36 protein-coding genes are annotated in these 45,145 nt (G+C 35.3%); 17 read left to right on the forward strand and 19 right to left on the reverse strand.

What is annotated here, in order from left to right:
- On the reverse strand, window positions 1-6,510 hold a 6,510-nt coding region (locus HOG71_17115; protein ID MBT5992569.1), incomplete at its 3' end, for a PKD domain-containing protein.
- A gap of 232 nt (window positions 6,511-6,742) precedes the next feature.
- Between HOG71_17115 and HOG71_17120 the strand changes: the two genes are divergently transcribed.
- The gene (locus HOG71_17120; GenBank protein MBT5992570.1) at window positions 6,743-8,230 is read left to right on the forward strand and encodes an aminotransferase class V-fold PLP-dependent enzyme; all 1,488 of its coding nucleotides are present in this window, start codon (window positions 6,743-6,745) and stop codon (window positions 8,228-8,230) included.
- 132 nt (window positions 8,231-8,362) lie between these two features.
- Here the strand turns inward: HOG71_17120 and sufD are convergent, their stop codons facing one another.
- Genes sufD through sufB form a run of 3 tightly spaced genes read right to left on the reverse strand, consistent with a single transcriptional unit; the run spans window position 8,363 to window position 11,982 of the window.
- Entirely contained in the window at window positions 8,363-9,754 is a 1,392-nt protein-coding gene (gene sufD, locus HOG71_17125; protein ID MBT5992571.1) for a Fe-S cluster assembly protein SufD, read from the reverse strand.
- A 20-nt stretch (window positions 9,755-9,774) separates the two neighbouring features.
- Window positions 9,775-10,512, reverse strand: coding sequence for a Fe-S cluster assembly ATPase SufC (gene sufC / locus HOG71_17130; protein MBT5992572.1), 738 nt, complete (start codon window positions 10,510-10,512; stop codon window positions 9,775-9,777).
- A 27-nt stretch (window positions 10,513-10,539) separates the two neighbouring features.
- Window positions 10,540-11,982, reverse strand: a complete 1,443-nt coding sequence (sufB, locus tag HOG71_17135) for a Fe-S cluster assembly protein SufB (protein MBT5992573.1) — start codon at window positions 11,980-11,982, stop codon at window positions 10,540-10,542.
- Between the two features lie 171 nt (window positions 11,983-12,153).
- Here sufB and HOG71_17140 point away from each other — a divergent pair, with 171 nt between their 5' ends.
- Entirely contained in the window at window positions 12,154-13,062 is a 909-nt protein-coding gene (locus tag HOG71_17140) for a class I SAM-dependent methyltransferase (protein MBT5992574.1), read from the forward strand.
- An 8-nt stretch (window positions 13,063-13,070) separates the two neighbouring features.
- Here the strand turns inward: HOG71_17140 and HOG71_17145 are convergent, their stop codons facing one another.
- Entirely contained in the window at window positions 13,071-16,907 is a 3,837-nt protein-coding gene (locus HOG71_17145; protein ID MBT5992575.1) for a DUF5060 domain-containing protein, read from the reverse strand.
- 127 nt (window positions 16,908-17,034) lie between these two features.
- On the opposite strand from HOG71_17145, the gene HOG71_17150 reads away from it, so the two are divergent.
- The 6 genes from HOG71_17150 to HOG71_17175 all read left to right on the forward strand — a co-directional run bounded on the left by HOG71_17150 (window position 17,035) and on the right by HOG71_17175 (window position 22,614).
- The gene (locus HOG71_17150) at window positions 17,035-17,859 is read left to right on the forward strand and encodes a glutaminyl-peptide cyclotransferase (protein MBT5992576.1); all 825 of its coding nucleotides are present in this window, start codon (window positions 17,035-17,037) and stop codon (window positions 17,857-17,859) included.
- An 8-nt stretch (window positions 17,860-17,867) separates the two neighbouring features.
- Window positions 17,868-18,587: a glycosyltransferase family 2 protein gene (locus tag HOG71_17155; protein ID MBT5992577.1), complete on the forward strand. Its 720-nt coding sequence runs from the start codon at window positions 17,868-17,870 to the stop codon at window positions 18,585-18,587.
- Between the two features lie 209 nt (window positions 18,588-18,796).
- Window positions 18,797-19,552, forward strand: a complete 756-nt coding sequence (truA, locus tag HOG71_17160) for a tRNA pseudouridine(38-40) synthase TruA (GenBank protein ID MBT5992578.1) — start codon at window positions 18,797-18,799, stop codon at window positions 19,550-19,552.
- 118 nt (window positions 19,553-19,670) lie between these two features.
- Window positions 19,671-20,543, forward strand: coding sequence for a succinate--CoA ligase subunit alpha (gene sucD, locus HOG71_17165; GenBank protein MBT5992579.1), 873 nt, complete (start codon window positions 19,671-19,673; stop codon window positions 20,541-20,543).
- A 25-nt stretch (window positions 20,544-20,568) separates the two neighbouring features.
- Complete coding sequence (locus HOG71_17170) at window positions 20,569-21,690, forward strand: GNAT family N-acetyltransferase (GenBank protein ID MBT5992580.1); 1,122 nt, start codon at window positions 20,569-20,571, stop codon at window positions 21,688-21,690.
- A gap of 477 nt (window positions 21,691-22,167) precedes the next feature.
- A complete protein-coding gene (locus tag HOG71_17175; protein ID MBT5992581.1) occupies window positions 22,168-22,614 on the forward strand; it encodes a hypothetical protein in 447 nt (148 codons plus the stop codon).
- A 509-nt stretch (window positions 22,615-23,123) separates the two neighbouring features.
- Here HOG71_17175 and HOG71_17180 read toward each other — a convergent pair.
- From HOG71_17180 to HOG71_17205, 6 genes are all read right to left on the reverse strand, one after another.
- On the reverse strand, window positions 23,124-24,287 hold the full coding sequence (locus HOG71_17180) for an aminotransferase class V-fold PLP-dependent enzyme (GenBank protein ID MBT5992582.1): 1,164 nt from the start codon (window positions 24,285-24,287) through the stop codon (window positions 23,124-23,126).
- The gene (locus HOG71_17185; GenBank protein MBT5992583.1) at window positions 24,284-25,624 is read right to left on the reverse strand and encodes a (Fe-S)-binding protein; all 1,341 of its coding nucleotides are present in this window, start codon (window positions 25,622-25,624) and stop codon (window positions 24,284-24,286) included. Before HOG71_17185 ends, HOG71_17180 begins: the two co-directional genes overlap by 4 nt.
- Complete coding sequence (locus HOG71_17190) at window positions 25,624-26,250, reverse strand: hypothetical protein (protein MBT5992584.1); 627 nt, start codon at window positions 26,248-26,250, stop codon at window positions 25,624-25,626. The genes HOG71_17185 and HOG71_17190 overlap by 1 nt, the downstream gene beginning before the upstream one ends.
- A 23-nt stretch (window positions 26,251-26,273) precedes the next feature.
- Window positions 26,274-26,591: a TusE/DsrC/DsvC family sulfur relay protein gene (locus HOG71_17195; GenBank protein ID MBT5992585.1), complete on the reverse strand. Its 318-nt coding sequence runs from the start codon at window positions 26,589-26,591 to the stop codon at window positions 26,274-26,276.
- Window positions 26,592-26,605: 14 nt separating this feature from the next.
- On the reverse strand, window positions 26,606-26,851 hold the full coding sequence (locus tag HOG71_17200) for a hypothetical protein (protein ID MBT5992586.1): 246 nt from the start codon (window positions 26,849-26,851) through the stop codon (window positions 26,606-26,608).
- A gap of 150 nt (window positions 26,852-27,001) precedes the next feature.
- Window positions 27,002-28,123 (reverse strand): cysteine synthase family protein, encoded by a 1,122-nt coding sequence (locus tag HOG71_17205; GenBank protein MBT5992587.1) that lies wholly within the window; start codon window positions 28,121-28,123, stop codon window positions 27,002-27,004.
- Window positions 28,124-28,350: 227 nt separating this feature from the next.
- Between HOG71_17205 and HOG71_17210 the strand changes: the two genes are divergently transcribed.
- Window positions 28,351-29,085, forward strand: a complete 735-nt coding sequence (locus tag HOG71_17210) for a hypothetical protein (GenBank protein MBT5992588.1) — start codon at window positions 28,351-28,353, stop codon at window positions 29,083-29,085.
- 34 nt (window positions 29,086-29,119) lie between these two features.
- On the opposite strand, the gene gldE is transcribed toward HOG71_17210, so the two are convergent.
- Together gldE and ssb are read right to left on the reverse strand one after the other, a co-directional pair.
- Window positions 29,120-30,364, reverse strand: coding sequence for a gliding motility-associated protein GldE (gene gldE, locus HOG71_17215; protein MBT5992589.1), 1,245 nt, complete (start codon window positions 30,362-30,364; stop codon window positions 29,120-29,122).
- A 124-nt stretch (window positions 30,365-30,488) separates the two neighbouring features.
- Window positions 30,489-30,926 (reverse strand): single-stranded DNA-binding protein, encoded by a 438-nt coding sequence (ssb, locus tag HOG71_17220; protein MBT5992590.1) that lies wholly within the window; start codon window positions 30,924-30,926, stop codon window positions 30,489-30,491.
- 126 nt (window positions 30,927-31,052) lie between these two features.
- Between ssb and lipB the strand changes: the two genes are divergently transcribed.
- The 4 genes from lipB to HOG71_17240 all read left to right on the forward strand — a co-directional run bounded on the left by lipB (window position 31,053) and on the right by HOG71_17240 (window position 33,671).
- Window positions 31,053-31,754, forward strand: a complete 702-nt coding sequence (lipB, locus tag HOG71_17225) for a lipoyl(octanoyl) transferase LipB (protein ID MBT5992591.1) — start codon at window positions 31,053-31,055, stop codon at window positions 31,752-31,754.
- Between the two features lie 115 nt (window positions 31,755-31,869).
- On the forward strand, window positions 31,870-32,448 hold the full coding sequence (locus HOG71_17230) for a LemA family protein (protein MBT5992592.1): 579 nt from the start codon (window positions 31,870-31,872) through the stop codon (window positions 32,446-32,448).
- A gap of 2 nt (window positions 32,449-32,450) precedes the next feature.
- Entirely contained in the window at window positions 32,451-32,900 is a 450-nt protein-coding gene (locus HOG71_17235) for a TPM domain-containing protein (GenBank protein ID MBT5992593.1), read from the forward strand.
- Between the two features lie 6 nt (window positions 32,901-32,906).
- On the forward strand, window positions 32,907-33,671 hold the full coding sequence (locus HOG71_17240; protein ID MBT5992594.1) for a TPM domain-containing protein: 765 nt from the start codon (window positions 32,907-32,909) through the stop codon (window positions 33,669-33,671).
- Window positions 33,672-33,836: 165 nt separating this feature from the next.
- On the opposite strand, the gene HOG71_17245 is transcribed toward HOG71_17240, so the two are convergent.
- The 3 genes from HOG71_17245 to HOG71_17255 all read right to left on the reverse strand — a co-directional run bounded on the left by HOG71_17245 (window position 33,837) and on the right by HOG71_17255 (window position 35,789).
- On the reverse strand, window positions 33,837-34,574 hold the full coding sequence (locus tag HOG71_17245) for an ATP-binding cassette domain-containing protein (GenBank protein MBT5992595.1): 738 nt from the start codon (window positions 34,572-34,574) through the stop codon (window positions 33,837-33,839).
- A 4-nt stretch (window positions 34,575-34,578) separates the two neighbouring features.
- The gene (locus HOG71_17250) at window positions 34,579-35,316 is read right to left on the reverse strand and encodes an ABC transporter permease (GenBank protein ID MBT5992596.1); all 738 of its coding nucleotides are present in this window, start codon (window positions 35,314-35,316) and stop codon (window positions 34,579-34,581) included.
- A gap of 122 nt (window positions 35,317-35,438) precedes the next feature.
- Window positions 35,439-35,789, reverse strand: a complete 351-nt coding sequence (locus HOG71_17255; protein ID MBT5992597.1) for a hypothetical protein — start codon at window positions 35,787-35,789, stop codon at window positions 35,439-35,441.
- Window positions 35,790-36,083: 294 nt separating this feature from the next.
- Between HOG71_17255 and HOG71_17260 the strand changes: the two genes are divergently transcribed.
- The 4 genes from HOG71_17260 to HOG71_17275 all read left to right on the forward strand — a co-directional run bounded on the left by HOG71_17260 (window position 36,084) and on the right by HOG71_17275 (window position 40,014).
- Window positions 36,084-37,280 (forward strand): pyridoxal phosphate-dependent aminotransferase, encoded by a 1,197-nt coding sequence (locus tag HOG71_17260; GenBank protein ID MBT5992598.1) that lies wholly within the window; start codon window positions 36,084-36,086, stop codon window positions 37,278-37,280.
- A gap of 25 nt (window positions 37,281-37,305) precedes the next feature.
- The gene (locus tag HOG71_17265) at window positions 37,306-38,289 is read left to right on the forward strand and encodes a D-glycero-beta-D-manno-heptose-7-phosphate kinase (protein ID MBT5992599.1); all 984 of its coding nucleotides are present in this window, start codon (window positions 37,306-37,308) and stop codon (window positions 38,287-38,289) included.
- A 117-nt stretch (window positions 38,290-38,406) separates the two neighbouring features.
- The gene (locus HOG71_17270) at window positions 38,407-38,970 is read left to right on the forward strand and encodes a hypothetical protein (GenBank protein ID MBT5992600.1); all 564 of its coding nucleotides are present in this window, start codon (window positions 38,407-38,409) and stop codon (window positions 38,968-38,970) included.
- Between the two features lie 75 nt (window positions 38,971-39,045).
- A complete protein-coding gene (locus tag HOG71_17275; GenBank protein MBT5992601.1) occupies window positions 39,046-40,014 on the forward strand; it encodes a lipid A deacylase LpxR family protein in 969 nt (322 codons plus the stop codon).
- Between the two features lie 151 nt (window positions 40,015-40,165).
- On the opposite strand, the gene HOG71_17280 is transcribed toward HOG71_17275, so the two are convergent.
- The 3 genes from HOG71_17280 to HOG71_17290 all read right to left on the reverse strand — a co-directional run bounded on the left by HOG71_17280 (window position 40,166) and on the right by HOG71_17290 (window position 44,771).
- A complete protein-coding gene (locus HOG71_17280) occupies window positions 40,166-41,119 on the reverse strand; it encodes a T9SS type A sorting domain-containing protein (protein ID MBT5992602.1) in 954 nt (317 codons plus the stop codon).
- A 248-nt stretch (window positions 41,120-41,367) separates the two neighbouring features.
- Window positions 41,368-41,805, reverse strand: a complete 438-nt coding sequence (locus HOG71_17285; protein MBT5992603.1) for a hypothetical protein — start codon at window positions 41,803-41,805, stop codon at window positions 41,368-41,370.
- An 11-nt stretch (window positions 41,806-41,816) separates the two neighbouring features.
- Window positions 41,817-44,771 carry a T9SS type A sorting domain-containing protein gene (locus tag HOG71_17290; protein MBT5992604.1) on the reverse strand — a complete coding sequence of 985 codons (2,955 nt, stop codon included), beginning with the start codon at window positions 44,769-44,771 and terminating at the stop codon, window positions 41,817-41,819.
- Between the last annotated feature and the right edge of the window lie 374 nt (window positions 44,772-45,145).

Here is a 45,145-nt window from a genome sequence, read left to right on the forward strand (position 1 = left end):
ATCATCTGTGGAATAGCTATGAGTTGGACTGGCTAAAGAAGAAAAACTTCCATCTCCAAAATCCCAATAATATGTCTGCGAACCTGTGTTTATAGTTGAGTTATTAGTAAATACAAACTGATTCCCATTGAAACATTGTTGGGAGTCGTTGATGCTAAAAGCAGGTAATGGCTTCGGAAATACATAAGTTGTTACTAAAGCAGAATCGCTACAATTGAGGTTGGAGTTTGCCAAAAGCCAGACAGTAAACGTATCATCTGAAGCATAAGTATGTGATGGATTATTGGCTGTTGATGTATTCCCATCGCCAAAGTTCCATGCATAACTGAGTGAACCATAGATAATAGAAGAACTATTGGTGAATATAAATTGATTGCCAAATACACATTGTTGGGAATCGTTGACACTCAAGTTTGAGATTGGATTAGGGAATATATAAACTGACTTATTGTTTGAATCACTACTGCAGCCTACATTGGATGTACTCACCAGTTTTACAGTGAAAGTATCATAGCTTGCATATGAATAGACTGGATTTACTGCTGAGGATGAATTTCCATCACCAAATGTCCAATGATAAGTTTGCGTGCCGCTGTTGATTGATGAGCTGTTTGAGAATACAAATTGGTTCGTATTAAAGCATTGTTGTGAATCATTGATGCCAAAATCAGCTATGGGCTCTGGATATACAATGATTTGCCTTATTGAAGTGTCTGTACACCCAATTGAGGATTGAATAATCAAGTAAACATTAAATGTGTCATCACTACTATAAGCATGTGAAGTGTTTTGTGATATAGAACTGTCCCCATCCCCAAAAAACCATTTGTAGGAGGAAATAGTTCCAATACTTATGCTGGAACTATCTGTAAAAGTATAGGAGTTATTGTTAAGACATTGGGCACTGTCATTAATTACAAAGGCAGCTGTTGGAATAGGCTGAGTATAAACATTTTTAGCAATTGAGTCTCGACATCCTGCATCAGAAATCGCAATTAGTTTTACAGAAAATGTATCAATTGAATTATAAAAATGTACTGGATTTGTCGTTGTAGAGAAATTTCCATCACCAAAATCCCAAACATAATTTAAACTACCGAAACTTAATGACGATAAATTTGTAAAACTATAATTAGCATTTATACATTGCGATGAATCATTGATACTAAAATTTGCAATAGGCATGTGATTTACATACACATTTTTGATGATGGAGTCCTGGCAGCTGTTATCTGATGAAACAATCAGTTTAACTTGGTAGTTTCCAGTGTTTGAATAGCTATGGACAGGACTTGTTTGTGTAGAATTGGATCCATCTCCAAAATCCCAATAATAGGTCATATTGCCAATAGCAACCGATGAATTATTAGTGAAAGAGAATACATTTCCATTAAAGCATTGAGAACTATCATTTACAATAAAATCAGCTACTGGATTGATAAATACGTGGGCGTTCTTGGTATTTGAATCAATACATCCTTGGTTAGTACTAACAACCATTTTAACCTGATAAGTTGCAGTATCTGAATAAACATGTGTTGATGAGCTATCAAGCGATGAGTTTGTGCCATCTCCAAAGTCCCAGAAATAATTCAAATTGCTAGCAGGAAGATTGGCATTGTTCCAAAAAATGAAGTTGTTCGTATTCAAACATTGTGTACTGTCGTTGATCTGAAAATTGACCGTTGGCTGTGGATACACAAGTATATTTAAGGTATCTGTAAAAGGACATGAACCAAAAGTTCGATAAGTTGTAATTGTGAATGTTTTATTAATAGGGCTTGCTGTAGTGTTTTTAAATAGAAATATCGGATTAGCGGAATTGGGATTTATAATATCGGCTGTTGGATTCCATTGGTAAGTATAGCTTGACAAGGAGTCGTAATGAAGAAATAATGAATCGCCCGAACAAATAAATGTATCATTCACATCATAATTAATTTCAACTTTGTCCAGCAGATAAGTTTTCTGATTACAAATACAATTTGAAAACATGCCTGTATCTTGATGAATTACAGCTATTATTGGGCAAACATGAGCTGTGTCTAGAGTGAATATTCCATTAAGACTGATTGTTTGATTATTCCGGATTGAATCCGCATAATACAGACGTCCAAATAAAGAATCACCTGCTGAAATCAAATTATCTCTATCCGAATCATGATAAAAGGAAACCCAGGTAGTATCTCCAGTAGGAATTTTTGCTCCCCCATTTTGAATTGTCAAGGTGAGATTTACTAGCTCTGAGTCTGGGTAAATAATATTAGCGTTTGCCTGAAAAGTGATAATATTTAAATCAGGCTTATAAACTGTTAAGGAATCTGTTCGAATTCCGGTACTTGATCTGAATTCACATGTGTCGTTTGAAGCCAGACATAACAAACTATCCAATACAACCGATTGAAAACTCAATGGATATTTTGAGCATGTAAGTACATCATCCTGATGAATGCTGAACTCAAACTCCATAAGAGCATTGCTTTGCAATCCGGGTGGAATGGTCCAATCTAATTCAGTATATCCACTGATGGTTTGTATGGATGGTTCTTTTAAAGAATCGGCCTTATAAATCTTATTGGTGGATCCGGCATTATAGTTTATGCCTAGTGGTAATTGAAGTAATAAATGATCCACATCGCCTGTACTGTCAGGACCTAAATTAGTGAATTGAACCTTAATTGTCTCTATACCGCTGCATATCCTAACAGTATCAGTTACTACATTTATAGTTGCAATGTAAGGCTCTGAAGCACCATAAATGCGAGTTGGAGTGCTAGTAGCAACGGATGCACTGGCTTGAGAACCGCACGCATTTTTTGCCAATGTTCTGATCGTAAATTTACTTCCAGAAATGTAATTACAGTTGCTAATTAAGCTGAATTTAATAGACAAAGAATTTAGCGAAGTATCTTCAGTTCCTGAGAGTCCATAGTTGTTAATCGTGCTGTCAATACTTTCCATATCCCATTCGTAGATTCCATTTCCTTTGTATACAGGGTCTGAAATTAATCTGAATGACGATGCTGAAGGGTATTTGAATAGAGAACTGGATGGAATAATGTCTAAGCCTTGAAGAATTTGTAATTGAACTTTTGTCTGATAAGCTTTTCCTCGTAGAGAATTAGATACTTCCAGCGAATAATGAATCGTATCACATAAATAGGCCGTATCAGCAGGAGTAAAAACCTGTAATTCGAGATTTGCCAATAAAGGTTCTAAAAACAAAAAGGTAGAATCGCTTGAACACAAAGGTGTATTGTATAGATAATTGGTATCGCATGTCCAGCCTGATGTAAGTTTTAAAGTGTCGTTAATGCAAGTATTGTGGTAAGCAAAAAGCTTGAAAGTTTTGTTTGAGGAGGTGTTAAGCGATCCCAAATTAAAATAGCCATTGGTCTCATAAATTACCGCACTGGTTAGTGTGTTCAGGATATATAAAGGGTAAATATTTCCAGAGGCAGAGTTTACTTTTACCCAGCTATTTTCAGCTGAAGAAGTTGCTGACAAATTACTGATAGAAAATTGCCAATTGGCAGATGTGTCAATCGATTGATGGGTTGAAAGACCTTGTATTTTAAGGTTGGGTGCCGAGCTATTTACGGTGTTATTGCTGAAGTTACTCGTCCAGATGGGAGGCATAAAGCCTGAAGTTGGGACAAATTCATACTGCCAGCTGATTTCTTTTGCTGCTGGAGTTTCAAATCCGCATTTATTGGGTATCAAAGTAAGGTAGATATAACCATGAAACCCATCATCACTTTTGTGAAGTTGACCGCTATTAAAATACTGCTCAATATCAAACATCAAGGTATCTCCATTCTGATAGTCGGGAGTTAAGTCGTAAACATATTGAACGGAAGTTGAGCGAGTTCCTGTCGTTCGATAATAACTTAAATAAGCACTGACTAAACTATAACCAGATGGGATAACTGCAATTGATTTGGATAATTTAGCCCAAGGTCGATATTCAAATGGGAACATATTTCCACCTGCATAATTATTACAGCAAGGGCCAACACTTAGGTAAAATCCTTTTGATGCAGTGAATTGTTCGCAAGCTTTGGGATAATAAACAGATGTTCCATAAATCGTATAATAATAGCCAACAATGTTGAATTGACCAATAAGTAAGTCTAATCCGCAAAAATGCTTTGCGCTATCTTGAGTTGGGTTTTGTACATAACTGAGATAGTAATCTGAATTGACTGTAATAAAGCGAGAATTCCCCCCAATATTACTGATGATTTTATAATCCAATACAAGAAAAATAGAATCACCACTTGCATATTTATATGTGCTTGGAATACTACAACCATTTGAGTTTAAGGATGCAATTCCAAAATCATATTTGAAGGTGCTACCGCTTTTGGTATAGGAAATATTGCTGCATTGATAATAGCTTGATGCGCTGGCATCATAAATTGTAAGTTGAGTGCCTACATTGCTAAGCCTGTTTTCCGAGAATGTGTTGATTGCATAGCCATTCATCCAATTGTTCGTGCCAAAAACATTACCCTCCATGGTAATTCGTAAAGTATCACCATACATGGCTCTTTCAGTAGCAATTTTTGACATATCCAATACGCCACTGCCATCAGGAAACCCATTATTGTCGTTATCTGGTAATCCATAGCTATTTCGAACGATGCTGTATTTTGTTCGATTTAAGGCACTAGTTGTGCATTTAGTATTACAAACAAGTGGTATTTTATTAACCTGAGATCCCAATTTTTGTTCACAACTGCAAACCGTGGTTGGAACATAGCTAACTGATAAGGTAACGTCCTTATATCCTCCTAGATTGGAGCATCCAAAACAGTCACCAACCACATTAAAACGCAATTTCGAATCCGTAAAGCTAAATCCCGATGGTCTGTTTGACGGGCTAAAATACAATACAATATCGTTTCCTGAAATCACTTTTTGATAGGGAAACCATTGCAGATTATCATTATAATTTGTGTATGTAAAACTACTCGTATCAATCACCAGACAATTAGGACTATTTACAGTATATTTAAAGATTTGGCTACTTTGTCCCGGCCATACATAAATATCCAGAATCTCAAAACCAATTTTAGTACTAACTCCTTGTGATATGCTATTCCCAGGCGCTAATGGCTCATTAAATCGAACCCGTTGTAATTGACGTGACATCCCAAGTGATTGAGGTTTGGTAAAAACCTGATTCCAATGACAAGGTGTTTTATACTCGGCACTATAAGACCAGCCAAAACCATTAAGATGACTTCCATCTGCACAACATGAATATACATCCCATTGCAACAGAGCCGTATCTCCTGCTTTAATTTCGGGGATTCTAACCACCACCTTTCCCTTGGGAATAGATGTGTTGAAGCAGGATCGACTGGATGTTCCCGTTGTAGAAATTGGTGTTAATGTGGTGCTATTTCCTTTTAAAAGTAAATTGAAGGAATTTGGGTCTATATGTGTGTAGAAATTATTGTAATAGGCATAATTCTGGTTAATCGTCTGTAAAACTGTCAAATCTATATTGATAGCATTGGCCGATCCTGTATTGATGATTCTAATTTGTTGGGGACTTGCATTACTGGCTCCATAACATCTGTTAATGTAGGGATATGCTGTAAAAACCAAGTTTGGTACGTTGGAGAGATTAATAGAAATAGAGGCAGAATTGGTGTTTGTTTGACAAACTTGATTATTACAACCCCAGGAAACCGCATAACTTTCGTCCAAAGAATCGATTCCTCCTGCAACAACAATTTCTGTTAAAACCAAACTCTCGTTATATTCAAAAATAGAATCATTATCACCAATTCCCAGAAAGTCGGATTTACTGAGTGTAACAGTGGTTGTATTTCCTGTGGTTACAACTGAGCCTTTATTGATATTATAAACGATAACATTATCTTCTGAAGTTATAACAAAGGTGAAACTCTCCAAATATCCAGTCCCGCCATTTGTTATCGTTATTGCCCGACTTAGGGTGTCGAAACATTTATTTAATGTAGCTGATTGATTAGTGATATTGGAGATTGAAATAGATGGTTTTTTGACTGTATAATTAGCGGAACTAGCTGTGAAGTAATTAGACGTGTTGTAATCAACACGATTGGTATTTGTAAGCAATGAGCTGCTAGTTAAATTGCATCCAGCCGATGCATAAAAACGAATTTTTAAACTCGTAGATGGGCTAATATTGGGTAAGCTAAATATTGGTTTATTGAGAGTGTCTATATTATACTGGCTCACATTGGTTCCACTCACACTACCCGTATCGTAGAACATTCCATCAGGCATAATTACCTTTAATTTTACAGAACTGAGGGTAGCAGTAGTTGAGGTGTTATAAACTGTTACGGTGAAAGAATCTGAGTTTCCACATAGATAAAGAAAAGAAGGAACTGTAGATGTAACATTAACCTGAGCAAAAGTTCCAAGATACAAAAAGACAAAAAATATCGAGGAAAGCATTGTTAACACAAGCTTTCTTGCTTTGATATCTCGAGTGTTTTTATTTTTCATATTAAGATGTAAAGATACTTATTTAGGTCAATTTTTGAATTCATTCCATGGTTTATTAATTCTGTTTAACAGCAATCCCATTATTTAGAATGGAAAGCATGATGATTTATATCAATTTTAGCCTTTTCGTAAGCTTAAATATTGATTTATATACTTATAAGATATAGTTAATTTAAAGCTCAATTGAATGCTGTAAATTAGCACTTTTTTAGAAAGATTAAATTTGGAGTGTATGAGTGATAAAGTGGTAAAATCTGAATTTGAGAAGTACTTTAAGAAATACCGAAAAAACATCATTGGCTATGATAAGAAAATAGAAACGCCCTTTGGGATGAAAAAACTTATTTATGCTGACTGGACAGCCAGCGGCCGATTATATGCACCTATTGAAAAAAAAATGTGTGAAGATTTTGGGCCTTATGTTGCCAATACGCATACCGAAACAACGCATACAGGAACGTTAATGACTTTGGCCTACAATAAAGCCAAGGCTATCATCAAGGAGCATGTGCACGCTGGCCCTGATGAAGTTATTCTTACTTCCGGTTCTGGCATGACCCGCATAGTAAGTAAATTTCAACGTATGCTTGGACTTAAAATTCCAGATCAATTCATGAAATATACAAATATTCCTGATGACGAGCGTCCAGTTGTTTTTGTTACCCATATGGAGCATCATTCCAACCATACATCCTGGCAGGAAACGATTGCTGATGTGGAAGTTATTCCTCCTGATGATAAGGGCGATGTGTGTATGAAAAGCTTCAAGGAATTACTTGAAAAATACAAAAGGAGAAATAAGATTTATGCAGCTGTTACGGCTTGTTCAAATGTGACAGGAATTCAGCCTTGTGTTCGTGAAATTGCAAAATTAGTGCACGAATATGGAGGTTATTGTTTTGTCGATTATGCATGTTCTGCCCCCTATGTTGAAATTAAAATGAATACGGATGATCCGAAGGAAAAATTTGATGCAATATATTTTTCACCACATAAATATTTAGGAGGTCCGGGTTCCGCAGGGGTTTTGGTTTTTAATCGTGCGCTATATTCAAGCCGTATTCCTGATACCCCAGGTGGGGGAACTGTTACCTGGACAGATAGTTGGGGCGATCGCTTTTATTTTGATGATATTGAAATGCGTGAAGACGGAGGTACTCCTGCTTTTTTGCAAACTATCCGAACAGCATTAGCTGTGCAATTGAAAGATGAGATGGGGGTAGAAAAAATGATGAAGCGTGAAGAAGAAATTCTGGAAAAAGTATTTGAAGATTTCGATCAAATAAATGGACTTCATATTTTGGCTGCAGAACAAAAAAACCGTTTGGGAGTATTTTCGTTTTATATAGAAGATTTGCATTATAATTTGGGCGTAAAACTTCTAAACGATCGCTATGGAATTCAAACTCGTGGAGGTTGTGCCTGTGCAGGAACATATGGGCACTATCTGTTCGAAATGTCTAAAGAATTATCAGATCAGATTCAATACCGAATATTACATGGTGATTTATCGGCAAAACCAGGCTGGATAAGAATGTCAATACATCCAACAATGACCAATAAAGAAGTAAACTACATTTGTTCAGCTATTCGTGAAGTTGCAGAAAACCACAAAGAATGGAGCAATGACTATGAGCATGATATTTCAACCAATGAATTTTCCTTTATTGGGTATCATCGCAAAGAAGATGAGATGGTTGAAGAGTGGTTCAGGAAGTAAGAATAATAATAAAGTCTGTAGTCCTCAAACTGCAATGCCTGACAACATACTTCAGACAGAGAGTGAAGACAGCAAAGATTGCATTTCAATAAACTAGATTTTCCCAATCAGCTTAATGGAAATGAAAGCGCTTTACTCTCTACAGTTCAACACGCAAGTGGCACAATGTGATAATTCACCACGAAGTCGTTTTGCGACCAGGTAAGTTATTCGATCACGTAATGCCGGGATTTTTATCTTTTCAATAATCTCACCTACAAAGGCATTCATCAAAAGCAAACGTGCTTCTTTTTCACCAATACCTCTTGATCGTAAGTAAAACAATTCATCAACACCAAGGTATCCCACGGTGGCACCATGTGAACATTTAACATCATCAGCATAAATTTCGAGCTGAGGCATGGCATTCATTTTTGCATTATCGGTCAGTAATAAATTATTATTTTTTTGATATGAATTGGTGTTTTGTGCGTCTTTCCTCACCTTAATTTGTCCACGAAACACACCAGTTGCCTCATCATCTAAAATAGCCTTAAATAATTCATTGCTATTTGAATTTGGTTTGCGATGATCAATAAATGTATTGTTATCAACATGTTGTGTGCGATCCGTTAAATGCGTTCCAAAAATATTGGCTTCGGCATATTCACCATCAATTATAATAGTTGTGTTATTTCTAACAAAACCACCATTTAAGGTAATGGTATTAACAGTTACATTCGAGCGGTCTTTTTGTTCAATATGAATAGTTGAAATTAATGCACCCAAATTATTTTGATTTTGCAAACTATAAATTTCGAGGGTGGCACCTTCATCAACAAATATTTCAGTAACCGCATTGGTTAAGCTCTTGTTATTGCTTAAGGTATGATCACATAATACGAGTTTTACATGTGCGTTTTTCTCAACTACTACAAGGTTTCGGGGTTGAATTAACTGCTGAAAAAAACTGTTTTCTTCTTGAGAAACCAAATTCACAATTTGAACTGGTTTTTCCATTTTTGTGTTTTCTGGAAACCAAGCAAAAATTCCATCGGAATTAAACGCAGTATTCAATGCTGTCAGCGCATCTTTTTTGTGATTGGCAATTTTCCCAAAATATTGATCAATGATGTCGTTATACAAATCCTTTGCTTCTGCAAAACTACCGACCACACTTCCATTATCAAGTCGCTGAAACATGGGAAGCGTTTTAGGATACCAACCATTGATAAGGGCTAAGTCAAAGGTGTCAAGCTCACTTACATCACATCTGAAAATTTCTTTAATGGGTGTATTCACATCATCAGGAGGTAAAAACGGATGCATGAGTTTTCCACTATTTTCAAACCATTTTCGAACATCTGTGAACCTCCAGAGTTCGTCTTTTTTAGATGGCAATCCTAATTCATTAAGTGCTTCAATAGCCTCTTGCCTAATGTTTTTAAGGATATCGCTATCATTTTTTGTTAGCAACGCCAAATTTTGCTCCAAATCTGAAGTCAATGTATGTTCGATACTTGTATTTTCTAAAATATCACTCATTTTTCAAAACTTAATAGCAATTACTTGATCCAATCATAACCTTTCTCTTCTAATTCTAATGCCAACTCTTTTCCACCTGATTTAACAATTTGACCATTGTAGAGGATGTGCACAAAATCAGGAACAATATAATCGAGTAAACGCTGGTAGTGCGTTATTACAACGAAAGCATTATGCTCATTTTTGAGTTCATTAACACCATTGGCTACTATTCGTAAAGCATCAATATCCAATCCTGAATCGGTTTCGTCTAAAATAGCCAGAGTGGGTTCAAGCATAGCCATCTGAAAAATCTCATTCTTCTTCTTTTCACCACCTGAGAAACCTTCGTTTACAGAACGATTGGTTAAGGATGATGCAATTTCCACAATCTTCTTTTTTTCATTCATGAGCTTCAAAAAATCTCCTCCTGATAAAGGATCTAGACCTTTATATGCTTTGTGTTCATTGATGGCTGTTCGCATGAAGTTGGTAATGCTTACTCCGGGAATTTCAACAGGATACTGGAAAGCTAAAAAGATACCCTCTTTCGATCGGGTTTCAGGATTCATCTCTAATAAATCTTTACCCTGATAATGAACAGAACCTTCGGTAACTTCAAATAATTCTCTTCCAGCAAGAACGGATGCTAAAGTGCTTTTCCCAGAACCATTTGGGCCCATAATAGCATGCACTTCACCAGGGTTAACTTTAAAATTAAGTCCTTTCAGAATCTCACTTCCATTTATACTTGCATGTAAATTTTTTATCTCTAACATGATATATTGATATTTTGATGATGGTTTTTAACCCACACTATTTTCTAATGTAATTGCTAGTAATTTTTGAGCTTCAACTGCAAACTCCATTGGAAGCTTATTTAAAACCTCCTTGGCATAACCATTAACAATAAGTCCTATGGCATTTTCAGTATCTATTCCTCGCTGATTGCAATAGAATAATTGATCTTCGGCAATTTTTGAAGTTGTTGCCTCATGCTCAACAATTGCTGTTTTATTTTCAACTTCTATGTAAGGAAAAGTATGAGCGCCACATTTGTCACCCATTAATAATGAGTCACATTGTGTAAAATTCCGTGCATTGGTGGCATTTTTCATAACTTTCACCAAACCACGATAACTGTTTTCACTAAAACCAGCTGAAATACCTTTTGAAATGATTTTGCTCTTGGTATTTTTTCCAATATGTATCATTTTTGATCCGGTGTCTGCTTGCTGGTGATTATTGGTTACTGCAACCGAATAAAACTCACCTGAACTGTTTTCACCTAACAATATTACACTTGGATATTTCCAGGTAATGGCAGAACCAGTTTCAACCTGTGTCCATGAAATCTTAGAATTTGCACCACGGCATATACCTCGTTTGGTAACAAAATTGTAAATGCCCCCTTTTCCATTTTTATCGCCCGGATACCAGTTTTGAACGGTTGAGTATTTGACATCAGCATCCTTCATCGCAACAATTTCAACAATGGCTGCATGCAATTGATTTTCATCACGCATAGGTGCTGTGCATCCTTCGAGGTAGCTGACATAACTTCCCTCATCGGCAACAATTAAGGTCCTTTCAAACTGCCCTGTTTCTGCTGCATTAATCCTGAAATAGGTTGACAATTCCATCGGGCATCGCACACCCTTGGGAATGTAAACAAACGAACCATCACTAAATACAGCGGAATTTAAAGCACCATAATAGTTGTCAGTAAAAGGTACTACAGAACCAAGATATTGTTTAACCAATTCAGGATGCTCTTTAATAGCTTCAGAAATCGGACAGAAAATTATTCCCAGCTCTCCAAGTTTTTCTTTAAAGGTTGTGATCACTGAACTGCTATCCATAACGATATCAACAGCAACACCAGCTAAGCGTTTTTGCTCTTCAAGAGGGATACCTAATTTCTTAAAGGTATCCAGCAATTCAGGGTCAACTTCATCAATGCTATTCAGGTTCTTTTTCTTTGAAGTAGCATAATAACTGATGGATTGAAAATCAATAGGAGGATAATGCAAATGCGCCCATTTGGGTTCTTTCATTTCCTGCCATTTCTTAAAAGCCTTGAGTCTGAATTCAAGCATAAATTCAGGTTCCTCATTCTTGGCAGAAATCATTCGAACAACATCTTCATTCAATCCTTTTGGAGCAATTTCTTGTTCCACATCGGTTGTAAAACCATATTTATATTTTTCTTCAGTTACTGAAGTCAATAACTTTTCGCTTTCGTCCATTTTGCAAAATTATTCAGGATAGCCTGAAATATTAATAAAAACGCCTTTTTTGGAGGTTTTTCCTTGCTTCAAAATCCAAGCCAATTTAGACTTATTCTAACTTATTCTGAAATCAGCTGACTAATTTTAAAATCGACAAAAATTTTGGCAGAAAAACTTGATCTTTGGCAGATGAAGTGGATCGCTAAAGCAGTTGTGCAGAAGGCAATTTCTTTTTTACCTTTTAAGCATCATGTCAACTACCTGTTTCAAAAGCATATTACCAAAGGTGTGTTATTAACAGATTCTTATTTTAATGCCAAATTTGAGCATTTTAAATCTCATATAAAGTACTTTCAAAAATATAGCAAGCAATCTTTCCCTGAGACAGTACTTGAGTTAGGAACAGGTTGGTACCCAATTATTCCGCTGTCCTTTTTTCTATTGGGATCAAAAGTAATTTATACGGTGGATATATCCAGCTTGCTCAAACCAGAGCATTTGTTGGCAACCATAAAAATGTTTCTGGCTTATATAGATAAGAATCCCACTAATGAGTTTGATAAAAATAGAATTCAAGTTTTGGAGGATATTGTTAGTAAAGAACAACTTCACAGTCTGGACGAATTACTTTCGTTGTTACACATTACTTATGAGGTAAGAGATGCAAGTGATTTACCGATGAAGGATAATGCAATAGATTTTATTGTCTCAAATAATACTTTTGAGCACATACATGAGCAGGCACTTGTAGGCATATTGTCCGAGTTTAATCGCATAAAGAAGAAGGATGGCTTGATGAGCCATTTTATTGATATGTCGGATCACTTTGCACATTTTGATTCGAAAATCACCATTTTTAACTTCCTGAAGTTCTCGGGTTTTTCATGGAAATTAATCGACAATTCTGTTCAACCACAGAATCGATTAAGAATTGTAGAATTTCGTAAAATGTATGCTGATTTGGAAATAGAAATCATTCTTGAAGAAAACAATGTTGGCCGTGAGTCGGATATTGAAAGTATTACCTTATCCAAAAAATACCAGACAATGGATCAATCAGATGTATTGGTTTCGCATTCCTATCTGATTTCAAAATAAAAGCTAAATTATTCGATAACAATTATTTTTTGCATAGCTGATTTTTTACCCTCAACCCTTAATATGCAAAAATAAGTGCCCGGAATTTTTAAATCTTGTTGGCTTATTTGAGTGAAATTAATTTGGGCATCTAAAACCTCAGTGTAAACCAATGAACCAATGGAATTATATACGGCAATACTGGAATTAACATTCTCAGGTATTTTATAGAATATATTAAACCCATTGTATGTAGGATTTGGATAAACTTCAAATTCAGGCTTAACAGCAGCAGGAAAAGGTCCATCAAATGCACAGTACCGATAACTTCTTGTTTCACTAAGCCAGCCTTTGAACCCTAATTGAAAATTTGTGTCTGTTTTTTCGTTTTCATTAGGAAACCTATTGACAATTGCATTCTTATTTAAATCAAATACCAAAATCGCATTTTTATCTGCTGCTTGTGCGTTTAAAAGTATCATCAAATCATAGGGTTCCTCAGTTAAATAATAAGATTGATTCATAACTTCTCCAAAAAGCATTCTATCATTTCCACTGAGGAAGTTTGAAAAAACTGGCTGATCAATGTTTAACGTTTTTATTTTTTGTCCATCAGTCAAATCCATAATATAAATACTACCGTAATTATCAGGCTCTGCATCGAAATTGACAAGAACTAATTCTTTTTTTTTGAGAGGCCCTATCTCCAATTTTCCATCAATATCGGCAAGAAATATCCGATCGCATTTGCCAAGCCAAGGTTCTAAGTTTGGATTACTGAAGTCATTAGAATTTTTTTTCAGCAATGTAGTTTCAGTATGTATGTCGAATACACATAAAATGTCGGATGCTTTATGGTTTGGATTAAAAAATACAATTTCTTCCCCAGCAACAGCATTTACATTTCCCATTAAAACTGTTGTATTTTGGTTTGAAAAAAACGTGTTGACGTCTAAAACCTGATTTGAAATTGTTTTAACAACAGAAGTATTCTTCTGAGATAAATCAAGAACAGCAATAACAGGATTATTCGAATTTCCATCGGTATTAATTAGGATCAGTTCATTCTTATCATCTCCATCATAATCCGCAATAAAAACAAGATCAGTCTCGTCAAAGAAATGATACATTGAACTTGGTAATTGTTTGAAATAAATCTGGGATTTAACGTGATCATCAATTAGATCGATAGCAATAATTGCAATTTCGTTTGACTTTTTTGATGTATTAATAATAACCAATTCTTCAATAATATTTGCATCAATATCACCCATAAACACTTTTGTGTATTCAAGTGATAGCTTGTTATTTATATTTGGATTTTCAATTGATGAAGTTCTAAATGTTTTTAAAACGGGGCCATTATTGTCATTTGGATTAATAACAATTGCTTGAGCAAATAGAGGTTGTTTTCGATTATCCAGTGATCTATCGACAAGGACAATTTCATCTCCTTGATTAGAAAGCGAAACATTAGCTGTAAAAAACAAATCATGATCATCCAAAAAACGATCGAATTTATTTGCTTTATGATTTATCCAATTATTCGTTTTGCCTGAAACACTAAGGTCATCAATTCGAAACGCACCCGATTGATTATTGCATTTGTTAAAGCATAGAAGTTGCTGGTTGTCGCTATCCAAATAATTAATCAGGCTTACTTTATCTTTTTCTGAACATTCACCATCACCATATCCTAAGTAGTATATTTTAAAAGCTATTTCCTGATCAAATGAAAGGTTTGGGATAAGTATGCACTCATTTTTGTATTTGTTTTTTGAACTTTTTTGTGATTTAATTTTAATAGAATTAATTTTTTCTCCTGAATTGCAATGGTAAAAATGGATATCATAAAGGCCTGCAGATTTAACTGGAATTTCCAGATTTAAACTTTTCACTGCAGATGGCCTAAACAAAGGGTCTAATGTTTTGAGATAGGGTCGATGATATTGATGCAGATTATTCCACCGATATTGGCTATTCAGTATATATCCATATAATTCTGTTTTTCCAATCAAGCTATAGCAAATTACTTGTTTTTCATCAGCATAATAGGGTTCAAATTGCTGATTTAATAAATCGATATCTTTCATAAAGGTTCTTATTCCTTTATAATGATGATACAAGTCTTTGGCATCGATATAACCAGCCCAATCCCATACTGCTGAACACATGAATGAACCTGAAAATGCAGATGACCATAATGCGTGCTGAAGCTGAAAACCATGTGGATCGTAATAGAAATCTCTAAACCACGGGTAAAAGCCAAATTCTTCAGCATAGGTGGGTTTGTTTGTTTTTATGAATTCTTTTGTCAAACTCGAAGATGCTTCTGGAAGGGAATTAGGTTGATAATCGCCTGTAGGATTTTGCAAATGTTCTGGATCTCCCCAATAATAACGATGATAGGTCGAGTAGTCGATTGAATTAAATGCCAATATTTCACCAGCATATCCATTGGTTAAATGCTCAGTATGAAGTGGCAGGTCACAAAAATCAAAAGTAATAAGGTGTTTATTGATATCAATTGATTTCATGTAGGAAGAAATATCCTGAGACCAGCTTTTAATATTTGATCTTACTTCTATTGCGAAATCAGATGTGTCCTTCCATGGGAAGGAACTAAACTCAGTGATATTAGTATTCCCTGAGAAAATTTGTTCGATTTCATTGTATAATTCAAAGGAAAGAATATTGGAAGCGTATCCCCATCTGGCCATGATATATCGTAGCCTTCTTTTAAAATAGTTTCGGGCTTGATTATTAGCTGTAACAGGAGCGAAAAAATCCAATGGGTGATTACATTGCCCATTCACCATGTTGAATTTTCGATTGTAAGGATTCAATCCCCAATATCCACTTAAACTGGTGGGCTGCAATAACACAAGCTCTAAATAAATGATGCTATTAGCATTAGTTGTTGAATCTTTATGCCCGTTATAACAATGCTCAATGATCCAATCCAGTTGCCAGGCATCTTCTAAAAACTGGGTATAATCTCCTAAATATTTTAATTGGTTAAAATCTCTCTGCTCAAGACTAAGTGCCCAATATGAATCAGTATAAACACGGATGAAATTTCCATTTCCTTTATTTCGTAAGTCATCAATGTATTGTTTGTATTCACAAGTTCCTCCAAAATAGGGATGTATGCCATTTTTAAAAGTAGATCCTCCAGAATTGAAGTAAAAAGCCATATTCTGACCTACTCCAAAAAATGGGTATCCATTATCAAACTGTAAATACAACCCATGTTTATTGTTGCCCGGATCAGTTGCCTGATAAAAATTACTAGTTCTGACAAATCCAGGATTTGATGAATTTGTGCATTTAAACCTGAAATCTGATTGAGACAAGGAGTCGGTTCCTAATTTATCTTTACAATAAACAATAAAAGTCCAGTCTCCTATTTCAGTTGGAGCAAACCTGATTTTCCATGAAAAGCCTTTTGATTTTAAAACTTCGGCAACTATGGATCGCTGAATTGATAATTCTGAAATTATTTCAGGATCATTTGAAATTAAAGTACTGATGGTTTGCAATGACTTAGAACCATCCGGCTTAAAGAGTAATGTTTTGTCCAAGCAAGTAGCATCATAGTCTTCGTAATAGAAACCATCAACTCTATATGTTTTGTTTGATGGAGAAATAAAAGTTGCGAAGAGATTGATGTCCTCATAATCAAAAGGATTTGTAAACTGGGCTGATAAGTCAATGCTTAATTCAATTTTTTCGTAAAGACCCACCAATTTATTCCCCAGACTATCAGTTTCTAAATTTATATGACAGTCATTAATAGATGGATTCTGGCAGAAAATCGATGAAGTTATCAGGTAAAAAAAGCAAAAGAGTACTATAGTTCTCATCTAAAAATTATTCTTTACCAAATATACATTAAACCTAAAACGTATACAATTCTGGTCTATCCATTTGTTTATGAAATGTATTCATAATTCTTATCTTCGTGGCTCATTGTAATATCTTTCAACACCTATGATTAAAAGATTATTTCTCATTTTTATACTTGTTAACCTGCTTATAAATCTGGTTTTATTTTCTTGTAAAAGAGATAAGCAATCAGAGGAAAAAGAGAAAACCCAGACACCTAGCACTACGCCCAAATTTCAACAATTAAAACTTAAATTAATTCGCGAAATACCTCATGCGGGAGATAAAAGATATACTCAGGGATTTGAGTTTTATAACGGCATATTATACGAAAGTACCGGCTTGGATAATCAATCATCTTTGAAGAAAATTGATCCAGCCACTGGTGAGCTATTGTTATCAAAGGATTTAAATAACTTTTTTGCAGAAGGAATTACCATTTATAATGGCTACATCACTTTAATTTCATACAGAGCGGGAAAAGCCTTTAGCTATCATCCTGAAGATTTATCTGAAAAAGGAATCGCTTTTGATTACGATACTGAAGGATGGGGATTAGCAAATAATGGTTCACAATACATCATGAGTGATGGTAGCGATAAAATATATTTTAGAAATCCATTTAGCTTTAAAGTTGAACGGACAATTAATGTAAAATATAAGGGACGACCAGTTCATTATGTAAATGAACTTGAATATGTGGATGGAAAAATTTATGCAAACATTTATGGGACAAAAAATATTCTGGTGATAAATGAAAATACAGGCAAAGTTGAAGCGGAAATTGATGCCTCCTCCATTCTGTGTTCGCATTTATCAGGAGCAAATCCAGAGGCTGTATTGAATGGCATTGCTTACAATCCTGAATCAAAAACCTTTTTTATTACGGGTAAAGAATGTCCTAATATTTACGAAGTAGTATTTGAGTAGTCAATTCTATGAAAACATTATCGATCATAATTCCAGCTTATAATGAGGAGAATACAATTCTGCTTATACTCAAAAAAATTAATGATGTCGAATTTCGATATGCCATTAATCAGGAAATAATTATCGTTGATGATTGTTCAACGGACAAGACAGCAGAGATTGCAAATCAATATATTGCAGAAAACACAAGTTCGTTGATAGCTTATTTTAAACAGGATTTTAATCAAGGTAAAGGTGCAGCCATTCATCGTGGAATTAAGGAGGCTAAGGGCGATTACATTCTGGTGCAAGATGCCGATTTAGAATACGATCCAAGAGAATACAATGATTTGTTGAAACCCATGATTGAAGCCAATGCAGATGTGGTTTATGGTTCACGTTTTATGGGAGGAAATCCACACAGGATTTTGTTTTTCTGGCATTCCATTGGCAATAAGTTCCTGACATTTATTTCCAATATGTTTACCAATCTGAATCTTACAGATATGGAAACATGTTATAAAATGTTCAAAGCAGAACATGTAAAATCTATTCAACTTAAAGAAAAACGATTTGGGTTTGAACCAGAAGTAACTGCAAAAATTTCGAGGATACCCAATATTCGAATTTATGAAATTGGAATTTCTTATTATGGAAGAACCTATGAGGAAGGTAAGAAAATTAGTGCAAAAGATGGCTTCAGGGCTCTTTATTGCATTCTTAAATACAATATTTGGTCAAGGAAATAATAGAAATACCTAATAGCAAAAATCAATTTCCAAATAATAATCATTGATCAAAAGTCAAATGACAATTAGCCGCAATTTTCTATTATGAGTGCATACGAAATCAGCTCTGAGAAGTTTGGATTTTCGACATTTGAAATGGGAACTTGTTTGCTGTTTGTAATTGTAGGATTTGAGATATAAGCAAAAAACTTTCAACGTATATTTGATAAATGAAACAACGCTATTTCCTTAAAATATCATTTAACGGCAGCAATTATCATGGTTGGCAATTTCAACCTAAGCAAATAAGTGTTCAGCAAGTAATAAATGAACACATTAGTTTAATGCTTCGTGAAACGGTTACCAGCGTTGGATGTGGCAGAACAGATTCAGGTGTTCATGCAAAAAACTACATGCTGCATTTTAATACGACTAAAGTAGTCGATGCAGACTTTGGCTGGAAGTTGAACAATTTTCTTCCGAATGATATTGCTATTCAGGAGGTCTATTTTAATCCGGATAAAATTCATGCTCGCTGGGATGCTGGTTTTCGGGAGTATGAATATATTATTAGTAAAATTAAAGATCCTTTTCATATCAAACTGGTAGCAAATACCTTCGACAAGTTTGATATGGATCCTATGAACGAAGCTTGTAAAATACTAATGGAATATGATGATTTTGAATCGTTTAGCAAAGGGCATAATAGTCATCAGCATTATAAATGCAACTTAATGCATGCATTTTGGACTGAATCAAAAGATGCATTTCACTTTTCAATAAAGTCCAATCGATTTGTAAGATCAATGGTACGAATGATCGTAGGGACCATGGTTGATGTTGGAAGAGGCAGAACAAGTTTGAGTGACTTCAGAAATATTATTGAGGCAAAAGATCGGGCAAAAGCAGGTCGGGTTATGCCTGCGCATGGTTTGTATTTTATGGGAGCAGGTTTCCCCATGGACAAATTAATTAAAGTTAGCTAAGTAAATATTCAAATATCAAAATATTGTGCTGATAAGCACAAGAATAGTGCTTGGCTTCTGCTGTTGTTTTTATATTTTTGCAGTCTTGTAATTTCAATCAAACCAATAATTTTGAAACATGAGTGTATTAGTTAATAAAGATTCTAAAGTTCTTGTACAAGGATTTACTGGTGGAGAAGGTACATTCCACGCAACCCAAATGATTGAATACGGAACCAATGTTGTAGGTGGAGTAACTCCTGGCAAGGGGGGAAGCACTCATCTTGATCGTCCTGTTTTTAATACAGTAAAAGATGGTGTTGACACATGTGGAGCAAATGTTTCCGTTATTTTTGTTCCGGCTTCATTTGCTGCTGATGCAATTATGGAAGCTGCTGATGCCGGCATAAAGGTTATAGTGGCTATTACAGAAGGAATTCCAACGAAAGATATGATAACCGTCCGCGAGTATTTAAATGGTAAAGATGTGGTGTTGGTCGGTCCTAACTGCCCCGGAATAATTACTCCCGGAGAAGCAAAAGTGGGTATTATGCCTGGCTTCATTCACAAAAAGGGCAACGTAGGTATTATTTCCAGATCGGGTACATTGACCTATGAAGCAGTTAATCAGGTTAGTCGCGAAGGATTAGGCCAGTCGACATGTATTGGCATCGGAGGAGATCCAATTATTGGAACTACTACAAAAGAAGCAGTTCAAATGCTCATGGAAGACGAACAGACAGAAGGAATAATCATGATAGGCGAAATTGGCGGTACCATGGAAGCCGATGCTGCTTATTGGATTAAGGAAAACGGAACCAAACCTGTAGTTGGTTTTATTGCTGGTCAAACCGCACCGAAAGGAAGACGCATGGGACATGCTGGTGCAATTATTGGAGGAAAAGACGATACAGCTGCTGCAAAGATGAAAATCATGCAAGAATGTGGGATTCATGTAGTCGAATCTCCAGCTGATATTGGCCGCAAGATGGCGGCAGTACTTAAAAAGTAAATAATCAAAAAAGCAAATATCCTTTATGCAAATTAAGGAGGTAGTTAGCAAAAAAGACCGTCAGGACTTTCTTGATGTAGCACGCATTGTATATGATGATGATAATCATTGGGTGTGTCCATTGGACAATAACATTGATGAAATTTTTGATCCTGAAAAAAACATTTTTGCCAAAGAAGGCGATTATAATCGGTGGATACTTTTGGATGATAATCTTAATTTAATAGGAAGAGTAGCTGCATTTGTAAATAGGTCAAAAGCCCATGCTTATGAAATTCCAACTGGTGGCATTGGCTTTTTTGAATGCATAAATGATGAGAATGCAGCTTTCCTGCTGTTTGACCAATGCAAAAAATGGTTGATAGAAAAAAAAATGGAAGCCGCTCTTGGTCCTATCAATTTTGGAGAAAACGATAAATTTTGGGGTTTGTTGGTTGAAGGATTTGAAAATCCTGCTTTCGGAATGCAATATCATAAAACCTATTACAAGGCCTTTTTTGAGGCCTATGGATTTGAAGTTTTTTTCGAACAATTGACAAACCAATTATTGCTGAACAAACGCTATCCTGAACGTTTTTATAAAATTGCCGAATGGATACTAAAAAAGCCTGGTTATACCTTTAAGCCATTTTCCTATAAATACAAAAACCAATTTTTAAATGATTTTGTAGAGATCTATAACGATGCTTGGTTGGATCATGACAATTTTTCTCCTATGAAATACGAGGAAATCGAAAATCAAATTAAGGAAGCAAAGCCATTTTTGGTTGAAGATTTTGTTTGGTTTGCCTATTTTGAAAAAGAACCTATTGGGCTGGTTGTTATGATGCCTGATATTAATCCCATTATTAAAAGATTTAATGGGAAATTGAATCTAATTAATAAGCTGCGTTTTCTTTATTTAGCCAAAAGGCGATTGTTTACACGCGCCAGAATGGTTGTTATGGGCGTGAAGAGAAAATACCAAAATAAGGGAATTGAATCTGGCTTTTTCTGGCACATGGAAAAAGTAATGGAAAAATATCCTGAATACAAAGAAGTTGAGTTATCCTGGGTGGGTGACTTTAATCCTAAAATGCTGGCTCTTCATAAAGCTTTGGGAGGAACACCTTCCAAAAAGCATATTACGTATAAACTTAAGTTTTAAATGACGTCATAGAATATCTGTTTATTTATCAACTGTTTCTCTCAATGAGGGCACTGTTGCAAAATCTCTCAGATCTCAGAGTCACACAGCGAATTATATCATTTTCACTTATTCTTATTAAGTGGAGACTCTGAGTGGACAAAAATCTCATCACATTTCATATTAATTTGTGCAACTTAGAATAAATAATTGTAGACTCTGAGCGGACAGTAATTGTAGGTCCGATTTGCAATCGGACACACATAATGTTGATAAACCGAATACAATTCGGTTCTACATTAGTGGTAGAGGATATTGATGCTTCTGCTTTAATAGTTTTTAATTCTCAGAGTCACACATCGAATTATGTCAGTATCTGCAAGTTTTTTTATGTGGATGCTCTGAGCGGACCAAATTATTGTTCCAGATTAGGTACTCCAATGTTGTGTTTACTAATTATCACTTGTTATTCGATCTCTTAGCTATTATATTTGAGATATGAATTTTTTTTTCATCATTCTTACTTTGCAAATCTCGTTTTTATCTTTTGGACAAATTGATAAAACAAATACTAGATTTGAAATAAGCTTTATTGATACAAGCTTAGGATCATTTTATTCTAGTTCTGCAACTCCTCCAGAGTTTTATGGAGGTGTTGATAGTTTATTTGCGTTTGCACAACGAACTATCTATTATCCGGAGTTGGGAATACGTGATAGTATTACTGGAAGACTAGTACTATACTTTGAGATTGACTCTTCAGGTCATGTCATGAATGATTCGATTAAGGAAAGTTTGAGAGAAGATTTTGATCAAATCTGTTTGGACATGATGAAACAAATGCCCAGATGGAAGCCTGCTACCATTAGTGGAAAACCAGAAGCTGTTTGTGTATTATGGCCTATCAGATTTACTTTATCCACTAAAAATGAAGAGTTGGATTGATTGTTTTATCTCATAGTCAAACTATACTGTCTCGTCAGTGTCTCTTAACAAGGACACTGATGCAATAGCTCTCAAGTCAAATCACTCTGATATCTGTTTTGTCCCAACATGTCTTTCGAAGATGACACTTTAGTTCTCAAATCTCAGAGTCACATATCGAATTATATCAATTTTACTTATTCTTAATTAGTGGAGACTCTGAGTAGACGAAAATCTCATCACATTTCATATTAATTTGTGCAACCTAGAATCAATAATTGTAGACTCTGAGCGGACAGTAATTGTAGGTCCGATTTGCAATCGGACACACATAATGCTGATAAACCGAATACAATTCGGTTCTACATTAGTGTAGAGGATACTGATGCTAGTTTTTAATTCTCAGAGTCACACATCGAATTATATCATTTTCACTTATTCTTATTAAGTGGAGACTCTGAGCGGACGAAAGTACAAACAAAAAGCCCCTTGAATTAAATCAAGAGGCTTCCAAAATAGATAATTGTGTTTTAGGCCCTTATAGAAGCAATATCTGCTATAGCTTCAATAGCTAAATCAATATGTGCTTCCGTATTAAATGGTCCAATACTTAAGCGTACAGTTCCATGCATGTTGATGGTGCCAATACCCTCATGTACTTTTGGTGCACATTGCAAACCTGTACGGCAGGCAATATCGTAGTCTACATCCAGCATGGTTCCAACATCGCCAGCTTCAAATCCACCAACATTTAAACTTAAAACTGGATTCTGGTTTTCAATGCTATCGGCACAATAGGTTGTTACATTATCAATTGCCTGTACTCCTTTTCGTAGTTTATCCCAAAGAAGCATTTCTTGTTTATGGATATTTTCAATTCCTTGTTCTTGAATCCATTTAACACCTGCATTTAGCCCGGCAACTCCAACTAAATTAAGTGTTCCGCATTCTAAAACATATGGATATTCAGTAAGGTGTGTTTTAACTGCAGAGCGTACTCCTGTACCACCAAAGCGGGTGCCTTTTACAGGAACACCTGGCATTACATAAGATCCACCAATGCCCGTTGGACCCATCAGGCATTTATGTCCTGTAAAAATATACACATCAATACCCATAGCTTGCATATCGATTTCAACAGCACCAGCACTTTGGCTTCCGTCAACAACAAAAATTACACCTGCTTCTTTGCAGATTTTGCCAATTTCAGCAACTGGTTGAATGGTTCCGATTATATTTGAGCAATGGTTAACCACTACCATTTTGGTATTTTTCTTAATCGCTTTTTTGATGTCATCAGGATTCACATATCCATACTTATCAAACGGAATATAATCCACTTCTGCAGTTCCGTCCATCTCCAAATGATAAAGAGGTCGCAAAACAGAATTATGTTCCAAACAAGTACTGATAATATGATCTCCTTTTTCGGCCAAACCTTGCAAAATCATGTTCAGTGTATCTGATGCATTGTAACTAAAAGTTAGTCTGTTTGGATCTCCATCTCCATGAAAAAGCTCAGTAAGCATTTTGCGTGTTCCGAAAACCACTTCTTCAGTTTCGATAGCAGCATCAAATCCTGACCGACCCGGACTTACTCCATGATTGCGATAAAAACTGTCCATAAACTGATAAACAGCTTCGGGTTTAGGAAAAGAAGTTGCTGAATTGTCTAAATAGATTAAATTACTCATGTGTTTTGATTAATCTCCAAGGAGGCGTTTATTAATTCTTTTTTATCCAATACAATAGCATCGGCAACAATTTCAGCCATTGTCATTATTTTTACATTTAGTTTATAAAATGCATTCAACTGTATAAGCTGGTCGACACAATTATGACAAGGAGTTATAACTACTTTAGCTCCAGTTGCTTTAATTTGATCTGCCTTAATCTTGCCAATTCCCAAACGTCTATCGTTATACTCACCCATGGATAGCTGTCCACCACCACCACCGCAGCAATAGTTGTCATAGCCATAAGGCTTCATTTCTACAAAATCAATGCAGGTAGCATTAACAATAAAACGTTGTTCTTCGAAAATACCACCATTTCGAACCAGATTACATGGATCGTGAATAGTTACCCGCTCGCTATTTAATTTAGGATTAACAATAATTCTTTTTTCTCGGATATATTTTGCCATCAGCTCAACAGAAGAAAATATATCAAAATCATATTCTTTCTTGAGGTAGTTAGGTGCCTCCCATCTGTTGGCTCTATTTCCATGACCACATTCTGCTAGAATCAAATCTTTAGCATTGAGGTTTTTTACCTCATCATACATCCGTTGAGAAATGATTTCGGCTTCTGCATTATTGCATGAAAAGAATGCATAATTGGTAATATCATACATTTTTGTCGACAAAGTCCAACTTTCTTTAGCAGCATAAAATACTTTTGCCATGGCAGATATCGACAATGGGAAAAATTTTGGTTCACGAGGGTTTAGGGTGTACAGTATATTCTTATCCTTTTCGTTCAAAGGAATTTTTGCCTCATCATCCTCAACTTCCATTTGCAGATCTTCTTCCAACCATTCAATGGTTTCAACCAATTCATCAGTTGGTATTCCCATGTTATTTCCTGTCGTAATCGCAGTATCAACAGTTTTTTGTAAAGAAGCAGGGGTAAGTCCCATTTCTGTTAGCATTTCCCTCCCTTTACGAATTACATAGGCTATGTCAACACCAATGGAACAATGCGAAACACAACGTCCGCACATCGTACAACCTCCAAATAAAGAGTCGACCATCTCTAAAACCACCTTGTCATCAAGCTTTTTTGCATTGGATAAAAAGGGCGCGATTTTACCCATATTGCTATTATAGCGTTGATAAATTGAATTTACCAACTCAACTTTTTTCGCAGGAATAAATTTTGGATCTCCAAAAGCCTGATAATAAATGCAACTTTCAGCACACAACCCACAATGAACACAAGAGTTCAAATGAGTATAAAGCTTCCCATCTTCCTGTTTGGACAGTACCTCCAAGCCTTTGGTGATTTGTTCTTTCGTTAGTTTTTCCATTAGTTCGAAGCTTTTTTGGGTGGCCAAATATTTCTCCGTCCGTAAAAGAATCCGAGATGATAGCGTGCAGCAAAGAAAAATAAAGTGTGTTTTAGTTTACTGATAGGAATATAAAGTAAAAGTAAACCGGCCAACATGAAATACACATTATGCAAAGAGTTTGTGTAAATCATATATGCAGTAATAATGTGAAAACTGCTGACCAAAAAGTTTGCAATATAATCATCTGCATTTGTGAAAGCTTTCAGGTTTTTGCTAAACATACGTTTGACAAGAATTCCTAATCCACAAAGACATGTTATTACTAATAGAATTGGAATTATCATGCTAAAAACACCACGAATGTTTACCCCAAAAAGAACTAAAACAAAAAGGCCAAGACTCAGAAATGTTCCCATGTGATAAATCAAACCTGCAGTATACGTAGGTAAATGCAAAAACGCAGATTCTTTCTTTTTAGGACTCATTGCTCCTGTCAAAGAATATTTAATCCCATCAACCGGATTACCAGCAGGAGTTGAAAAGTCTTTTGGGTTTCCAAGTTTCAGGATTTTGGCAAAATGCAGGATTAAGCCCAAACTACATAAGATGAGTGCTGCAATTGCAAACCATTGATACCATTCCATACAATTGGATTAAGTTAGATGAATTAAACGCAACCGTCTGGTTTAGGCAAACCTGCAACACGACATGCCCCACGCGCAGGGCCTAATGGAAATAATTCATAGATTTCCTTTAAACGAATACCTGTTTCTTTGCAAATAACCCTTACCATTGGAGCCATCCCTTTTTCTTCCCAGTTTGATCGGATGATTTTAACAATAGCCCAATGCTTATCACTCATCTCTTCAATACCATCGTATTTAGCTATTAAACGACCTACTTCATCATTCCATGAATGCGGATCAGTTAAAAATCCATCACCATCTACATCAAACGTTCTTCCTTCAATTTCTAAACTTGCCATAGAGTTTATTATAATTAGTTTTCTAATTCTTCATATTTATCAATGATTTCATCCGTACTTAAAACTGTGTCAGGCATGACAAAATCGGGACAAAAATTAATTGTGCTTTTAGTTATGTATCGTTTGCAATTTTCCCAGGAATTGTCTGTCTTTTTACAATAAGATTCAAGATAATTGGCAAACGTATTATTGTTAGCAACAAAGCCTTTAGTGTGGACTAGTTTACATGAACTGTAATTCGGACAATAGTATTCTTGCATAAGATATTCTTATGCGCGCAATATTATAAAAAAAATATAAATAATAGATTTTTTGTGAATTGTTTAACAGCAGCAAGAAATTCAGAGTTTGGTCAATTGTTCATCTCAAGCTTCTATATAGGTAATTCCATGATTTTGGAATTTCTTCAATTAGCAATTGCAATTAGCGGTTCTTCTCGGACAATGAGGAAGTAAGTTAATATCGTTAATTGAGTAATCTTTTTCCAAACAAGCTTCGGGATCACAACATGTATGACAAACTCGCTTATGGGCTTTGTAACTAATTAAGTCAACATCTGGTGAGAGAAAATCCTGCTTGATAGGTTCAGTTTTTAATAAGTCGGTGCTTAAATATTTTTTATTATCATCAGGAAAAACGGTCACAACAACTGAATCTTTGCCGAGTTTTTCCTGAATTATTAATGCGCCTAACAAATTTGCACCCGATGAAATTCCAACACCAATTCCCAATTGATTTGCTAATTTCTGAGCCATGATAATGGCATCACCATCATCAACACTAATTACTTCATCCAACTTGTTTAACTCAAGAATTGAAGGAATGAACTCATCTGAAATACCTTGGATTCTATGTTTTCCAACCTTATGGCCTGTGGTAAGGGTTGGTGAGTTGCTGGGTTCTAATGGATAAATTTTAATAGCGTTGTTTTGTTCTTTAAGATACTTTCCTGTACCCATAATAGTTCCACCTGTGCCAACACCAGCAATAAAAGCATCTGGGGTTAAACTTTGGAAACGTAATTGCCACCATATTTCAGGTCCTGTAGTATTGTAATGAGCCATACAATTATCCTCGTTTGAGAATTGATTTGGCAGAAAGGCATGTGTTTGTGTCTTGGCGAGTTCTTCCGACATGCGAATGCTTCCCTGAAATCCTCCTTGCTCTTTACTCACTAAATGTATTTCAGCGCCTAAACTTTTTATCAGATTAATTCGTTCAGGACTCATCCAATCAGGCATAAAAATAGTAACCTGATGCCCCAATGCTTTTCCTAATGCAGAAAATGAAATGCCGGTATTTCCGCTGGTGGCTTCAATAATATGACTTTCAGGAACAATTTCTTTGCGTTCAAATGCATTTTGAAGAATGGAAAATGCCATACGATCTTTAATACTCCCTGTCATATTCAAGTTTTCTGCTTTGGCATAAATATGCCTAACAGTTCCTTTATATTTAAACTTAATATCCAATAAGGGCGTATTACCCAATAAGCAGGCAAGTCCTTTTAACCGATTTTCATAATCATTCATATTGTCTATGGGCATAATGGCTAGTATAAAAACGAAAATAGGATTTATCCCTGTTCGGTGTGCAATGTGAATTGTATTAAAGCGAACTTATTGATTGATAGATGTCAATAACAAATATTTAGCGAAACATTAACCTGAACCATCCTGTTATTCGATTATCTAAAATAATTATTATAGTGAATACAATAAAAGTATTAATTTTACATTCTATTTATCAAAATAACATCATGAAAAATTTACTCTGTTTATTCTTGTCTTTATTCTTGAGCTTTGTTGCTTTTTCTCAAAATTCGGATGCTGCTGATGAATTACTAACTCAACTTTTGGATGCATTTGTTGAGGATTCAGATAATAGCTTTTCCTATGTGAAAGATAATCGAATTTTGGTTCAGGCAGATATGAAAAAGATAAAAATCAAGGAACATAAAATTGGAAATTATACCTTTATTATTGGCGAATTAAATGATATCGAAAAGAAATCTCCATATCTGGAAGTAACAAAAATCAAGGTGAATGGCGAAAACATTGAAGGAGAGCTAAAAGGGAGAAATGCTGCGAATATTCAATTCTCGATAAAAACCTCGAACACAGATAATAAGGCATTTAAAAAAACGGCTAAGGATGATTTTGATGAGTTTAAAATAATATTGAAGTATTTATTAGAGGTTGAAAAGACCAATAATGCTGTGAGGGTTCAAGATATCATCCAAAACGATACTGTTTATTTTGATATAGTTCAGGAAAACCATTGCCCAAAAACTATTGATTTTATGGGTTATAAAATATTACTGATCAATCCTACGGCTGATAATATGGAGAAATGCAACAATAAATACATCCAAGTTCTACAATATGAGGCAAATAAGAAAACAAAAAAAATCGAGCTTAGCTATAGATTAATCAATAATGATCACATGAATAGTGTAAACGTAATTTGTAATCCCTGCAGGAGCTTTTTTTAAAATGCTCAAGAAGGCAAAAATAGTTTTCGATTAATTAAAGCTGTTGTAGCATCACTCTCACTTCTTTCACTTTTTTTCTGTCAGAAGCCTCGATTTCAAAAAATAGGTTTTCATAAGTAGTCTTTTCTCCCTTAAGCGGTATTTTACCAAGCAATTCAATCATCAAGCCGCCCAATGTTTCCACACCAATAGTATATTTTGCAAATTTATCATCTGGGAGATTTAATGCTTTATTGAATTCAGTGAGAGGTGTTTTTGCTTTAAAAATGTAGTTGAAATCATCAATTTTTTGAAAGAGCTTTTCTTCTGCTTCATCAAATTCATCGGTTATTTCACCAACAATTTCTTCCAATATGTCTTCCAGTGTTACAATACCAGAAAAACCACCATACTCATCAACTACAATGGCCATATGGACTTTTTTGGTTTGAAACTCCTTGAGTAAATCATCAATTTTTTTTGATTCTGGAACAAAATAGGCTTTACGAATTAATTTCTGCCATTCAAATTGCTTGTCCTGTCCAATATATTTCAACAAATCCTTGATATACAATATCCCAACAATTTTATCAGGACTTTCCTTGTAAACAGGAACGCGTGAAAATCTATTTTCATTTATTTCACTAACAATCTCTTCAAAAGTCATGCTTTGCTCAAAAGAGATAACATCCATTCGAGATGTCATAACCTGATTAACATAAACATTTCGGAAATTAATTATTCGTTTTAAAATGGTTTTGTCTTCAAGACTTTGATCGTGGCGGCTGGTAATATCAATAGCTTGTTTAAACTCTTCGGCCGAAACGTTGTGGTTTTTTTTCTTGATTCTTTTTTCAATAATCTTGGTTCCCTTAACCATGAAATATGAAATGGGATAAAGCAAGCGAACCAGGAATGTCATAGGAATAGCCATTCTTTTTGCGAACAGTAAATTGTTTTGGTTGGCATAAATTTTTGGTACCAATTCGCCAAAAATTACCAATAAGATGGTGATTGTGACTACTTCAATTAAAAATGCAATCAATTCTTTTCCTTCAAAATTCAAATACTTATTAAGCGTAATAGTGAAAAGAATAATGATAGAAATATTAATGAGGTTATTGGCAATTAGAATGGTTGCCAAAAGCTTTTTGGGTTTAGCTACTAAACGCACAATACTGAGATCGATGAAGTTTTTGCTTTTCGAAAGCTTTGCCAGACTTTTATCAGTAATGGAAAAGAAAGAGACTTCAGAACCTGAAATAATACCAGATGTAACAATGAGAAGTGCAAATAACAAAGAAAGAAGTATGAAGTTCAGATCTAAGTTTCTACTTAGAGAAATTAAAAATACCTGTAATAATTCCGAATACGGTTCAGGCTCTAGTGAGGATGTTTCCAAAATTTATTTTTCGTGTTAAACCTTAAAATGGTAAATCGTCAGCATCATTTGAGCTAACATCGGTATCTGGTGTTGAAGGAGTTGATTGATTGCTGTTATCATGCTGATTACCGCCACCAGCATTATCATCTCTTCGTCCTCCCAGCAAAACCAAATCATTTACGCGCACTTCTGTAATGTATTTTGTTACGCCATCTGATTCATAACTTCTTGATGTGAGTTTGCCTTCAATATAAATTTGAGATCCCTTTTTGACAAATTGTTCAACCACTTTTGTGAGATTTCCCCAAACAACCAGATTATGCCATTCGGTATTGGTTACTTTTTCACCCTCCCGATTCTTATATGTCTCACTGGTTGCCATAGAAAAGCTAGCTTTGGTTGTTCCGCTGTCAAAAGTTCTTAACTCTGGGTCTTTTCCGACATTTCCAACTAGAATAACTTTATTTACAGAGGCCATTTGCTTTAGATTTTAAGGTTTTAGAATTATTTCAAAGATAGAAAAACAGCCTGAATTTACTTAATAATTAATAATTTGATAAATATATTTATAATTTTGCTTGAATTGAAACTGAAAAATAAAAGCATGAGCTTGAAAGTGAGGTGTCAGGATTTAGGTCAGATTAAGTATGGGGATGCTTTGGCTATTCAGGAAGGTGTTTTTAATGATTACCTGGCAAGTAAAAGATCGGACAATACAAATTCAAAAATCGAATTAGATGGTCAGTTTTTTCTTTGTGAGCATAAACATGTAATTACTTTAGGGAAGAGTGGTGCTATTGAGAATCTTCTATTGAATAATGATGAACTCAAACACAAAGGTGTTGAGTTTTTTCATGCAAGCAGAGGAGGAGATATCACCTATCATGGTCCGGGGCAAATTGTTGGATATCCTATTCTAGACCTCAACCGTTTTGGACTAACAGTTAAAGAATATGTCAATTTGCTTGAAGAAATGATTATTTATACTTTAAGAGATTATGATATTGATGCAGGTAGAATTAATGGGATGACGGGCGTATGGCTGGACTACAGCAATCTTAAATTTGCTCGAAAAATTTGCGCGATAGGAGTTAAGGTTAGCAGATGGATTAGTATGCATGGTTTTGCCTTTAATATTCAAACCGACCTGAGCTATTTCAATACCATAGTGCCATGTGGAATAAAGGACAATGCTGTTACCTCATTGTCGAAGGAGTTAGGCTATTCGGTTGATTTAAACGAAGTAAAAGAGAAATTGAAGGTGCATTTTTCTACTTTATTTAATGCTTCATTAACGACAGCATGACAGCATTAAAAGGTGTTAGAATAAAAAATTATGTTGTTTCTGACAATATTTGCTCTTTTTGCAAAAGGCAGGGATTTTGTTGATATTGGAATTATAAAAATCTAAAAAAAAGAACATGAAAAAAAATTATACTGTTTGGATTGTAATTGGCGTAATTGTACTCCTTGTTATAATAATAGTTGGCTATTCCAATAACGTTTATAACAAAGCAATCAATTTTCAAGAGCAAGTTGATGCAAAATGGGGAGATGTACAAACTACTTATCAGAGAAGGGCTGATCTTATTCCAAATTTAGTAGCTACGGTGAAAGGTGCCGCAGAAAACGAAAAAGAAATACTCACTAAGGTAACCAATGCCAGAGCTGGAATCAGGTCTGCTAAAACACCGGGCGAAATGGAGCTCATGGGAAGGGAAATCAATTCTGCTATTAACTTGGCATTTGAAGCTTACCCGCAAATTCGTTCTACTGAAGGTTTTAGAGATCTTCAGGCACAATTGGAAGGGACTGAAAACCGTATTGCTGTTTCGCGTAGAAATTATAATGAAGCTGTTCAGAAATTTAACCGTCATATCCGTGGAAAGTTCAGAAAGATGGCCTTGCGCTGGTTTGAAAATGAAGATGACGATTTTGTAAAACGTGAGCTTTTTGAAGCTGATAAAGGTGCAGATGTAGTTCCAACTGTTGAATTTTAAATATGAGCGAATCCATTTATAATTTTTTTTCTGATGAAGAAAAAAGGACGATAAAGTCAGCTATTGAAGACGCTGAAAGGCAAACTTCAGGTGAAATCAGGGTCCATATTGATAACCATTGCCGAGGAGACGTATTGGATAGAGCCAGTAATTTGTTTGCTCAGCTCAAAATGCACAAAACCCAACTGCGAAATGGTATTTTATTCTATCTGGCCGTTAAAGATCGCAAATTTGCTATTCTTGGAGATGCTGGAATCAATAAGGAAGTCCCAGAAGGATTTTGGGATGAAATCAGGGACGAAATGAAATCAAATTTCAAAGAAAGTAAGTTCACGCAGGGCTTAGAATCCGGTATTCTAAAATCAGGGGAACAACTGAAGAAATATTTTCCATACAAAGAAGGAGAAGACATTAATGAACTCTCAGATGATATTTCATTTGGGAAAGAGTAAATCGATATGAAGAATTTAATAATTAGCTTTTTTCTTATTATAAGTGGTCTTTTTGTTCAAGCGCAAGATATTCCAAACAGGCCTAACCCTCCACGTTTAGTAAACGATTATATGGGTTGGCTTAGTCAGTCAGAGGTAGCTAATCTGGAGCAGAAACTACAACAATTTGCGCGTGAAACTTCAAACCAGATTGTCATTGTTGTTCTTAAAGATCTGGGTGGTTACGATGTTTCTGATTATGCTTTTCGCTTAGGTGAAAAGTGGGGCGTTGGTCAAAAAGATCAGGACAATGGTTTGGTTATCCTAATAAAGCCAGGAGCTGAAGGTCAAAGTAGAATGTTTATTGCAGTGGGTTATGGTCTTGAAGGAATTATTCCTGATGCGGTAACCAAACGTATTGTGGAACATGAATTTATTCCATCTTTTAAGCAGGGAAGTTATTATCAAGGTCTTGATTTAGGTACAACTGTTTTAATGAAGCTTGCAGTACAAGAATATAATGCCGAGGTTTATCTGGAAGAAACAAAACCTGGAATAGGTTCTGCCATATTTATTATCCTGTTTATGATTGCCATTACCTTTTTCTCTGGAATAGGTAAAGCAAGGAGTTATTCCAGGGTTAATAATGTTACATTCTGGACAGCCATGATGCTTATGAGCAGCAGCAGGGGCAGTGGTTCAGGTTATGGTGGCTTTTCATCTGGTGGCGGTGGTTTTGGTGGCTTTGGAGGTGGAGGCTTCGGAGGCGGAGGCGCTGGTGGAGGCTGGTAGCATGGAAGAAGTACTTAAAGTGCAAAAAATTAGGAGTGGCTAAAGTTAGATAATATGGTCGTAGTTGTTAAACTGCGGCTATTTTTTTTGCCCTACGACTCCGTTCAGGGCAGCAATCTTTAAAGATCTTATAATACAGGAATTGAAACTTGCTGAGGCATTTCTCTACACTTCTCTTCCAGAAGCATCCATCATTTGGAGTAATTCTGCATTTTTTGAAGCATCAATTTGTGCTGGATTTCCTTCCCACCAATTTTGCCCATCGTGTATAAAAACAACCTTATCGGCTATTTCAAAAACGGAAGTCATGTCGTGTGAATTAACAATGGTAGTTGTTTGAAATTCGTTGGTGATATCCTTAATAAGTTGATCAATTACCCGAGATGTTTTAGGATCCAAGCCAGAGTTAGGTTCATCGTAAAACAAGTATTTAGGTTCGTTCACAATGGCACGGGCAATTCCTACTCTCTTTTGCATTCCGCCACTAATTTCAGATGGATACAATTTCCCCACTTTTATATCTAAATTGACTCTTTCCAAACAAAATTCAACTCGTTTAGAAATTTCTTTTGGCGACTTTTGTGTGAACATTTTAAGTGGAAACGAAATGTTCTCGGCTACGGTCATTGAATTGAACAGAGCAGATCCCTGAAATAACATGCCAATTTCCAGACGAACTTTCTTTTGTTCGCGATAGTTCATTTCTGTAAAATTCCGACCATCATATAATATACTACCCTTGTCAGGATGCAATAAACCAACTATGCATTTTAACAAAACTGTTTTACCACTTCCACTGCTACCAATAATCATGTTGATAATGCCTTTCTCATAACTTGTTGAGACATCAGTCAGCACATCCTTGCCATCAAATATTTTATATATCCGGTTTACTTCCAGCATATTATTAAAGTAATAGTTGAGCTAATAAATAATCAAAAACCAAAATTAAAATAGAGCTATGAACAACTGCTTTTGTACTTGCCTTGCCTACTTCTAATGCACCTCCAGTAACTTTATAGCCATGGTATGAAGAAACAGAGCTGATAATAAAAGCAAATGAAAATGCTTTAATAATAGCGAAAATAAGTGAGAAAGGTTTAAATGTATGTTGGGCTCCGGCTGCAAAATCGGATATTGAGCATATACCAGTAACATGACCTATAAACATGCCTCCTACATGGCTTAATGCAATTGCGATGATTATTAAAAGTGGGATAACAATAACAGATGCAATAATCTTAGGTGCTATCAAATAGGAAGGTGCATTCACACTCATCACGTTCAAAGCATCAATTTGCTCTGTAATTTTCATGTTGCCAATTTCAGCCGCAATGTTAGACCCAACTCGTCCTGCTAACACCAAACCTGTAATTGTTGGTGCTAATTCCAACATGGTGGTTTCACTAATAATTTCTCCAATAACGGTATCTGCAACCCAGGCTGCAACTAATTGATAAGCAATTTCAAGCGTTAGAACCATGCCCATAAAAAGCGATATAACCACAACTATCCCAAGAGATTGAACTCCAATTATGTTCATTTCCTGGAAAATGCGTTTCAAAAAAACGCGGTGGCTATCAGGCTTGCTGGCAGCATCCCTTAGTATGAAAAGATATTGTCCGAAATATCTGAAAAACTTCATATGATCTTATAGATTCTCATTTGTAGGAATACAAAAGTAGTTTAAATATTATTGAATCTCAGAAATACTGAGCATAGCAAACAACAGGAAAATAAACGGTTTATTACTAGATCAGGAGTGGATTAATCGTCCTCTTCATCATTCTTATACCCCGAATCTTCTACTTCTTCGTCTTTTTCTGGTTTCATATCCTCAGGGATATCTATATCATCAGAGGAAAAATCATCACTCAAATTTCCATCATCATCGTAATCATCGTCATCTTCAATAATTTGCTCAGCTTCACTGACAGTCATTCGGATTAAATAATATATTTCTTCCGTTTCAAATGGTAAGGCAGAAACCTGTTTCCCTTCTTTATTACTAAAACTTATTAAATGATCAACAAAACCTTGTGGGTATGCTAATTTAACATGATCAATAACACTTTCGGGCAGTTTCTCATAATCCTTAACTATTCTCTTCTTTTCCAACTCATTTAATGTTTATTTGTCAATAAAAAAATATGCAGCTAACTAAAGGGTTGATAACCAGCAAATAATGCAAAAACGTTTGATTTGTTTTGCTAAAAATGATGAAGTAATACCTTTAATTCTCACATTTCATTATAAATGCAACCAACCAAAATTATAAAGTGATAGCAATTAAACAAGCAGTTTTGAATTTTATTTTCATTTTATTTAACATGTGAGTAATATTCATGAATGAAATATTTATGATGATATTAGGCTGAAATTGCTATATTCGCAACTTTTAAAAGAATAAGAATGAACACCAAACTATCAAACAGAGTAGAGAAATTACAGGAATCTGAAACCTTGAAGATGGCCAAACTGGCTCGCCAATTAATTGCTGATGGAAAAGATATCATAAACCTGAGTATAGGAGAACCAGATTTTGATACGCCAGATCATATCAAGGAAGCAGCCATAAAGGCTATAAATGATAATATTACACATTATCCTCCAGTTGCTGGATTTTCTGAACTACGTCAGGTAATTGCCAAGAAATACAATACAGATTTCATGTGTGATTATGATTTTAATCAGGTGATTGTGAGTTCAGGAGCAAAGCAATCGCTGAGTAATGCTATCTTAAGCTTATTAGATGTTGGAGATGAAGTAATCGTTCCTTCTCCATATTGGGTTTCATATCCTGAGATGATTAAGCTATCCGGAGCCGATATGGTTGTTATTAAAGCGGGGATTGATACAAATTATAAAATTACCCCTCAACAATTAGAAGAAGCAATAACGGATAAAACAAGGATGTTTTTATTCAGCTCTCCTTCCAACCCTAGTGGTGGTGTTTATTGTTTGGGCGAATTGGAAGAGTTGGCTAAGGTTTTTAGAAAGTACCCCAATATTATTATCGTAGCTGACGAAATTTATGACCATATTAATTATGTTGGTGGTCCTTGTTCTTTTGCTATGATTAAAGACTTAAGAGATAGAGTGGTAATTGTCAATGGCGTATCCAAAGGATTTGCCATGACAGGTTGGCGAATAGGCTATATGGTTGCTCCATTGTGGTTAGCAACAGCATGTAATAAATTACAAGGCCAACTAACTTCTGGCCCATGCACTATTTCACAAATGGCTGCACTTGAAGCTTTGTCAAGTAGTTTATCATCTACCTACAAAATGAGGGATGAGTTTAAGAAGCGTAGAGAAATTGTTGTAAGCATGTTAAGTAAAATTAGTGGTGTTAAAACAAATGTGCCTGATGGTGCATTTTATTCACTTATTGATATTACCAGTTTCTTTGGAAAAAGCTATGGAAACTATACAATTGAGGATAGTAGCGATTTAGCTATGTTTTTATTAGAAGATGGCAATGTATCGGTTGTTACAGGAAGTGCATTTGGTGTCCCAGAGTGTGTACGTATTTCTTTTGCTACCTCCGAAGATAACTTGCGTAAAGCCATCGGACGGATTGAATCAAGCTTAAAAAAATTAAAATAGAAATTTGAAATTAAGTGTTCAGGAAATAAATAAAATTTTCACTGATTTTCAGAAAAAGAAGATTCTGGTTATCGGAGATGTGATGGTTGATGCTTATTGGTGGGGAAATGTAAACCGAATATCACCAGAAGCACCTGTTCCTGTTGTATTAGTAAATAAACGTGAATACCGCCTTGGAGGAGCAGCAAATGTAGCCCTCAATATAAAAGAAATGGGTGCAGAGCCTATATTAGTATCTTTGGTTGGTAATGACTTTGATGGAAATACGTTACTTGGTTTGCTTGACAAAAGAGATATTGAGAAAAAATATATTGCTCAATCAGCCAACAGGCCAACAACAGTTAAATCAAGAATAATTGCCAACGAGCAACAACAACTCATGCGAGTTGACAATGAGATTACCGCTATTATCAGCCAGAAAGAATCGGATGAAATTTATGAAAATGCTGTAAAGGCCATGAATAATGCCGATGCATTGGTTTTTGAGGATTATGATAAAGGTCTATTAAGTGCTCCTTTAATTGAACGAATTATTACTGAAGCGAATAAGAGGAATATTCCTGTTATTGTTGATCCCAAGAAAAATAATTTTTTCGATTATAAAAATGCAACACTCTTTAAGCCCAATTTAAAAGAATTACGTGAAGGTTTAGGGCTAACTATCCCAAAACCCATACAAATAGAAGACTTAAGAGAAGCTGCTCAACAGCTTTTCGATCGCACAAATATTAAGATTGCCTTCATCACTTTATCTGAAGCAGGAGTTTATATCAATGATCGTAAGAAAGACATGATCGTTCCTTCGCACAAACGCAGTATTTATGATGTTTCTGGTGCTGGCGATACTGTTGGAGCCATTGCTGCCTTAGCAATTGCCAGCGGAATTGGAAATAGCCTTTTAGCAATGCTGACAAATATTGCAGGTGGGCTTGTTTGCGAACAAGTAGGAGTAGTTCCGATTAATCGGGATGCTTACCTGAGCGAGTGTATTCGATTATTGGCTGAATAAATCTATCCTAATTTAATAACCTTATTGAGTGAGTTTTTGGGTTCCATCAGAGTCTCTCGGAGAGGACTCTGATGCATCAAATACAAACTATTCTAAGTTATTTTTCTATTTTTGAATATGACTATTAAAACTTCTCAGGACTCGGATGATTCTTTGTTCTTCTGCACTTTCACTTGTTTCAATTGGATACCTCTGTTTGAGATAACGAATTTCTACAGTGAGATTTATAAGTGGTTTGATATACTGGTAGAAAGAGAATGTAAAATCATTGCATATGTTATCATGCCAAATCACTGTCATTTTATAGTATTTGTGCCTTCTAAAGAGAATATTAGCAAATTAGTCGCAAATGGAAAGCGTTTTATGGCTTATGAGATAGTTAAACGATTACAGAATATTGGGAAATTGAAATTGCTAAAAGATCTGGAAGAATCTGTTGATCCGAATGAAAAGAAAATAGGTAAACGGCATAATGTGTTTCAACCTTCATTTGATGCAAAACCTATATTTTCAGAAAAGTTTCTATTTCAGAAATTAGATTATATACATCATAATCCTGTTTCAGGGAAATGGAATTTAGTTGAGGTCTGTACGGAATATGAACATTCTTCAGCAAAGTATTATGAATTTGGTGAGTTTGGAATATATCCTGTAACGCATTATGAAGATGTATTTGGCTAATAATGCATCAGAGTCCTCTGCGAGAGACTCTGCTAAGACATTTATTGATAGTTTTGTAGTCTTTAGATAGCAATGGTGGTTAAGAACTTTATCATAATTATATTTTTAATACAAATTAGTCAGTTTGTTTATGCGCAGCGAACAGAAACTGCAATTGATTTAGCCCAGGAAAAAAGCCGCTTAGTTCTTGAAGTTGAAAATGATTTATTATTTCAGAGTGATAATTATTATACAGGAGGAATAGCATTTTCTTACACGCATAAAGCCTTGAAGAAAACACCTGCTCAACTTATTTTAAATTCGAAGAGTAGTGAAAGTCGCAGCTTTAGTGGCTTTGGAATACAACAGCGAATATTTACACCTTATTCCATAGTGGAGCCCAATTCCATCGAAAATGATCGTCCTTATTCCGCTTATTTGCTTGCTTCTAATTTTTCAGTATTGATAAATTTGGAAAAGAAATTAAGACTTTCAAATGAAATTGGCATTGGATGGATGGGTGAAGTAGCGAGAGGCAAAGAATTTCAAACATTTATTCATGAAGTTGTAGGCTCACCTATTCCAATAGGCTGGGATAATCAATTGGAAAATACTTTTTTACTCGACTATCAATTTAGAATTGAAAAGGGTTTTTTTAACGATTGGACTGCTGAACACTTTACCCCTTTTGCATCTGCACGAATTGGAACATTAACAAATAGACTGCATATTGGGGTAATGACCAGATTTGGTAATAAATCAAGGTTTTTAGTTGATGCGACAATGCCTTCCGAAACAAAAAATCATTTTATATGGGAGTGGGTTTTTGAAGCTAACCTGCAAGGTGTTTTTTATGATGCAACACTCGAAGGGGGATTGTTTAATGATGATCCTAATGCCTTATCTAAGGACGAATTTATGTCACGTCAATATCAATTGAGAACAGGAGTAAATCTCTATTATAAAAGATGCAGTTTGCGTTATATGGTTAAATTTAATTCCAATAATTTTATCACAGAATTAATTCACCGTTATGGTAGTATAAATATTGGGGTATCTTTTTAAGACACTCCCCAAGGTTCATCTGAGTACTCTACGAATAACTCAATGGGAGATATCGATTTGCTTTTTTTGATATTAACAACCAAACAAAAAGGTCCAAGAACCGCTTCCGCTTAATCTTGAACCAGTTTTTGTTTATTATCCTGAACTCAGGTTAATACTTTATCACCTTAACCCTCTCAATTGTATTGATATAGATCAAATTGACAAAATAGATACCTTGTGGACCATTGATTTTAAGAACAATTTCATCATTATTGTTGAATGTTTTATCAATGACAATTTCACCAAGCTCATTTAATACCTGGACAGTTAATTCTTTATAATTATTTAAAGACTTTATGTTTACTATTCCAGAGGTTGGGTTTGGGTGTAACACGAAATTACTTAGCTCAATTTCTTTCAGTCCGATTCCTGTTATGTCATAGCAAAATGAGGTGTCGATGCATCCTTTTTGTATAATTTCTACTGCATAATTTCCGTTTGTAGTTGCCGTAAAGGATTTGTTTGTATCCCCTTGAAGGATGCTGAAACCATTATCACAATCTAACCACTGGTATTTTGCTCCCGATGTATTTGCAGTCAAAATAGGGGTATTCCTAGTGACTTTTACATCAACTGTATTTATAGTCAAATTGATGGTTATTACACTATCACAGCCAGCATAGTTTGAGATTATATCCTCATAAATACCGCTTACAGTATAGATTTCATCACCACTAGGGGCTTTATACTTAAAGCATCGGGCTACTTTTATATTTGAACTTGTATGATAGCAGCTGTAAAATACCCTTGCATGCCCAGCATTAATTCCACTTGCATCATTTCGTTGTGCACCAATCGCTACTTTTGATCCATCAGAACTCAAAGATACTGACCATCCGCATTGATCTTCTATTGCCTCACCTTTTAAATCGCCTCCTTGTTTAACCCAATTACCTGAGATAAACTTAAATACATTTGCGTAGCCTGTCATTCCAGTTCCATATTGACCAATTGCACCAGTTGCCACAGTTAAACCATCTGAACTTATCGATACAGAACTGCCAAAAAAGTCATTCGCAGCTTTTCCAAAAATATCTCCGCCCTGAGCTGTTCGTAGCTTCAAGCTACAAACAACATGGTGTAGTTATGTCACAAGCGGACGCTTGCGCCATTTGAGTCATTTATTTGTTTTTAATGTGTTTACTTCAAATTCGTTTTGTCTTAGCAGTGTCTCTTGCAAGGGAAACTGATGGTTACATGCTCCATTATTGAGCTTTCATACTCATTCGTTTGGCCCAAGTTACAAACTTGAGCCAGAGTGGGTTCAGACCTAACGGGCTGTTCGTAGCTTCAAGCTACGAACAATGGATTTTATTGATACATTGCAGCTCTTTGTATTAATTTATCTTCTTCATCGAAAGCCATAATAACCTCTCCCCAATGCTCTCCTGCATATTTACCATAGTTACATTTAGAATAGAAGTAATATATAATAGTTGAACCCTTGTCTGAACCTTTAGGCTGTTTATAATTCGGTTTTCCCAGAAGCTTTATAATATAGCTTTTACTTTTTCCATTTAATGAAAAGTCTTCATCGATTCTGTCAAGTAAGTTCTCATCCCTTAGTTGATAACAACCACAGCTATCAAGTTTCCAGATATAGACACTCTCGTATTTTGGACTTATATATGGTCTTTTAGAATTCACTGAACATGAACAAGTAGGGAGAATAAAACAACTTAAAACAACTATGGTAATTAATGAGCTATTATTTTTCATTCTTAAAATCTGTTTCAATGTTACTTTCATGAGTTTTATTTCTAGGCTGTTCGTAGCTTCAAGCTACGAACAACGGAGATTTTAATTTTTGTCTCAGCAGTGTCTCCTGCAAGGGACGCTGCTGAAATATAATAAGTGCCTTGAACCAAACTTTCTTTAATAACAGTTGAAATAAGCTGCCCATTCATATTATATATACTCAAATGGACAGGACTCGTTGTATTTATCTTGAAATGAACCCTTGAATTCATATCAACTGGGTTGGGATAAATTCTCAGGTCATTGTTAATTACCGCTGTTCGTGTTTTTGATACCAATTCTGAAAAGTCAACGGCATAATTTCCAATTCTTAGTTCATCAAACCACCCATCGAATTGAATATTGCTTCCTCCATCAACTCCTCCAATAAAAACATCATGATTCGAATGATTGATTAATCCTGAACTACCAGCAGGAAAAGCTCTGAAATCTTCAAACATTAATTTGCGATGATCGTTGTGGACATAAAACTTGATTTTTCCTGAACTGGAATCGCTTACCATGGCAACATGATACCATTTATTTAGTTGCAGTTGCTTGTTTTGAAAAAAACTGATCTCTTCATTATTGGAAAATTTGACCTGAGCACCAAAGCCATTTCCTTTTCCATCAAGCCAAATACCGAAAGATTGTCCTTTGTCGATGAGAATAGGATACTCCAGTTTTTTAGTACCCAGACTATTTATTTTCACCCAGCTTTCAACGGTCCAATTACTTCCCAAATTAAGTTCGGTTGTATGTGGAATCCGTATACAATGAAAATCTGAATTTACTGAGTTATCAATTCTAAAAGCCTTCCCTAAGTGTAAATCATAGTTTTCGGCATAGCTACCGTAGTTTTGATTTTCATACGGCAAACAAGTTGTTTCAGCTGCATTTGAAATGTTTTCTTCAAAATGTAGATCTAAAATATTCTTGTTGTTTTTCTTGTACACACCCCCAACCAATGATGCTGGCATAAAACGAAAAGTATCGGAATAAAATACAGCACTATGATCACTGATGTCAGTGGCTTTAAGATAAACTTCATCTGCCTGAATTTCGGGACAGTCAAACACAAATAAACCCTTGTTAGCCAAAACGGAATCGGCAATAGTTTCCCATCCACTTGAATGACAATAATACTCCAATTTGAAAGCTTGTATGCCCTCAGATTGCCAATAAATGGGTTGTTCTGTTGCCGATTCAAAATAGGTGTTTGATTTTGGATAATTAAAGCTGATTGTTTTTTGATTATAGACCTGAAATACTTTAGATCGCCTGTAAACATTTGGATTAAGCATATCACTTAGCCGTACTTTATAGTTTTCTGATGCATGGTCAGGAATTGTCCAACTGTAACTCCCACTTGAAGCATGGATGTTTTCGGCAATTTTGTTCCAGGTTCTTCCCGAATCGGATGAAAACTCCAACAGTAGGTTGGTAATTGAACTACTCGTCCATTGTATAATTAGTTCATCTTTTTTCTCCAGATATTCGCCTCCCTGAGGGTAAGTGAGTGTGAGTTCTTTCCCTTCCCACTCAGGAAATATGTATATGATTACGTCCTGATTCATGCCATAAGGAAATGAGTCAATATCAATCCAGAATTCATCATCTCCCATGGAAATATCTGTGTGGAACAAATCATTTTTATCATAACCATCACAAACATAAAAGTGTCCTGCACCTCCATTCCAATAGCGTTCCTCGAGTCCGCCTATCATAATGGGTCGACCATGGCTTATTTCATTTTTGAATATGTCAATCCATTCGTGTTTGCTATATTCATCCCTGAAAATCATTCGTGCCGAATCGGAATAATGAAAATAATCTTTTAAAGCCTTAGGCATTCCAGACATACCATCGTGATAATATTTTGATGATGTGCCCACTTCAACTGATAAGTGAGAGGAAGGACCATATTCCTCTATTGAGGGATTTGCTGAAAATGTATTGGGCATTAAATCATATAAGTAATCTGAGCTATCGTAGTTCACATTCCAGTGTACAGAATCCGTCCAGAAGTCAAGCTGACCACTGGGGAATCGTGGATGTTCCCAAAAATGAACCAATCGGGTCATCATGGTCATACCACAGCTATTGCCTTTGTGTATGATGCCAGTCGATTGATCAATGGGGAAAAATTTCCTTAGCGGATCCATATATACTTTCCATTTATCTCTGAGGAGAGGTTGTACTTCATCTTTTAGCTCAGCATAATTAATGGCAGAAACTACATCATCTCTATATTTCCTATAGGTTTTACTGATTCGCAGTTCATCTATCCAGCCATCGAAATAAGTATTACTATTGTTTCCAAAGCCAATATATAGTTTCTCATTACTGTTGAAAAGTGCTGTTGGAACATAACCTCTACTGGCAAATATTTCCCGATAATTCTCGTCTCTGATTAGTAAGTATAAATGTTTTTGTTGAATTTCAAAGTAAATAGCCATGTGATACCATTTACCTGCTTCCAGTGTGTTTTGAACGCTTCCTGCATCAGTACCTCTGGGATGAGCATCATCAACACAATTTGCATTTGCCTGCATGGAGTTTGAAGCTGACGAAAAAGTGATTTCATAATCGGCTGGCCAATTATCACCCTTCCTTAGAATGATAGGGTATTCGGTGTGATTTTGCCCCCAGGAGTTTATTTTAAACCAACATTCAATGGCAAAGCCCGTACTGAAATTCAAGTCATTATAAAATGGAACCTCTATCCAAGACTGTTTTGAAGAGGTTGAATTATCAATACGAATACATTTTCCATGATTGCTCAAAGATGTTTCGTAGGAGATACCACTTCCATGAATTATTCCATTATTCCCCACACTTGCAGAATTGTTTGCATTATTCTCAAAATGCATGAGTAATACGGTATTGTTATCGGGAGTGTAAGGACCGCCATTTTCCTGGGCTGAAAGATTTAAAAAAACGATGATGAAAAGAAGCAGAAAGTAGGATTTGGCCATGATTTGTAGCTTTAATGGTTCTATGGTTTCTTCATATCAAAGGTACGAATTGCAAAATAAATATTGATATGTTGAATGAACATGTTGCCTTTCACTCCATACTGAGTCACTTAAAAATTCAAGATTTGACAACTTTCAAAAAGTTGTCAAATCTGACCCCTTAAAATTGCGAAAGTGTCCGCTTGTGCAATTAGGAACTATTTTACAAGCCTTCTATCTTGTTTAAAAAAAAACAAAAAGGTCCAAGAAGAATCTTGAACCAGTTTTTGTTTTTTACATGCTAGGACTTGTGTGGAAAAATCTTGAACCAGTTTTTGTTTTTTTCAAGCTTTGACTTGTTAGGGAACATTTCATGAAAGAATATACTTTATTAA

Source organism: Bacteroidota bacterium (genome assembly GCA_018698135.1).
In the GTDB taxonomy this organism is placed as follows: domain Bacteria; phylum Bacteroidota; class Bacteroidia; order CAILMK01; family JAAYUY01; genus JABINZ01.

Excerpts from the sequence above, each read along its gene's own strand:
- HOG71_17120 (MBT5992570.1), top strand. The coding sequence starts at position 6,743 with ATGAGTGATAAAGTGGTAAAATCTGAATTTGAGAAGTACTTTAAGAAA.
- sufD (MBT5992571.1), bottom strand. The coding sequence starts at position 9,754 with ATGAGTGATATTTTAGAAAATACAAGTATCGAACATACATTGACTTCA.
- sufC (MBT5992572.1), bottom strand. The coding sequence starts at position 10,512 with ATGTTAGAGATAAAAAATTTACATGCAAGTATAAATGGAAGTGAGATT.
- sufB (MBT5992573.1), bottom strand. The coding sequence starts at position 11,982 with ATGGACGAAAGCGAAAAGTTATTGACTTCAGTAACTGAAGAAAAATAT.
- HOG71_17140 (MBT5992574.1), top strand. The coding sequence starts at position 12,154 with ATGAAGTGGATCGCTAAAGCAGTTGTGCAGAAGGCAATTTCTTTTTTA.
- HOG71_17145 (MBT5992575.1), bottom strand. The coding sequence starts at position 16,907 with ATGAGAACTATAGTACTCTTTTGCTTTTTTTACCTGATAACTTCATCG.
- HOG71_17150 (MBT5992576.1), top strand. The coding sequence starts at position 17,035 with ATGATTAAAAGATTATTTCTCATTTTTATACTTGTTAACCTGCTTATA.
- HOG71_17155 (MBT5992577.1), top strand. The coding sequence starts at position 17,868 with ATGAAAACATTATCGATCATAATTCCAGCTTATAATGAGGAGAATACA.
- truA (MBT5992578.1), top strand. The coding sequence starts at position 18,797 with ATGAAACAACGCTATTTCCTTAAAATATCATTTAACGGCAGCAATTAT.
- sucD (MBT5992579.1), top strand. The coding sequence starts at position 19,671 with ATGAGTGTATTAGTTAATAAAGATTCTAAAGTTCTTGTACAAGGATTT.
- HOG71_17170 (MBT5992580.1), top strand. The coding sequence starts at position 20,569 with ATGCAAATTAAGGAGGTAGTTAGCAAAAAAGACCGTCAGGACTTTCTT.
- HOG71_17175 (MBT5992581.1), top strand. The coding sequence starts at position 22,168 with ATGAATTTTTTTTTCATCATTCTTACTTTGCAAATCTCGTTTTTATCT.
- HOG71_17180 (MBT5992582.1), bottom strand. The coding sequence starts at position 24,287 with ATGAGTAATTTAATCTATTTAGACAATTCAGCAACTTCTTTTCCTAAA.
- HOG71_17185 (MBT5992583.1), bottom strand. The coding sequence starts at position 25,624 with ATGGAAAAACTAACGAAAGAACAAATCACCAAAGGCTTGGAGGTACTG.
- HOG71_17190 (MBT5992584.1), bottom strand. The coding sequence starts at position 26,250 with ATGGAATGGTATCAATGGTTTGCAATTGCAGCACTCATCTTATGTAGT.
- HOG71_17195 (MBT5992585.1), bottom strand. The coding sequence starts at position 26,591 with ATGGCAAGTTTAGAAATTGAAGGAAGAACGTTTGATGTAGATGGTGAT.
- HOG71_17200 (MBT5992586.1), bottom strand. The coding sequence starts at position 26,851 with ATGCAAGAATACTATTGTCCGAATTACAGTTCATGTAAACTAGTCCAC.
- HOG71_17205 (MBT5992587.1), bottom strand. The coding sequence starts at position 28,123 with ATGAATGATTATGAAAATCGGTTAAAAGGACTTGCCTGCTTATTGGGT.
- HOG71_17210 (MBT5992588.1), top strand. The coding sequence starts at position 28,351 with ATGAAAAATTTACTCTGTTTATTCTTGTCTTTATTCTTGAGCTTTGTT.
- ssb (MBT5992590.1), bottom strand. The coding sequence starts at position 30,926 with ATGGCCTCTGTAAATAAAGTTATTCTAGTTGGAAATGTCGGAAAAGAC.
- lipB (MBT5992591.1), top strand. The coding sequence starts at position 31,053 with ATGAGCTTGAAAGTGAGGTGTCAGGATTTAGGTCAGATTAAGTATGGG.
- HOG71_17230 (MBT5992592.1), top strand. The coding sequence starts at position 31,870 with ATGAAAAAAAATTATACTGTTTGGATTGTAATTGGCGTAATTGTACTC.
- HOG71_17235 (MBT5992593.1), top strand. The coding sequence starts at position 32,451 with ATGAGCGAATCCATTTATAATTTTTTTTCTGATGAAGAAAAAAGGACG.
- HOG71_17240 (MBT5992594.1), top strand. The coding sequence starts at position 32,907 with ATGAAGAATTTAATAATTAGCTTTTTTCTTATTATAAGTGGTCTTTTT.
- HOG71_17245 (MBT5992595.1), bottom strand. The coding sequence starts at position 34,574 with ATGCTGGAAGTAAACCGGATATATAAAATATTTGATGGCAAGGATGTG.
- HOG71_17250 (MBT5992596.1), bottom strand. The coding sequence starts at position 35,316 with ATGAAGTTTTTCAGATATTTCGGACAATATCTTTTCATACTAAGGGAT.
- HOG71_17260 (MBT5992598.1), top strand. The coding sequence starts at position 36,084 with ATGAACACCAAACTATCAAACAGAGTAGAGAAATTACAGGAATCTGAA.
- HOG71_17270 (MBT5992600.1), top strand. The coding sequence starts at position 38,407 with ATGACTATTAAAACTTCTCAGGACTCGGATGATTCTTTGTTCTTCTGC.
- HOG71_17285 (MBT5992603.1), bottom strand. The coding sequence starts at position 41,805 with ATGAAAGTAACATTGAAACAGATTTTAAGAATGAAAAATAATAGCTCA.
- HOG71_17290 (MBT5992604.1), bottom strand. The coding sequence starts at position 44,771 with ATGGCCAAATCCTACTTTCTGCTTCTTTTCATCATCGTTTTTTTAAAT.